Source organism: Streptococcus sanguinis SK49, assembly GCF_000212815.1.
Classification (GTDB): Bacteria; Bacillota; Bacilli; order Lactobacillales; family Streptococcaceae; genus Streptococcus; species Streptococcus sanguinis_C.
Map to the genome: position 1 here is coordinate 661,729 of NZ_GL890985.1, position 55,463 is coordinate 717,191.

Sequence of the window (55,463 nt, forward strand, 5' to 3'; positions counted from 1 at the left end):
ATTGTTTGATTTTTTCTTAAGTTTTGCTATAATGAATATAATATGAATAGTGAGCACCCTTAGCTCAACTGGATAGAGTACCTGACTACGAATCAGGCGGTTAGAGGTTCGACTCCTCTAGGGTGCATTTGGAAGCGAAGTCTTAGGGCTCCGTTTTTAGATTGTTTAAGCACCGGGAAGTAGCTCAGCTTGGTAGAGTACTTGGTTTGGGACCAAGGTGTCGCAGGTTCGAATCCTGTCTTCCCGACTAGATAACATAGAAGATAGATGTACTAATCTATCTTTTTGTTTTTAAGAAAACTGTATTTACAGTATTTATGACTTAGCTTACATAGGATTTAATTAGCGATATAATCTTTTAGAACTTCTGGTCTTGTCTTCTTTATATAATCCTATTTGAAAGCAAGGGATTTGATTATTCAACTAGGTTTAGTTTGATTTTAAAGTCTAGTGTTCCAGAAGTTTAGTTTGTATCAAGCTGCTCAAATGTACTTTCCACTTGAGATGAGTAATATTAAAGATAAAAACCTCTGATAGCGGTGAATAGTTGCCTTCAGAGGTTTTTTATATGTGTTGAGTATGATTTACTACATCAAAGAGTATTCGTCAGATAGCATAATGGTTTCTTTGCCCTTGTTATCAACGATGTAGACTTTTCTAGGAAAGAAAGGGTCAAATTGATAGTTTAAGTCAAATGAAATAATGGTGTTGAAATTTTTTTGTGAGAATCGTAGGGATACTTTTCCTTGTCGGTTGATGATTTCGAACTTGAGGACTGGGCGAAGTTCAAAGACACCTTTGAGATTGTTATCAATGATGTACCAGAATGAATCGACAATTTCTTCAGGGAGGCTCGTCATGATGCCAAAGCTGGCATATCGGCCGAGAGTATTTGTAAATGCCATGGGAGACTCCTTTCTTACAGTCTGGATTTTCTTATATGATACCCGAAAATGCTTGAGATTGCAAGAATTTGACCTCTGGTGAGATCGAATTAGACAAAAGAAAAAGAGCTTACGCTCTTTGACAACTTTATCGATTCTTTAGTTCAACATAACGTTTGTACCAAATATTGACATAAGCATCTGAAAATGGACCTCTTCCGTTGTTAATCCAATCAACTAGGATTTTGACATTTTCTTTGAGAATGAAATCCAAATCATCAGAATAGTGCATCTGTTTTTTGTGGCGTTCATATTCTTCTACATCCAACAGGCGTTTTTCACCATCAGCAAAGACTTTGACGTCTAAATCATAGTCGATGTATTTTAGAGCTTCATTATCCAGATAGTAAGGGCTGGCTAGGTTGCAGTAGTATGAAGTTCCATTGTCTCGAATCATGGCAATAATATTAAACCAGTATTTTTTATGAAAATAGACAATGGCTGGTTCACGTGTTACCCAACGTCGGCCATCACTTTCTGTTACCAGTGTGTGGTCATTAACGCCAATAATGGCGTTTTCTGTTGTCTTTAGTACCATGGTATCTCGCCAGATGCGGTGAAGATTCCCATCATGCTTATAACTTTGAATTGTAATAAAGTCGCCTTCTTTTGGAAGTTTCATAACTTACCAACTTTCTACAATTTATAAGTTTATCTTCTTTATTGTAACATATTTTCATAGAAATGCATAAGTTTTCATAGAAAATCTTAAAGATATTCTCTCAGAGCGCTGGCGATGTCGGAGAAATCATAGCCTTTGCGAGCTAGAGCTTGGGTCAGACGCTGTTTTAAGTCATAGCCGTCGTATTTTTTTGAGTACTTATGGTATTGCTTCTCTAGCTCTTTATAGAGCAGTTCTTGCTGGTTTTCTTGGTCTTCTTCGATTTCCAAATGCTGATAGGCGGTTTTGGCTTGACTATAGGAAAAACCTTTGTTTATCAAGGATTGAAGAATTTTATCTTGTAAGGCCTTGCTGGGCAGTTTTCCCTGGTATTTTCTGAGCAGCTTTTGGGCAACCTTGTCTGTTAGTTCAGTGAAATCAAACTGGCTCAATTCGTCTTCAATAATAGTGCTAGAAATCCCTTTTTGACTGAGTTTTTGCTTGAGAACAAAAGCGCCTTTGTCACCAGTGAGAAGGTTGGATTGGATAAAAGAATGAGCATATTTTCTATCATTAATCCAATTATCCTTTTTTAGATTGTCCAAAACATGGCTGATGGTTTCTGGTTGGATGTCGTGCTGCGTTAAGTAGTCTTTCACTTCCTTGACAGTTCTTTGCTTGAAGGAGAGATGGTAGAGGGCTAGATTTTTTCCGTAAGAAAATTGGGCATAGTCTTGAATTTCTTTTAGCTCCTGCTCTGTGATTTCCATTCCTTTGGACAGCATGAAGCGAACGATGGTGTCTTCTGTAATATAGAGCTTTTCACTGTCGTCCAACTCCAAGAGGTAGAGTCTTTTTTTCTTTTCGATTTTTGTGATTTTCATAGGGGATTTTGGTAAATTCCTTTCTTCTAGCTAAATGCTTCAAAGGCAGCTATCAAGCGTAGTTTATCGGTATCAACATCCTTCCTGCCATAGTAGTCAAGAAAGAGCTCTGCATATTGACGGTCAGATAAATTATAAGTAAGAGACCAGATGGCCCAGTAAAGGTCAATGTGGCGATCACTGAGGCCAGCGAGGCCAACGTCAATAAAGCAGGAGAAGGTTTCTGCGTCTTTCAGAATGAAATTAGGCAAGCAGGCATCTCCGTGGATCAAGGCGTCCGCCGTCAGTAGCTGTCCCTGCTCTTGGATAAGCTGGTAGGCTTCCTCACGACTTGAGATGTGAAATTGAGGCAGCAAGGCTTTTTGATAAAAGCATCCTTTCCGATAATTTTCCTCTACTTGTTCTTTGTAGTGTTGAAGGCGATGCTTGATTGGGAAATGCTGGGGTTGGATGCTGTGAAGTTTTTTGAGTGCGGCAGCCATCGTTTGGCAAAGTTCTTCTGGCTGTTGGAGAAAGGCTAGGGCGTCCTTGCCCTCGGCTTCTTTAGTCAGCAGGTAGTCCTTATCTGCTGCCAGGTAGTGAATGACAGGCACACCGAGTCCTTGCTTCTCAAACCATTTGGCAAGTGTCGCTTCTTGGGCTAACTGGCCTTTTTGGTCGATTTTCAAATAATAGCCCGTATCAACATAGAAAACGCTGGCTCCGGAATGTGAGGAGCTGTCGTAAAAGTTGGCTCTCTCTAGATAAGTTCGTATTTGCTCAGGGAATTGGGCTAGTGGAAGGGATATTTTTTCTGCTTTCATACTTTTATTGTAACATATTCTCAACTAATGCGAGGCAGCGTGGTATAATAGAAGCATGAATGTGAAAGTGAAACAAAGAATCCCTTTGAAAATTAAGAAAATGGGGATTAATGGGGAAGGGATTGGATTTTATAAGAAAACGCTGGTCTTTGTGCCAGGGGCTTTGAAGGGTGAGGAAGTCTACTGTCAGGTGACTAAGGTTCAGCGTAATTTCATCGAGGCCAAGCTCTTGACCATTAACAAGCGGTCGAAATTTCGGGTGGAGGCGCCTTGTGAGATTTATGATAGCTGCGGGGGCTGTCAAATCATGCACCTCCACTATGACAAGCAGTTGGAGTTTAAGGAAGATTTGCTGCGTCAGGCCTTGAAAAAATTTGCGCCAGCTGGTTACGAAAACTATGAGATTCGTCCGACCATTGGTATGCAGGAGCCGCTCTATTATCGGGCTAAGCTGCAGTTTCAGACTCGGAAGTTCAAGGATGAGGTCAAGGCTGGGCTCTATGCCCAGAATTCCCACTATCTGGTCTCGCTGAAAAACTGTCTGGTTCAGGACAAGGTAACGCAACAGATCATCAATAAGGTGGCTCGGCTTTTAGGCAAGTACAGGCTGCCTATCTATGATGAGAGAAAGACAGCTGGAGTACGCACGGTCATGATTCGCAGGGCCAGAAAGACAGGTCAGGTGCAGATGATTTTTGTGACGGGGCGTAAGCTGGACTTTTCTCCAGTCGTTCGAGACCTAGTGGCTGAATTTCCAGAGTTGGAGACAGTGGCGGTCAATTATCATACGAGCAAGTCCAGTGAGATTTACGGGGATAAGACAGAGATTATCTGGGGCGAGAAGGCCATCCAAGAAGGAGTGCTGGACTATGAGTTCTCCCTATCGCCTCGAGCTTTCTATCAGCTCAATCCTGAGCAGACAGAGGTGCTCTACGGGGAGGCGGTTAAGGCGCTGGATGTGACGAAAGAAGATCATTTGATTGATGCCTATTGCGGAGTGGGGACCATCGGCTTTGCCTTTGCTAAAAGGGTTAAGTCTCTGCGTGGCATGGACATCATCCCTGAGGCCATTGAAGACGCCAAGCGCAATGCAAAAAAGATGGGCTTTGACAATACACTCTACGAAGCTGGAACGGCAGAGGAGATTATTCCTCGTTGGTACACTGAAGGTTATCGGGCGGATGCCTTGATTGTTGACCCACCGCGAACTGGTCTGGACGATAAACTGCTGGAGACGATTGTCCGTTATGCACCTGAAAAGATGGTCTACGTTTCCTGCAATGTCTCAACTCTGGCTCGGGATCTGGTCAAGCTTTGTCAGGTCTACGATGTCCACTACATCCAGTCGGTTGATATGTTTCCGCATACTGCTCGGACCGAGGCAGTAGTGAAATTGTCTAAGAGAAATAGCACTCGTTTGAGTTAATTAGAAACAGCTCGCTAAAGTTGATAAATCATTCTAAAAAGGACTTAGTTTTCTTGTAATACAGGGCTAAGTCTTTTCTTTTGTCAAAATTACAATGGTTTTTATCGGAAGAGTAAGTTCGGAAGGTTAGTCTCCGTCTAATCACTTAGTAAAAAAGAGAACACTCGTTAAGTGTTCTCCAATGGCAATCAGTTATATTAGAATAAACCGAAGACTAGGACTGCAAGGACGGCACCAATAATTGGTCCGACAACTGGAATCCAAGCATAGCTCCAATCACCATTTCCTTTGTTTGGAATCGGAAGGAGACTGTGCATGAGACGAGGTCCTAAGTCACGAGCTGGGTTGAGGGCATAGCCAGTTGTTCCACCAAGTGAGAGACCAATCCCGACAATCAATGTTCCGACTGCAAAAGTGCCAATGCCCGCTTGCAGCTTATAAAGTCCAAGAGCGAAGATAGTCAGCACAAGGACAAAAGTTCCAAGGATTTCGCTAATCAGGTTAGAGAAGGTATCTTTGATAGCTGGGCCTGTGCTGAATGTCCCCAGGACGTTAGCCGGATTTTCTTCAGCGAGATAGTGAGGTTTGAACTGTAGGAAGACGAGGAACTGTCCGACCATAGCACCTGCAAACTGAGCAAGGACGTAAGGAAGAACAGATGCCCAAGGCAAATCACCTTTCAGAGCTACTCCGATAGTTAGGGCAGGATTCAGATGGGCTGGGCCAAGGTTGCCAGATACAAAAGCAGCGATGGCAACAGCAATCCCCCATCCCATGGTAATCACAATCCAGCCTGAATTGTGACTCTTGGTTTTGGGAAGAACCACACCTGCAACGACGCCATTTCCCAGAAGGAGCAAGAGCAGTGTTCCTAAAAATTCGCCAAATATTTCTTTCATCATCTATATTACTCCATTTAAAAGAAGGGGTGGCAGACAGTTCTTGGTCTACCGCCTCTTCTCATATTTTCTATTTTTTTAATTCTTCTAAATCGTTATTTGCAAGGGCAGCTTGAACATCATTTCGATAAGCTGCTTTTTCATCTTCTGTCCAGTCGTAGAATCGTCCCATTTCATCCAGAACAGGCTCTACAATAGCATCTAAACTATCTCGCATAAAGAGCATGTGATTTGTCCGGCGAAGCAGGAAGTCAACTGGGCTGAGTGCTAATTCATTACGCATAGCATAGTGCAGTGACAAGGTATCTGCCAGGCTGAGACCTGGTGCTTGCTCAATGCTGTGAGCGAGGGCAAAGACTTTAGGAGCATTTGATCCGTAGAGGTTTGCAAGATAGGAGGCTTCTTTGCTGTCTAAGCCGCGTGAGACACCAAGTTGAGCAAAAGCTTCGATTTCGGAATCTACATTTGCTGGATTGAGCTCTCCGCCTGAAACAGGGTAGGTCTTAGAGTTGATGAGCTTGAAGCTGCGGTCGAATTCTGCTTTTAAGATTTCAACCACGCGCTCCATAGCGCCTTCCGCCATCTTACGATAGTCCGTAATCTTACCGCCAGCAAGGGTCAAGAGGCCATTGTTATCACGTTCTAAGCTGGAACCGCGAGACACGGCTGATGGATCCAAGTGTTTTTCAGATGTGCTGCTTTCGAGTTGTATAACAGCTGCCTCGACATCCTCACGGGATTTTTCTTTAGCCAAATAGCTTTCAACGGTCGCAATCAGTGCATTGAAGCTTTCGTCGCTAATGGTACCGTTGTTTCCGCCGTTGTAGTCAGAAGCGCTATTGCCTGCAATCAGAGGGCGCAGACCTGCCCAGCTACTTTCGATGTCGTCAATTGAGATCTTTGCTTCTGGGAAGCGATTATTGACAATGCCCAAGAGGTAATCCACATCTTCCTGAGTCACTTTTGGATGCTCTAGGTCGCCAGTGTAGTCAGTGTCTGTCGTACCAAAGTAGGTTTTATTTTCACGTGGAAGGACAAAGACCATCCGGCCGTCTCCCAAGCCTGTATCAAAGTAAACTGGCTGAGAAACCTTGATCTTGCTAGAGTCAACTACCAAGTGAACTCCCTTGGTTGGACGCATTTGTGAGTATTGCTCACCGTCATTTGATAGATTGCGCACCTTATCGCTCCAAGGTCCAGTTGTGTTGATGACCAAGCGAGCCTTGATTTCAAAGACTTCATCTGTCAAGAGGTCACGCGCAACGACGCCTGTAATCTTTCCAGCTTCATCAAAGAGGAAGCCTTCTGCCTTTACATGGTTGGCAATCAGGGCGCCGTCTTGGTTGGCGCGTTTGATATTTTCAATCACGAGGCGAGCGTCGTTGTTGCGGAAGTCAAGATAGACACCACCGCCGACTAAGCCTTCCTTCTTAAGTTCAGGTTCCCGTTCTAGGACTTCTTCCTTGCTCAAGACCTTGTTGGCAGCAGGAGTGTTGTTAACACCAGCCAAGAGGTCGTAGAGGTCCATAGCAACTTTGAGGCGGAAGAGGCTGAAAGTTGCGCCATCTTCTTCATAGACTGGAAGCAACATAGGATCTGGTTTTGGAATATGAGGGGCAATTTGCTGGACCACAGCACGCTCAGAAACTGTATCTGAGACCACCTCTACGTCGAATTGTTTGAGGTAACGAAGGCCACCATGGACCAGTTTGGTAGAACGGCTAGAAGTCCCTTCTGCAAAGTCCTGCATTTCAATCAGACCAGTCTCCAGGCCACTTGCAGCTGCTTGCAAGGCTACTCCAGCACCGGTAATCCCGCCGCCAATAATCAGGAGGTCCAAGGTGCGTTCCTGCATTTTTTTTATCGATAATTCACGTGTTTTCTTTGAAAATTCCATAATTACACACTTTCTAACTTAGTCGTTTCATACTTCTACTGACTTGATTATCAAAATATGAATCAGTATCAGTCGTCAATTTCTGCAAAGACTTGGGTTGCCTTAACGGCTTTTTTCCATCCTTTGTAGAGTTGTTCCTTGCGGGATTCATTCATAGATGGTTCAAAGAGTTCTCCAGTTTCATTGAGAGTGCGGAGTTCGTCCAAGTCTTTCCAGTAGCCTACTGACAGTCCTGCCAAGAAAGCCGCACCGAGAGCAGTTGTTTCTAAGTTTTTAGCACGTGCAATATCGATTCCCAAAATATCAGCCTGGAACTGCATGAGGAAGTTGTTCATAGCAGCACCGCCGTCGACTTTGAGGACTTGAATAGCTGTCTTGGCATCCACCTGCATAGTGTCAATGATGTCGCGTACTTGGTAAGCGATGGATTGCAGAGTAGCCTTGATAAAGTCTTCCTTGCTGGTTCCGCGTGTCAAGCCAAAGACAGAACCACGTGCATTTTGATCCCAATATGGAGCGCCCAGACCTGTGAAGGCAGGTACGACATAGACTTCGTCATTGTTGTGAGAGTCGAGGGCATATTTTTCAGATTCTGGTGAATTTTCAACCATTCGAAGGCCATCGCGTAGCCATTGAATAGCACTTCCGGCAATGAAGATAGAACCTTCTAAAGCATAGTAAACTTTGCCGTTGATACCGTAGCCAATGGTTGTCAAGAGGTTGTTTTCAGATAGTTGCATCTCTTCACCAGTGTTCATGATGATGAAAGAACCATTTCCGTAAGTATTCTTAACCATGCCAGGCTCAAAAGCTAACTGTCCAAAGAGAGCTGCCTGCTGGTCACCAGCCATACCAGAGATTGGAACTTCTCCACCGTAGAAATGGAATGGAGCAGTCTTACCATAGATTTCTGAGTTAGAACGAACTTCTGGAAGCATAGCCTTTGGAATGTTAAGGATTTCCAAAATCTCATCGTCCCATTTGAGTTCCTTGATATTATAGAGCATGGTACGGGCTGCATTTGAGTAGTCAGTCACGTGAGAAGCACCGTCAGTTAATTTCCAAACTAGCCAGGTATCGATAGTACCAAAGAGCAATTCACCCTTTTCAGCTCTTTCTTGCGCTCCCTCTACATGATCTAAAATCCAGCGAACCTTGGTAGCAGAGAAGTAAGCGTCAATAATCAAACCAGTCTTTTCGTGGAATTTTTCCACATAGCCTTGGCTTTTCAGCTGTTCAGCCAGAGGAGCAGTCTGGCGAGATTGCCAAACGATAGCATTGTAGATAGGAAGACCGGTATTTTTATCCCAGACGACAGTTGTTTCACGCTGGTTGGTGATCCCAATGGCTTCGATTTGGTTAGGTTTGACTCCGCTTTCGATGAAGGCACCGGCGATAACGGACTGCACTGAGTTCCAAATTTCATTGGCATTATGCTCAACCCATCCTGCTTGAGGGAAAATCTGAGTAAATTCTTTTTGACTGGAGCTAACTTTTTCTCCTTTTTTGTTAAAGATGATGGCGCGGGAACTAGTAGTTCCTTGGTCGATGGCCATGATGTATTTTTCTTGTGACATGAACTGTCCTCCTAGTAAAAATCTTGAGGATGTCTCCTCTACAGTAACTAGTATATAAAATAAAACGCTTTCTTTTTTATCAACTTTTTTAAAATTTTTAAAAAAATTGAGGAGATTGTTTGAAAATCACAAAGAAACCTGGATTTCTCCAAGTTTCTTAATGAAATATCATGTGACGGATTTGTGCCAAATCTTCCAAATCCAAGTCATTTTTTAAATAATAGATAGGAACCTGCTGGGCCTGATGAATAGGATTGTTGGTGATGATGAGGTCATAATTTCTGGTAAGGTCGTAGGATTCAATCGTAATAAAGCGATTGTACTCTAAGTACCGTCTTAAAATGGCAGTCATCCTGGAAACAACGATAAAGCTATCTATCAAGTCCATTCCTATCTTGATGACTTGACCGTCGTTTTCAGCAATGTACTCCATCAGCTGGAGCCATTCCCACAAAACCTTTTTATCCAGAGATGTTCCCTGTTGAAAAATAGGGAGTTTACTAAAAATAGTGTCTGCCACTTGTCGATAATCGTATTCGCTCCACAAGTATGGGTGGCGCAATTCCAAGTTGTGCTTGTATTTGTCTTGCAAGAGATAGCCTTTGAAAAGAAAGACACTGGCGCAGAGCTGGCTAAGTTCGTAGGTCACCTGATCCTCAATATAATCCCCTAGCAAGTCCTGACCCTTCATCTCTTGAATCAGTTGCGTAATCAGACTGGCAATTTCACCGCCAAAGCCCAGAATATACTCCATGGTGTGCAAGGGCAGAATCCGATGGGAAAGCAGAAATGAAAAGAAAATCATCATTTCCCCGTCTTCCTGACTCAGAGTGATGTGCTGTCCGGCAAAGAAATCATTTGTTCGGCGATGCAAGCGTTGATAGAAGATGTTTTCAAAATAGCCCTGCATTTTCTGCTCGATGTTTTGGAATTGACAGGCATTGACTCTTAGGCGCTGTTGGGTAATATGTGCCCAAAGAGCCAAGTCCAATCGCTGTCCTTGAGAGAGTTGGGCTCCACAGAGTTCTTCTAAGACGGCAACTTCCTGCCTTCTTTCTGGTTTTTGAAGTTCTTTTTCCCAATCTTGACTAGACCAAACCTTACGAAAGAGGCAGAAATAAAAATAGCGGATCTGGTGCTCAGGACCTTTTAAGCGGCCGTTTTGGATAGATAGCTCAAACTCTGATAAAATCTGATTTAAACCAGATATATGACGGCCGAGTGTTGCTTCACTGATCATGAGCTCCTGAGCTAACTGATGGGCTAAAAACTGCTGATGGTAGAGCAGGTGGGTTAAAATCTGGTATTTGATGGCATTGCTCAAAAAGAGTCTGCGAATATCCCGTCCCTTGGTATCAGATGCGATGGACAGAATGAGCGTTTCTTCCTGAAGCTGGATGGATACAGCTGCATGATGGTCCATAGCCTTGTCGTTAATCAGGCTAATGTACTTGGTCAAGGTTGCTTTCGAGAAGCCTGTTTCAGACATAACGTCTTTCAAACTGGATGTAGAATGCTGCTGTAAATAAGACAGGACAATAAACTGCCCCGCTTCACTCTTTTCCATTAAGTCTGCAAGATACATACGAAAACCCTCTCAATTCACTAATCTTAGCTTATCACAAAAGGGAAAAAAGACGAAGCAATGTGCTTCATTTTTTATTATCGTTGTCTAAGGAAATAATAAATTGAAACAATCTGTCATTATGTCTATCTTAATTCGTTATTCCATTTCTTTTGAACAAGCATAAGAGGAGCAGATACTTATGCTTTTTTGCTTTGGGTCTGATAGATTTTTTATGGTATAATTGTAGAAAAATAAGGATGAAGGAGCAGCTATGGATAATGTGATTGATTTGTCTATCCCAGTGGCAGAAGTGATTGAAAAGCAGCCCGAAGTTTTGGATGTTTTAGTCGAGTTGGGCTTTACGCCTCTAGCCAATCCTGTCATGCGTAATACAGTCGGGCGCGTGGTTTCTATCAAAAAAGGCGCTGGTATGAACGGCATTGACCTGAATAAAATCAAGCAAACTCTGGAATTAAACGGCTATGAAGTGGTGGGGATTTAGAAATGGCTACTGAACGCATTGAAGTCCTCAAGTCTATCTTGCTGGACCTACATAACGGAGCTTCTGCGGAGTCTGTTCAGGAGCTCTTCAATGAGCATTTTGCTGGTGTGTCCGCTATAGAGATCAGCCTGATGGAGCATGAGCTGATGAACTCAGATACAGGAGTGACCTTTGAAGATGTCATGTCCCTCTGCAATGTCCATGCCAACCTCTTTAAAGGTGCCATTCAGAATGTGGAGGTGGCTGATACCGACCATCCAGGCCATCCGGTTCAAGTATTTAAGCAGGAAAATCTAGCCTTGCGTGCTGCTCTCATGCGGGTTCGCAGGCTCCTATCTACCTATGAAAGCACAGAAGATGAGGACCTTCTTCCTGAAATCCGCAAGGGACTCCAGCGTCAGCTGGGTTTGGTGGGGCAGTTTGATATCCACTATCAGCGTAAGGAAGAGCTCATGTTTCCTATCATGGAGAGCTATGGTCATGATTCGCCACCCAAGGTCATGTGGGGTGTAGATGATCAGATTCGAGAACTTTTTCAAGAAGCCAAGATTACTGCAGAGAAGTTGCCTGATACTTCGATTCAAGAAGTCAAGGACACGTTTGAGACTTTTGCTGCTGAGTTTGAAGCTATGATTTTCAAGGAAGAGTCCATCCTTCTCATGATTCTCCTCGAATCCTTTACTCAGGATGACTGGCTCAAGATTGCTGAGGAGAGCGATGCTTATGGCTATGCCATCATCAAGCCGACAGAGAAATGGATTCCTGCGCGGCACTCATTCTCGGAGGAGGAAGCTAAGAATGCTGCTGATGAGGGAAGCGAAGCGCCCGCCAGCACAGAGCAGACGAGTGATGGCAGGTTTCAGCAGGTCATTGATACACCAGATGGTCAGGTCACTATTTCCTTTAAGCCTAAGGAAAAGGAGGAGCAAGCCTTTAATCGGGACTCCCAGCAGCCTTTTGGCCATGGCTATCTGTCGGTGGCGGAGGCCAATTTGATTTTGGATCATCTGCCCATGGAGATTACCTTTGTCAATAAGGACGATATTTTCCAGTATTATAATGACAGCGTGCCGGCAGACGAGATGATTTTCAAGCGGACGCCGTCCCAGATAGGGCGCAATGTCGAGCTCTGCCACCCGCCCAAGTTTTTGGACAAGGTGCGGCGGATTTTCAAGGCTCTGCGCGAGGGAGAGCGGGACAAGTTTGAGATGTGGTTCAAGTCGGAATCACGGGGCAAGTTTGTTCATGTGACCTATGCGGCGGTGCGAGATGAGGCTGGTGAATTTCAGGGGGTGTTGGAATATGTACAGGACATTCAGCCCTTCCGTGACATAGACAGCGATTTTTACCGAGATTTGGACTAGGTATTTGCAGTTAGAAAGTGAGAAAAATGAGTTACGAACAGGAATTTTTACAGGAGTTTGAAGCTTGGGTCAAGACTCAGGTCATGATCAACGAGATGGCCCTCAAGGAGAGTCAGGCTGTCTACGAGACAGACCAAGACGAGCGGGCCAAGGAAGCGGCCATTCGCTATGAGAGTCGTCTAGATGCCTACCAGTTCCTTTTAGGAAAATTCGCCAACTATCAGGCGGGCAAAGGATTTCACGACCTGCCAGACGGACTTTTTGGAGAGAGAAATTATTGATTTTTCACTGGAAAGGTGATAGAATAGGTTCATCAGAGGTGTTTTGAGTCAAGCATTTTACAGAAAGTGGCGGTGCTGAGAAGTCCACAAATGCGTCAAAGCTGGTTGCTGATGAGATGAAAAATTGAAATAAAAGTGTCTTTTTGTTTCCTTTTAGGACTAGGCAAGGAGCTGCAGGCTATACTAGCGTATGCCAAAGCGACTTAACGACGTCATAAAAGAGAAAGAAGAAGAGAAAAGTTGCGGGCATCTGCCCGAAATTGGGTGGTACCGCGGATAAACACATTCGTCCCTGTCATGTAGATGGCAGGGTTTTTCTTTTGCATCTTAGTCAAAGGAGGTTTTCATGAAGCAATCCTTTAACACAAGTAAACTCTACTATGGTTTTCCTATCTTTATCTTGGGGTATCAGGACCGGAACTTTGGGCACAATATCACGACCTGTAGCTCCTCTTATAGCCTGGGTGATTAGCTAGTTATCGGAGTTGGTGCTGAGGAAAATGCTGCTGAGCAAATCAAGCATTATCGGAAGTTCACTGTGAATATCCCTGATGAAACTTCTATGCTTGCGATGGAACAGGCCGGCTTTATCAGCCATCGGGAGAAATTGAAACACCTGGGGCTAGACTACGAGATTTCTGAACAGACTCAAGCTCCTATTTTAGAAGCATGTCCACTTGTTCTAGAATGTCAAGTCAATAGGATTATTGAAGAAGATGGTATCTGCCATATTTTTGCCAAGATTCTTGAGCGACTTGCTGATTCTGATTTCCTAGATGACAAGGGACATTTTAAAAATGATCGTTTTGCTCCGGCCTACTTTATGGGAGATGGTCACCAGCGCGTTTATCGTTATCTAGATGACCGAGTCGACCCCATGGGAAGCTTTATCAAGAAAGCGAGGAAGAAGGATGACAAGGGCTGAGTTACCAGAACGTTTAGAAACAGAACGACTCATCTTGCGAGTCCGCACCGTGGCTGATGCTGAGGATATCTTTGACTATGCCAGTCGGCCAGAAGTCTCCTATCCAGCAGGTTTTCCGCCCGTCAAGACCTTGGAAGATGAGATTTATTATCTGGAGCATATCCTTCTTGAGCGTAATCAAAAGGAGAATCTCCCAGCAGGTTATGGGATTGTTGTCAAAGGGACGGATAAAGTCATTGGCTCTGTTGACTTCAATCATCGCCACGAAGACGATGTACTGGAGATTGGCTATACCTTGCATCCAGACTATTGGGGACGAGGCTATGTTCCAGAAGCGGCGCGTGCCTTGATTGATCTAGCTTTTAAAGAATTGAAGCTACATAAAATTGAATTGTCTTGCTTTGGCTATAATCGTCAAAGTCAACGAGTCGCAGAGAAGCTTGGCTTTACCTTAGAAGCTCGCATAAGGGACCGCAAAGATGCCCAAGATAATCGCTGTGATGATTTGAGATATGGCTTGCTTAGGAGTGAGTGGGATATACCAAACTAGTGTTAGATTGGGGGGAATGATTGAAATTATTGCATTATTTTAAGACTGGTAGTAGGTTGATGAGTATTTTTGTTCAAGTTTGGAAAATACTTTTGAACGCGCTAGCTTATTTTCCAATACTATCCCTTGTATCTGTTTTAGGTATAGCACTTCCCGCATTTTTGTTAAGTTTATTTTTTAGCGAGATTACTTTACGTTATATTTTAGAGATAATTATTTGTTTATTACTGATAGGTTTTTATCTTAAATTATTGTCTAAAAGAAGTATCTCTAAAATTAGCCTTTCGATTTATTGGTTTATTTCTATCTCGACTTTAATTTTATTCTTTTTAACCGATTTTAAATTTGTTATAATTTTTCAGTTTGCGTTGATACTGATATATGCATTTAAATATATAAATCGATTTAATAAATTTAGAGATTTTCTTACTAAGAGTACGGAAGCCTTGGCTTTCATAAATGTGTTTGATGGGATCATTTGTGGAACGTTGATTTATTTTCTATATAATCCAAATCTAGTTGAATCAACTGTAAGCAAAAAACAAATAAATAATTGGATTGCTATTCTATTACTTTTAATACTACCACTTATATTATCTGTTATAAAAACTGTAGTATCAATTAAAATATTTAAAAAAACGAATAAAGTAGATATTTCTAAAGGGAAGACATTCTGGAATGTATATGCTACGATGATTATTAGTTCCTTTTTCTGGCTTCTGAGCTATCTTTATTACTTTTTTTCTAGAACTCTTAAATTTCATTTTGATCTATTATCAGACGTGTTCGTATTGCTCTTTTTTATAGCACTATACTCATTCTTTTGGTTGCAAATTTATAATATGATTGGATATGGTGCAAGAGATGTAAAAGAAGTGATTGCTTCATGGCTAATTGGAACAATATGTATATTATTGTTAGCAGTATTCAATCAAGTTGAAAATGAATTAATTAATGCTCTAAGCTGGTTTTTACCGATATTAATTCCTAACCTAATAGGGGAAATAAATTCTCAGTTTGATATAAATAAATATAAGAAAAAACCAATAAGAACTGATAAAATGGATAGACACCTCTATCGAATTCAAATCTATGGTTTTCTTACCTTATTAATGTTGAGTATTATTCCAAAGTTAATTGAAATTATATGGGGACTGAAGATCAAAGTAGAGTTGGCCAAACTTATAAATTCGTCATCTGATTGGATGTCTGAATTTCTTGCCTCAACCATAATTATTTTCTTTTGTTTCATATTATCATTAATTATTGGAGGAGGCCTGATTTGGTTGTTAAAATATTTCTATTTAGATCCATCAAAAAGATATTATAAATTTGAAAAAAATAAAAGGAGATTTTACTAATGAAAGAACTTTCACCTAAATACAATCCAGCCGAGGTTGAGGCTGGTCGTTACCAAAAATGGCTTGACGCTGATGTTTTCAAGCCTTCAGGCGATCAAAAGGCTAAGCCTTATTCGATCGTGATTCCACCACCAAACGTTACAGGGAAACTTCATCTTGGTCACGCATGGGATACAACTTTGCAAGATATCATCATCCGTCAAAAACGCATGCAAGGCTTCGATACACTTTGGCTTCCAGGAATGGACCACGCGGGGATTGCGACTCAAGCTAAGGTTGAGGAGCGCTTGCGTGGTGAAGGCATTTCCCGCTATGACCTTGGTCGTGAAAAATTCCTAGATAAAGTCTGGGAATGGAAAGACGAGTATGCGACGACTATCAAGGAACAATGGGGCAAGATGGGCCTCTCTGTAGATTACTCTCGCGAGCGTTTCACCCTTGACGAAGGCTTGTCAAAAGCTGTTCGCAAGGTCTTTGTGGAGCTTTACAAGAAAGGGTGGATCTACCGTGGTGAGTTTATCATCAACTGGGACCCAGCAGCTCGCACAGCCCTTTCTGATATTGAGGTGATCCATAAGGACGTCGAAGGTGCCTTCTACCACATGAACTACATGCTAGAAGATGGTTCACGCGCCCTTGAAGTCGCGACAACTCGTCCTGAGACCATGTTTGGGGACGTTGCCGTTGCGGTCAACCCAGAAGACCCACGCTACAAAGACTTGATTGGTAAAAATGTCATCCTTCCAATCGCTAACAAACTCATTCCAATCGTTGGGGATGAACATGCAGATCCTGAGTTTGGTACTGGTGTCGTGAAAATCACACCTGCTCACGATCCAAACGACTTCTTGGTTGGTCAACGTCACAACTTGCCACAAGTTAACGTTATGAACGATGACGGAACTATGAACGACTTGGCCTTCGAATTTGCAGGCATGGATCGCTTTGAAGCTCGTAAGTCAGTCGTTGCTAAGTTGGAAGAAATCGGTGCCCTCGTTAAAATCGAAAAACGTGTCCACAGTGTTGGTCACTCAGAACGTACAGGTGTTGTGGTTGAACCACGCTTGTCTACGCAATGGTTCGTAAAGATGGACCAATTGGCTAAGAATGCTATTGCCAACCAAGACACAGAGGACAAGGTAGAATTCTACCCACCTCGTTTCAACGATACCTTCCTTCAATGGATGGAAAATGTTCACGACTGGGTTATCTCTCGTCAGCTCTGGTGGGGTCACCAAATCCCTGCTTGGTACAATGCTGAAGGTGAAATGTATGTCGGCGAAGAAGCTCCAGAAGGTGACGGATGGACTCAGGACGAAGACGTCTTGGATACGTGGTTCAGTTCTGCCCTTTGGCCGTTCTCAACCATGGGCTGGCCTGATGTCGACTCAGAAGACTTCAAGCGTTACTTCCCAACTTCAACCTTGGTAACAGGTTACGACATCATCTTCTTCTGGGTGTCTCGTATGATCTTCCAATCCTTGGAATTCACCGGTCGTCAGCCATTCCAAAACGTCCTTATCCACGGTCTCATTCGTGATGAGCAAGGACGTAAGATGTCGAAATCTCTCGGTAACGGGATTGACCCAATGGATGTTATCGAGAAATACGGTGCCGATGCCCTTCGTTGGTTCCTTTCAAACGGTTCTGCACCAGGGCAAGACGTCCGCTTCTCTTACGAGAAAATGGATGCTTCATGGAACTTCATTAACAAGATCTGGAACATCTCTCGCTACATCCTCATGAACAATGAAGGATTAACCCTTGACCAAGCAACAGCCAATGTGGAAAAAGTTGTTAACAAGGAAGCTGGAAATGTCACTGACCGCTGGATTCTCCACAACCTTAATGAAACAATCGGCAAAGTTACTGAAAACTTTGACAAATTTGAATTTGGTGTAGCTGGCCACATCCTCTACAACTTCATCTGGGACGAGTTCGCGGACTGGTACGTTGAGTTGACTAAGGAAGTCCTTTATAGTGATAATGAAGAAGAGAAAGTCATCACACGTTCTGTTCTCCTTTACACTTTGGACAAGATCCTTCGTCTCCTTCACCCAATCATGCCATTCGTGACAGAGGAAATCTTTGGACAAATCTCAGAAGGCTCTATCGTCACAGCGGAATACCCAACTGTTAACCCAGCCTTTGAAGACCTTGCAGCTCATACAGGTGTGGAAAGTCTTAAAGACTTGATCCGTGCCGTTCGTAATGCGCGTGCGGAAGTAAACGTAGCACTAAGCAAGCCAATTACAATCCTTGTTAAGACAAGCGATAGCAACTTGGAAGCCTTCTTTAACAGCAATGTCAACTACATCAAACGCTTCACAAATCCAGAACACTTGGAAATCGCATCAAACATCCCTGCACCTGAACTCGCAATGTCAAGCGTCATCACAGGAGCAGAAATCTACTTGCCACTCGCAGACCTCCTCAATGTCGAAGAAGAACTAGCTCGTCTCGACAAGGAACTGGCTAAATGGCAAAAAGAACTGGATATGGTCGGTAAGAAGCTCTCTAACGAACGCTTCGTAGCCAACGCCAAACCAGAAGTCGTCCAAAAAGAACGCGACAAACAAGCCGACTACCAAGCCAAGTACGACGCGACCGTCGCACGTATTGATGAGATGAAGAAGCTTTTGTAATATTGTATTGACGGTATAAAGTAACCATTTTGTGTAATCTTTTACTAATTTTTACTTGTAGTTTACACAAAATGGTTTTTCATTAGGCTAATAATCCAGAAATAAATATTAATTAAATATTCTTTCAGGAGTGAATTTTCATGTTAGAAAAAATTCAATTTATAAATTATAAATGTTTTGAAAATGCTACAATCCCGTTAAGAGAAATTACAATTGCCGTAGGAAAGAATAATGCTGGGAAGTCTACTATGATTGAGGGGCTGCGATTGCTATCACTTGCAATAAAAAGTGGTTCAAAACAGAGTTATAAAGATTTGCCTTCTATTTTTCAGCAGAGAAACAAGAAATCAAAGAAACTTAAGTTAGATTCTTTAAAGATTGATCTGCGTACAGTGTCCCATTTTTACAAAGAAGATATTATTTCAAAAATAATAGGATATTTTAATGATAAAAATAAGATTGAAATTTATATTTCAGATGATGTTGCTTATGCTTGTTATTATGATAAATCGGGAAAAAATATAAAAAGTGCAAATAAATTTCTAGCAAGTAGCTTTTCAAGAGTTGAGATATTACCACAAATTGGATTAATAAAAGAAGAAGAAAGACAGCTAGCTGGAAGTACAATTGTTAATGGTCGAGATACTTATTTGTCTAGTAGGCACTTTAGAAATGAGATATTAGATGAGAAAACAAAGGATATAACAGTTTACGAAGAATTTTGTCAGTTAGCAGAGCAAACTTGGCAAGGTTTGAAAGTAAAAGAATTGATTGCACCGTCGAGAGGATTTACAGGAGATAGCACTCCTCCAATCCAATTAATGATAGAAGCAGATAGATTTACTTCGGAGATAGGCTATATGGGGAGTGGTCTTCAAATGTGGCTTCAGATTATTTGGTTTATTTGCAAATCTGCAAAGTCAGAGACTGTGATACTAGATGAACCTGATGTTTATATGCATCCAGACTTACAGAGAAGTTTAGTAAAAATTGTAAAGAACAGATTTAAGCAGGTAATTATTGCTTCACATTCAGTGGAAATTTTATCAGAAGTTAATCCTGAAAATGTACTAATGATTGATAAATCTAAACAAACAATGAAATTTTCTTCGGACATCATTTCTGTACAAAACACATTGGAGAATTTAGGTAGTTCACAAAACATAACATTATTAAGGATTGCAAATACTAAAAAATGCATTTTTGTTGAGAATTCAAGTGATTTAAAAATCTTAAATAAAATTTATGAAAAATATTATCCTGAAAATAACGATTCATTACTGACTCTCCCGTTCGTAGAATTAAAGGGTGCAAGTAATCTTCCACAAGCATTTGGGTTATCGAAATTGTTAGCAAGTGAGACTAAAGGTAATATACAAGTCAATTGCATTTTAGATAGAGATTATTTTCCACAAGCTTGGCTTGATAAAAAATTATCTGAAGCAAAAGATGCCGGTTTAAATTTAAAATTCTGGAATAAGAAAGAAATTGAAAATTATCTCATAATGCCCAAGGTATTGCACTCTATTTCAAATATGAAAGATGAAAATAAATTTAATGAATGTTTGAATAAAAAAATTGATGAATATTTTAAAGACAAAGTGGCTGATTTATTAGCGAGCAAATTAAAAGACTTAAATAGAAGTTGGGATATTTCTCGGTTAAATTCCGAAGCTAGACGGATTCGTGATGAATCTTGGAATACTTTAGACGCTAAATTAGCAATTATAGGCGGTAAAGAGGCTTTAAAAATGATAAGAGATTGGTTTCAAAAAGAGTTTCAAACATCTTGTTCTATTGATGATATAATTAAAAATTCGAGAAGAGAAGATTTTGATACTGAAATTCTTGAAGTCATTAAATCACTCAGAAAATAATTTTACTTACAGATAATATTAGAATTGTATAATTAGTGTTTTAAGCTATTAAATAATTTCATAATCAAGGAGTTGAAATCTTCATTCAATTTATCTTTTTTTGTCGTGTATTAAAATATAACTAAAGAAGAAAATCATTTTTAAAAAGGAGTGATTTCATCTCATTATCAACTTCAGTCCGTTTGTCGGATAAGTTGAATGAAATGTCGACTTTCCTAGGGCGCCAGGGAAATATTTGTCAAGCAACCTTTCGGGTTATGTGCGCTTTCGTGTGGGATCTTATCGGATTATTGCTAAGGTTGATGATGAAGATTTCGTGATACTGAATATTCATGTAGCGAAACGTTCGGAAGTCTATAACTTTAAAGGAGAAGATTAAAACTTAATTTTAGTAAGGCAAGATTATTTATATCATGCTGATTAGCCCCATATAATAAGCTCCCAGACTTAGTTTGGGAGCTTAGTGTTTTATATCTTCTGTTTGGCCTTGATAGTGGTAAATGCAGAGCCGCTTTGCCTGGTCTGGACGGCTGATGGTAAAGTGGAAGTAATGGTCTTTCTGATCTAAACTTTTGGCCTTAGAGAGTTTGAAATAAGTGACCTGGCGGCTGGCCATGTGGCGGAGGATATCGTCTTCCATGACCATCAGAGGCTGGGGAAGATTGGAGAATTGATAAAAATCTTCTTGAAATTGATAGTAGTTCTGGGAAAAATAGTCAAATTGAAGTTCCTCATGTAGATTCTGAGTAGTCATCTGTGCCTCCTAGGGCTTGTATCGAAAGAATCTGGTGGATAGCAAGGCCTTTGTAATGGTCACCTTCCTGCAGGAGGACTCGCTTGCAGTCCAGATGAAAGACGGTAGCATTAATGTCGGTCAGCCTTTCCTTATTAAGAAAGGTGATTCGGATGGGAACTTGCTGGCTGTAGGCTTGACTGAGCAAGTGGAATTTTTCCTGTCTGTCAAGCTGGGTCAGGCGACTGATATCTAGTTCTTTTTGGGCCAGAGTAGTGCTGTGTTCAGAGAGAAAAAAGCCAGCCCATTTCGCCATGCCTCGATCCTGAAAGTCACGAGCCGACTGGTAGGGGAGATAAGAGCGGTCGGTCATGATAAGCCCTCCAGCCCTCCAGCTGAATGGCCACCTGTTAGCTTGCTTCGAGCGATGGCACGAGAGGACTCCAGCAAGGCCGATCCCTTAAGCAAAGAGGCAAAGCCGAAGCGATCTCTGATGCGGTCAATCGTCAGCTGGAGCTCCTCTTCTTTTTGAATTTGCAGAGGATCATCAAAGAGAGAAATCAGACCATAACCTTGATCGACAAAGTCACTGTAAAAAACGCCAATCTGTCGGATAGCCCTGCCCTGATATTTAGAACGAAAAAGCTGAACGACGATTTGAGCCAATCGATCGCTGTTATTGGTAGGCTCAATTTTTCTCTGTGTATGAATGGAAGGCAGGCGCTCCTGCTTGGAATAGCGGGCATAGATGGATACACACTGGCACTTCTTACCAGACCGTCTGAGCCGAATGGCAACTTGCTCAGCCATTTCTTGGAAAACAAGCTCAATCTCTGCCTGCTGTCTATAGTCTCGGGGGAGAATTTGCGAATTCCCTAATCCATGCGACTTGACCTGATAAGGCTTGTGAACATTGCTTTCATCAATGCCATGAGCGTGAAACCAAAGCTGCAGACCCATAACCCCCATTTCTTTTTTGAGAATATCGGGGTTAAAGTGAGCTAAATCATAAATGGAGTGGATGCCTAGTTTCTCAAGACGAGTGGCCGTTCGGTGGCCAATGCCCCAAAAATCAGTCATGTTTGGAATAGTCCAGACCTTACTGGGAACATCTTCATAGGACCAGTTGACCCGCATCTTTTTTGTATGTTTGGCTTCAATGTCCAAGGCTAATTTGGCTAGAAGAGGATTGGCGTTGCTCAGGCCGATAGAGGCATAAATCCCGGTCTTCTTCCAGATAGCCTGTTGAATGCGGGCAGCCAGCAGGTCCAGTTTGGTCCTGCGGTCCAGCGTCTGATCAGGAATGAAGTAGTTGATAGAGCTTGTCAAATCTAGGAAGCCCTCATCGATTGAGTAGGGGAAAATGTCATCGGGAGCTGCGAAATCCTGGAAAATTTTTTGGATTTCCATGTTTTTCTGGATGTAGTAGTTCATCCGAGGTGGGACCAATAAGGTCTTTTGAGCAGCATCTTCAATAAAGCGCACATAATCTGCTGTAATAGGCAGTCCCTGCTTGTGGGCAGCAGCATAGTTGAACTTGCGGGTGTGGAGATCAAAAGGAAGATTATAGCTTCGGCTGACATTCTGGCTGCCGAAATTCTTTTTAAAGAGAGGAGTGGCAGCTAATATCAGTCCAGCAGAATTTTCAATTCGGCTCATGACACAGAGCGAGGTTTTTAAAGGGTCAAGGCCGAGGGAAATGCATTCGCAAGAGGCATAAAAACTTTTCATATCCACAAAAGCGATGTCTGAACGAGGCTCGCGTGAATAATCAAATAGGACCATAGCTTATACCTCAATTGGCAGAAAATGTCCGACTACGATACCAACAATGCTAGGTTGGTCTTCATAAGGAGCAAAGAGATCCTCGTAGTCAGGATTGATAGATTCTAAGCGTAGACCTTCAGCTTCACGATAGACTTTTTTGATATAGGTCTTGCCATTCCACATGAGAGCATAGACTGCCCCATCGTAGTCGAATCCTGTCTGTTTCATAAGGGCAACAGAGCCATTTGGATACTTGGGCTCCATAGAATCCCCAGAGACCCAAGATGCAAAGTCGTGCTGGATATCTTGATCAAAGTAGACAGTTTCGTAGTCTGTTTCATTGTCATAGTAGCTGTGACCGAGACCTGCAGCCAGCTCAACTGATAGAACCTTATAGGCTGTAAGAGAGCTAACCTTGCGCTGTCTTTCTAGGAGCTGACTAGCTAGCTGGTCAACTTCCTTTTTATGCGGTGGGGTTAGTAAAGGGTAGGTGTAGAGCGTACTGGTCTCATCCACAAAGTAGTTCTCTTGGACCTTGAGACAGGTGGCCAACCTCCTGAGATTTTTTGCGTGGGGTTCTGCTAGACCATTTTCCCAAGCTGAATAAGTTTTTCGAGAGATGCCCAGTTCTTGGTAAATGGAAGCCTGTGCCAGATTAAGCTCCAGCCGGCGTTTTTTTAATTTTTCATGCGAAAACATATCACACCTCCAATGTAACGTTTTAAAAGTTACATATAAGTATAACAAATGAAATCGAGAAAAGCAAGTTCTTTATTGAGTATTGTTATTTTTAGCAAGAGTGTGGTAAACTGTAGGGAGGAATATAACTTGGAGGTAGAGAGATGTTTCCTATGACAGCAAAAACGATCATGACAGAAGAAGCCTACCGCCGTTTCGCTTGGACCAATTTCTGGTATAAAAAGAATGGCATCTTCTCACTGATTCTCCCTGAGATAGTGGTGCTGATATGCGGTGCAATCTGTTTTTTCATCGGGGAACCTTTGCCAGGCGTAGCTTTTCTTGTTACTGTGGCAGTCCTTCCTTTTCTTTACTATCTGTCCATGAATCGACATATTAAAAAGTTTTATAGAGGCAACCCCCTCTGGCATGATATAGAGCATGAGTTTAGCTTCTATGAGACAGACTTTCGTGTCGTTAATCGGAATAACAATGCCAGATTTGACTATCAAGATATTGTGGCGATTATAGACAAGCCAGAAACTTTTTATATCATGGTTGGCCGGTCAATGGGGCTGATCTTGGATAAGGCAGACTGTCAGCCTGAATTAATTGATTTTTTACTAAAACTAAAAGAAAACAGAAGTCTCTAATTTGGGGGACTTCTGTTTTTTATCTGTCAAGTTTTCAAAAAATTTGCCTCTTGTGCGATGTGTGTTATAATGTTTTTTATGAGAGTTGTTGCAGGTAAATACGGGGGCAGGCCCCTCAAGACTTTAGACGGCAAGACGACTAGACCTACGACCGATAAGGTTAAGGGGGCGATTTTTAATATGATTGGTCCCTATTTTGACGGCGGTCGGGTGCTGGATCTCTATGCCGGCAGCGGAAGTTTGGCCATTGAAGCTATTTCGCGAGGTATGGAGACAGCTGTTTTAGTCGAAAAGGATCGCAGAGCTCAGGCTATCATTTCAGAGAATATTCAGATGACCAAGGAGCCAGAACGTTTTGATTTGCTCAAGATGGAGTCTGGCCAATCCTTGGAAATATTGACGGGAGCTTTTGACTTGGTTCTCTTAGATCCACCTTATGCCAAGGAGCAGATTGTGGCAGACCTTGAGAAGCTGGAGGAGCGTCAGCTCTTGAGTCAGGATGTTCTGGTAGTCTGTGAGACAGACAAGGAAGTGGAATTGCCAGAAGAAATTGCAGGGCTGGGCATTTGGAAGCAGAAGATATATGGAATTTCAAAGGTGACGGTGTATGTCAGATAAGATAGGATTATTCACAGGGTCTTTTGACCCGATGACCAAGGGCCATGTGGACCTGATTGAGCGGGCCAGCAGGCTCTTTGATAAGCTCTATGTAGGGATTTTCTATAATCGAGAAAAGTCTGGCTTTTTCACCATTGAAGCCCGAGAGAGTATGGTCAAAGAAGCTCTGCAGCATTTAGATAATGTCGAGGTTATCATTTCGCAGAATGAGCTAGCAGTAACAGTGGCCGGAAGGCTGGGAGCCAAGGCCTTTGTGCGCGGTCTCCGTAACAGTCAAGACCTAGACTATGAAGCCAATATGAACTTTTTCAATCAGGAATTGGCAGAAGAGCTGGAAACGATTTTCTTGCTCAGCAAGCCGGCCTATCAGCATATTAGTTCATCACGTATTCGTGAGCTGATTGCTTTTCAGCAGGATATCGCGGCCTATGTGCCCCAAAGTGTAATCAAAGAATTAGAAAGAATCAACGATGAAAAGAATTAAGAAGTATCTATGGCCGACGGTCATTGGCGTCACTATTGCCTTTTTTATAGCAGCATTTTGGGTTCGTCTGCCTTATTATATAGAAGTTCCTGGTGGTGCCGAGGATGTTCGGCAGGTCTTGCTGGTTGATAAAAAGGCTGACAAGGAAGCGGGTTCCTATAACTTTGTGACAGTCGGAGTAGAGCAGGCAACTTTTGCCCATCTGGTCTATGCTTGGCTGACCCCTTTTACCGATATTTATTCCGCTAAGGATATGACGGGGGGATCCACGGATGAGGAGTTCAATCGGATCAACCAATTTTACATGGAAACATCACAAAATATGGCTAAATATCAAGGGTTGACGACAGCTGGTAAAGAGATTAAAATGGACTATCTGGGGGTTTATGTCTTGCAGGTGGCAGATAACTCAACCTTCAAGGGGGTTCTTAATATTGCTGATACGGTAACTGGTGTCAATGATAAGACATTTGAAAGTTCTGAGGAACTGGTCAAGTATGTCAACTCGCAGAAGCTTGGGGACAAGGTCAAGGTGACTTTCCAAGAGGATGGTCAGGAGAAATCGGCAACCGGCAAGATTATCAAGCTGGAGAATGGTAAGAACGGGATTGGGATTAGTCTGATAGACAGGACGGAAGTCAGCAGTAATATTCCGATTACATTTTCAACTGAGGGTATCGGCGGTCCTAGTGCTGGTCTTATGTTCAGCCTGGCTATTTATACCCAGTTGGCTGATCCGACTCTTCGTGATGGCCGCGATATTGCAGGGACCGGCAGCATCAGCCGGGAAGGTGAAGTTGGCGAAATCGGCGGAATTGATAAGAAAGTCGTTTCAGCAGCCCAAAGCGGAGCAGATATCTTCTTTGCACCGAACAATGAACTTACAGAGGAAGAGAAGAAGCTTTCTCCTAATGGGAAGAATAACTACCAAACGGCTCTGGAGACAGCCAAGAAGATTAAAACGGATATGAAAATTGTTCCAGTTAAAACGCTGCAGGATGCCATTGACTATCTGAAAAAGAACAAGTAAGATCTTAGCTTTTGCTAAGATTTTTCTTGTGAGACAGACAAAATCAGCTGGCCTTTTCTACTTTAAATCGTCAGACTTTTTTCAGAAAGATATTTTTGATGAAAAGTCCGCGAAATACTGGCTGATTTATGATAAAATAAAGTGTTGTAGATAAACTATCCAAGATTGTTAAAGGAAGAGTATGCGTAAAGATATTTCACCTGAATTGTATAATTATAATAAATTCCCAGGACCAGAGTTTAAACAGATTGATAGCAAGATTGTTGCAGAAAAATTCGAGTTTGAATTGATTGAGAACTATAAGGAAGGCTTTGACTTGACTGCCTTTCATCAGCGCTTTTCAGAAATTCTCACCAAGTTTGACTATATTGTCGGTGACTGGGGCAACGAGCAGCTGCGCCTGCGCGGTTTTTACAAGGATGAGCGGGCTAATGAAAGCGATGAGAAGATTAGCCGCTTAGAAGACTATTTGCTGGAGTACTGCAGCTACGGCTGTGCTTATTTTGTCTTGGAAAATCCAAATCCTCAGCGCGCTTCCTTTGATAAGAAATCGCATGGCAAGAAAGAGACAGAAGGTCGGTCAAAACGTTCTCGCAACAGCCGTTCAGGCAGCAACCGCAATCGCAGAAGCGAGAGAGACCGAGATAGTCGCTCTAAAAGAGACAATAAGCGCTCCCGCAACAATTCCCAGCAAGACAGGCAGAAAAAGCAGAAAGACAGCAATCGCCATTTTGTGATTCGCCAGAATAAAGGAGAAAAATGAAACCATCTATTTATAGCTTAACGCGTCAGGAAATGATTGAATGGGCGGAAGCTCAGGGAGAAAAGAAATTCCGTGCCGCCCAGATTTGGGAGTGGCTCTATCGTAAACGGGTTCAGTCTTTTGAAGAGATGACCAATCTATCCAAGGACTTGATTGCCAAGCTAAATGATCAGTTTGTCGTCAATCCGCTTAAACAGCGCATTGTCCAAGAGTCGGCTGATGGTACGGTCAAGTACCTCTTTGAGCTGCCGGACGGTATGCTGATTGAGACGGTGCTCATGCGCCAGCACTATGGACTTTCTGTCTGTGTGACTACCCAAGTTGGCTGCAATATCGGCTGCACCTTCTGTGCCTCTGGCTTAATAAAAAAGCAACGCGACCTCAATAACGGTGAGATTGTTGCTCAGATTATGCTGGTTCAGAAGTATTTTGACGAGCGTGGTCAGGATGAGCGGGTCAGCCATATCGTGGTTATGGGAATCGGCGAGCCATTTGACAACTATGACAATGTACTCAAGTTTGTCCGGACGGTCAATGATGATAAAGGTTTGGCTATCGGTGCCCGCCATATCACGGTTTCGACATCAGGGCTGGCTCATAAGATTCGTGACTTTGCCAACGAAGGTGTGCAGGTCAATCTAGCTGTATCCCTCCATGCCCCCAATAATGATCTGCGGACCAGCATCATGCGGATTAACCGGTCCTTCCCTATCGAAAAGCTTTTTGCAGCTATCGAATACTATATCGAGACGACCAACCGCCGGGTGACCTTTGAGTACATCATGCTCAATGAAGTCAATGACGGGGTAGAGCAGGCCAAGGAATTGGCAGAGCTGCTCAAGAACATTAAGAAGCTATCTTATGTCAATCTCATTCCTTACAACCCCGTTAGCGAGCACGACCAATACAGCCGCAGTCCTAAAGAGCGCGTGATGGCTTTCTATGATACCCTCAAGAAAAACGGAGTCAACTGCGTGGTTCGTCAGGAACATGGTACAGATATTGATGCAGCCTGCGGTCAGCTGCGTTCTAATACCATGAAGCGTGATCGCGAGAAAGCATTGGTAGAAAATGTTCAGCCTTAAGAACTATCTGACTTCAGCCGGTGAGCTGACTGCTAAGGGACGGAGATTGCTGGTAGGAGGAAGCTGGCTCTATTTCTTGATGCTTTGCATTCTGTGCTTTATTCCTCAGGTTCCGGAGCCGGGAATGGAGACGCCGGGAGTCCAGTATTTTGGCCGAATAGTGGTTTTGTTAATCCCTTTTAATTCCTTTGTCAATATTGGCGAGATTACTTCTTGGATCCAGCTGGTCAAGGTCTTTATCCAAAATCTAGCCAATATCTTTCTGCTGTCGCCCTTAATCTTTCAATTGCTTTGCCTCTTTCCGAAATTGCGGAAGACCAAGAAGATTGTATGGCTGAGCTTTGGGATGAGTCTGTCTATCGAAGTGACTCAGATTCTGCTGGACCTTCTTATCAATGCCAATCGAGTCTTTGAGATTGATGATCTCTGGACCAATACTTTGGGTGGTTATCTGGCTTGGCGGGCTTTTCAGCTTGGTCAAAAAATCTGGAAAAATCGCCAAGGCGACGCTTTCAAGATAGATTAGTGAAGAAAAGGTTCGGATTTAGGAGAAAAATTAAATTTTTTCTTGACAAGAAAAAGGGAAAGGCCTATAATAAAATAAATCATCAGAAAAGTAATAATTTTTTCTACTTTCAGGGAGCCTGTGGTTGGTGGAAACAGGTAGTGGAGGGTTATGAAGTGGGCTGATGCAAAAGATGAATTTGAAGCAATAAAAATTCGGTGAGCACACCTTACAGTGCAGCTTGTTGTTAGACAAGACAGAGATATGGAGGCAGTCTATACTTTGCTCCATAATTGAGGTGGCACCGCGATTTTACGCCCTCACACAGAGTTTTTTCTGTGTGTGGGCTTTTGTTTTGCTTGAAAATAAAGAAAAGAGGCAATCAAGATGACAGAAACTAAAGGATATTTTGGACAATTCGGCGGCTCCTTTGTACCGGAGCCTATCCAGGCCTTGCTGGATGAATTGGAAGCAACTTTTGAGAAGTATAAGGATGATCCAGAATTTTTAAATGAATACCGGCATTATTTGGCAGATTATTCAGGCCGGGAAACTCCGCTTTACTTTGCAGAAAGTCTGACCCAGCATCTGGGCGGGGCTAAGATTTATTTGAAGCGGGAAGATCTCAACCATCTGGGCTCACACAAGCTCAATAATGTTTTAGGTCAGATTCTTCTAGCTAAGCGCATGGGCAAGACCCGGGTCATTGCTGAAACTGGAGCTGGCCAGCATGGTGTGGCAACTGCGGCAGCAGCAGCTAAGTTTGGTATGAAGTGCGATGTTTACATGGGAGCAGAAGATGTAGAACGTCAGCGCCTCAATGTCTTCCGCATGGAAATGATGGGAGCGACTGTTCACGCAGTGGAAACAGGCACCAAAACTCTCAAGGATGCTGTGGATGCGGCCTTTGGGGCTTGGATGAATGATTTGGAAGCCTTCTATGTTTTGGGTTCGGCTGTCGGTCCTCACCCTTATCCGACCATTGTCCATGAGTTTCAAAAGGTAATCAGTGAAGAATCTCGCCGTCAGATTTTGGACAAGGAAGGCCGCTTGCCGGACTATGTCATTGCCTGCGTAGGCGGTGGCTCCAATGCTATCGGTGCCTTCTCTCAGTATGTGGCGGATGAAGAAGTCAAGCTGGTTGGTGTTGAAGCGGCTGGACGTGGTCTTGATACAGACCAGCATGCGGCGACCATGACCAAGGGAAGTGTCGGAGTAGTGGACGGCATGAAGACCTACGCTGTCTTTGCTGAAGATGGTCAGGTGGCACCGGTTTACTCCATTTCGGCAGGCTTGGACTATCCTGGAGTTGGTCCCGAACATGCTTTCTTTAAAGATTCCGGTCGAGTAGAATACGTGGCCGCGACAGATGATGAAGCTGTGGACGCTTTGCTTCTCTTGACGCAAAAGGAAGGAATTTTGCCAGCAATTGAAAGCTCTCATGCCATTGCCGAAGCTATCAAGCGGGCTCCGCAACTGTCATCTGACCAAATCATTATTATCAATGTATCCGGTCGTGGAGACAAGGATGTGGCAGCTATTGCCGACTATCTAGAAAAACGAAAATAAAATACCCAGCAGAAGAGTAGTAACATCCCTCCTTTCAGAGAGTCTGTGGTTGCTGTAAACAGGCAGGAGAAGTTATGAAATGGGCTACTGGAGTCAACGTTTAGTCCTTTAGTTGAACTTTTATTACTTTGTTAGCATGCTTTGCTGTAAACCAGTATGCTGCCTTCTACTAAAAGGGATCTAAATGACTGTAAATAAGTAAATGAGATGTGGAGTCTGAAAACTCCATAACTGAGGTGGCACCGCGATGATACGCCCTCACAGGATGAACTGTGCGGGCGTTTTTCTGTAGTTCTGGAGCCAGTTATGACAGTGGACAGGTGCTATCTGTTCTTGTAAAATACGGTCATGATTAGCAGATTGCTCCTCCTTAAACGCTTCCAATTAAATAGAAAGAAACATTATGCAAAAGATTTTACCAGCTGATATTTTATCGCCGATTCTGGCTTATATGCGGATTCAGGGCGACCACAAGGTGATTTTGGAAAGTATTCCAAGAGATAGCGAGACAGCTCGCTTTTCTATCCTAGCTTATAACCCAGTCTTTGAAGTTCGCTATGAAAATGGCCAGCTAACAAAGAATGGGCAAGTAATTGAGGCAGATCCATTGGACTATCTGCATGAGTTAGCCGTAAAAAAAGATCATCATTCAGACTTGCCTTTTGGTGGTGGAGCCATTGGCTTTGTCGGTTACGATATGATTTCCCTCTATGAAGAGATTGGCCAGATTCCAGCTGATGTGATTGGGACACCAGATATGCACTTTTTCGTCTATGAGAGTTACATGGTTTTTGACCATAAAAAAGACAAGGTCTATATCCTTGAGGAGGCCCTCTACAGTGATAGAAGCGAAGCTGATTTGGCTGCTAGTCTAGAGCTTATCATGGCTGAGCTGGCGCAGCCTGCGGTAGATGAATTTTCACCGCTGGAACTGTCCAGTTTGAACTTCCAGAGTCACATCGAGCAGGCAGCTTTTGAAAAAATGGTGGAAGAAGCGCGGAGCTTGATTCGGCAGGGAGACATGTTCCAATGTGTGCTCAGTCAGCGTTTTTCAGCAGAGTATTCTGGTAGGCCGCTGGATTACTATCGCAATCTGCGTGTGACCAATCCTTCCAACTATCTCTACTTTTATGACTTCGGAGATTATCAGATTATCGGAGCCAGCCCAGAGAGTCTAGTCTCTGTCAAGCAGGGTCAGGTTACGACCAATCCTATTGCTGGAACCAGACCGCGTGGGAAGGATGAAAGAGAAGATAAAGCCTTGGCAGAGGAGTTGCTGGATGACGAGAAGGAAGTGGCGGAACACCGCATGTTAGTTGATTTGGGGCGTAATGATATTGGTAAAATTGCTCAGAATAATAGCGTGGAAGTCACTAAGTACATGGAGGTAGAGTATTTCCGCTATGTCATGCATCTGACCAGCGTGGTTCGTGGTCAGCTTCTGCCCCAACTGACGGCTATGGATGCGCTCAAATCAACCTTGCCGGCCGGCACCGTCTCGGGTGCACCTAAGATTCGAGCCATGAAGCGAATTTATGAGCTAGAGCAGGAAAAACGTGGCGTTTATGCGGGGGCTATCGGCTATCTGTCTGCGACAGGTGATATGGATTTTGCCATCGCTATCCGGACCATGATTTTGAAAAATGGCAGAGCTTACGTTCAAGCTGGAGCTGGTATTGTTTATGACTCAATCCCTGCCAATGAATACCAAGAAACCATCAACAAGGCCAAATCAATGACCAAGATAGGAGAGATGCAATGATTTTATTGATTGATAATTATGATTCTTTTACTTACAATCTAGCCCAGTATATCGGCAATTTCGCAGAAGTTACGGTCTTGCGAAATGATGATGCAGGCCTTTATCAAGCGGCAGAAGAAGCAGATGCTTTGGTTCTGTCTCCGGGTCCAGGCTGGCCAGCAGATGCAGGACGGATGGAGGAGGTCATCCGTGATTTTACTGGTAAAAAGCCGATATTGGGGATTTGCTTGGGACACCAAGCCATTGCAGAAGTATTTGGCGGAAAGCTAGGTTTGGCTCCCAAAGTCATGCACGGCAAGCAAAGTATTCTGCGCTTTGAGGGAAAATCTCCTATCTATCAAGGGATAGAGGATGGACAGCCGGTCATGCGCTATCATTCGATTTTGATTGAAGAGATGCCGGAGGACTTTGAAGTGACGGCTCGGGCGGCTGATGATAACTCAATCATGGCTATCCAGCACAAGAGCCTGCCTATTTATGGTTTTCAGTATCATCCAGAAAGTATCGGCACGCCGGACGGCTTGTCGTCTATCAAGAATTTTATCGACTTAGTAAAGTAAAGGAGGATGTATGAAAGAGATTATTGCAAAACTAGCTGATTTTAAGGATTTAAGCAGTGCTGAGATGACAGATGTGATTGAGCGTATTGTCACTGGACGGGTGACAGAGTCTCAAATTGTAGCCTTCTTGCTGGGGCTCAAGATGAAAGGGGAGACGATTGAGGAACGAACTGCTTTGGCTCAGGTAATGCGAGGCCATGCTAAGCAGATTCCGACCACTATTCGCACTGCCATGGACAATTGCGGTACCGGTGGAGACAAGTCTTTCAGCTTCAATATTTCGACTACGGCAGCTTTTGTACTGGCAGGTGGCGGGATTAAGATGGCCAAGCACGGCAATCGCTCCATTTCTTCTAAGTCAGGCTCAGCTGATGTCTTAGAAGCTCTGGGTATCAATCTAGACTTGGATGCTGCTAGCTTGGGCAAGGTTTTTGAGCAGACAGGTATCGTCTTTCTCTTTGCAAAGAATATGCACCCAGCCATGAAATACATCATGCCAGCCCGTCTTAGCCTTGGCATTCCCACTATCATGAATCTAACTGGTCCGCTCATCCATCCCATGAGTCTAGAAACTCAGCTTTTGGGGACTAGCCGACCAGATATGCTAGAGAGCACGGCAGAGGTCTTGAAAAATATGGGCCGTAAGCGTGCAGTAGTCGTGTCGGGGCCGGATGGTCTTGACGAGGCGGGTCTTCATGGTCGTACCCAGTATGCTCTGCTGGAAAATGGGCAAATCAGCCTGCACGGCTTTCTGCCGTCAGATATTGGCATGAAAGAGATACCTCTTGAAGCGATTCGTGGAGGCAATGCCAAGGAAAATGCAGAAATTCTGCTATCTGTCCTGCAAAATCAAGCCAGCCCCTATCTGGAAACGGCAGTGCTGAATGCGGGATTGGGCTTCTACGCTAATGGGAAATCAGACAGTATAGAAGCAGGAATAGCTTTGGCACGCCAAGTGATTGCCAGCGGCGCAGCCTATGAAAAACTCAAGCAACTACAGGAGTATCAAAAATGAGCAAAGAATTTCTCCCGACCATTCTAAAGCAAAAAGAGCAGGAAGTGGCGGCTATGTCTTATGAAGAGCTGCAACCTCTGCGCTCGACCTATTCCCTCTATGATTATCTCAAAAGCCAGTCCCAAGAGCTGCAGCTGATTGCTGAGGTCAAAAAAGCCAGTCCAAGTCTGGGAGATATTAATCTTGCTGTGGATATTGTGGAGCAGGCTTGCACCTATGAACGATGCGGTGCAGCTATGATTTCAGTCCTGACAGATGAGATTTTCTTTAAAGGCCATCTGGATTACCTGAGAGAGATTTCAAGTCAAGTGTCCATTCTAACCCTCAATAAGGACTTTATTATTGATGAAAAACAGATTGTTCGCGCCCGCAATGCTGGAGCGACAGTTATTCTTCTGATTGTGGCTGCCTTGTCTGAAAAGCGGCTGCAAGAACTCTATGATTTTGCGACAGGTTTAGGCTTGGAAGTTCTGGTCGAAACCCATAATCTGGTGGAGCTGGAAATTGCCCATAGAATAGGAGCTCGGATTATCGGTGTTAATAACCGCAATTTAGTTACTTTTGAGACAGATATCAATACAAGTCTTCAGCTATCTGCCCATTTCAAAGATGACAGGGTTTACGTATCAGAGTCCGCTATTTTCAGCAAGGAAGATGCTGAGTTGGTAGCTCCTTATTTCCATGCGATTTTAGTCGGAACAGCCCTGATGCAGGCTGAGGATGTGGCAGAAAAAATCAAGGAGCTGAAAATTGACAAAGGTTAAGATTTGCGGTTTATCAACGGCCAGCGCTGTGGAAACGGCATGCCAGGCTGGTGCAGATTACATTGGATTTGTCTTTGCTGAGAGCCGTCGGAGGGTCAGTTTGGAGCAAGCTCAGAAGCTAGCTGCCTTGGTGCCGCCTGCTGTCCGAAAGGTAGGAGTTTTCGTCTCTCCGAGCTTGGCAGAGTTGCAGGAAGCTATTTCAGTGGCAAATCTAGATTTGGTGCAGATTCATGGCGATTTTAATGAAGATCTTCTGACTCAGATCGGCCGGTCGGTTATTCGAGCTTATCAGGTCAAGGGAGCGTTAAAAGGAGTCAGCCAACAAGCGGACTACCTGCTCTTTGATGCCCCTCTTGCCGGTAGTGGTCAGACCTTTGACTGGCAAGCTTTTGATAAAGGTCAAATCCACCAGCCCTTCTTTATCGCCGGTGGTTTGAATGCAGGGAATGTCCGAGAAGCGATTCAGCACTTTGCCCCTTACGCAGTTGATGTCTCAAGCGGGGTCGAGACTGACGGCCAGAAGGACTTAGAAAAGATAAAAGAATTTATAGAAAGAGTGAAAGATGGCATATAATCAACCCAATCAAGAAGGATTTTACGGTGAGTTTGGTGGGCGCTTTGTTCCCGAAACGCTGATGACAGCAGTTTTGGAATTGGATAAAGCCTACCGTGAGAGTAAAAAAGACCCAGCCTTTCAGGCTGAGCTGGATGAGTTGCTGAAGCAGTATGTAGGGCGAGAAAATCCTCTCTATTTTGCTAAAAATCTGACAGCCTATGCTGGCGGTGCTAAGATTTATCTGAAGCGGGAAGACCTCAACCATACCGGGGCCCATAAAATCAATAACTCTCTAGGCCAGGTCCTATTGGCCAAGCGAATGGGCAAGAAGAAAATTATTGCCGAGACTGGTGCGGGCCAGCACGGAGTAGCCACCGCCACAGCTGCAGCCCTTTTCAACATGGACTGCACTATCTACATGGGTGAAGAAGATGTCAAGCGCCAAGCCCTCAATGTCTTTCGGATGGAACTTCTGGGAGCCAAGGTAGAGTCTGTGACCGATGGCTCTCGAGTCCTCAAGGATGCAGTCAATGCCGCCTTGCGAGCTTGGGTGGCTCAGGTTGATGATACTCACTATATTATGGGCTCAGCCTTGGGGCCCCATCCCTTCCCAGAGATTGTCCGCGACTATCAGAGTGTGATTGGGCGTGAGGCCAAGCGCCAGTTTGCTGAGCAAAATGCAGGTGCCTTGCCAGATGCTTTAGTCGCCTGCGTTGGCGGTGGTTCCAATGCTATTGGGCTCTTTTATCCTTTTGTAGATGATAGTACAGTGGCTATGTATGGAACAGAGGCAGCTGGGCGGGGCGTGGATACAGATGAACACGCTGCGACCTTAACCAAGGGCCGGCCAGGTGTTTTACACGGTGCCTTGATGGATGTCTTGCAGGATGAGCAAGGGCAGATTTTGGAAGCCTTCTCTATCTCTGCTGGGCTTGACTATCCGGGCATCGGACCTGAACATTCTCATTTTAACGCTATCCAGCGCGCCACTTATGTGCCAGTAACGGATGAAGAAGCCTTGGAAGCCTTTCAGCTCCTGTCTCGTATTGAAGGGATTATCCCTGCTCTAGAGTCTAGCCACGCTATTGCTTATGCAGTTAAGCTGGCTAAGGAGTTGGGACCAGATAAATCAATGATCGTCTGCCTATCCGGCCGTGGTGACAAGGATGTCGTTCAGGTAAAGGAGCACTTGGAAAGAGAAATGGCTCAAAAAGGAGGTGCTCATGACTAAAACACTCACACAGCATTTAGAAACCATCAAAAAAGCAGGCAAGGGAATTTTCCTTCCTTATATCATGGCTGGTGATCACGAGAAAGGTTTGGCAGGATTAGCAGAAACTATCGCATTTTTGGAAAACTTGGGTGTGTCAGCCATTGAAATCGGCCTGCCATTTTCAGACCCTGTTGCAGATGGGCCGGTTATTGAAGAAGCCGGTCTGAGAAGTCTGGGTCACCATACTTCCGCCAAGTCTTTAATCGCAAGCTTGCAGAAGTTGGACACTCAGCTGCCTCTTATCATCATGACCTACTTTAATCCTATTTTCCAATACGGTCTCAAAGATTTTGTCAAGGATTTGGCTAGGACACCGGTTAAAGGATTGATCATTCCGGATTTGCCCTACGAGCACAGAAATTTCATCTTGCCTTTACTGAAAGATTCAGATATCGCTCTTGTTCCTTTAGTGAGCCTGACGACTGGTCTAGAACGTCAGCAGGAGCTGATCAAGGAAGCTGAAGGTTTTATCTACGCTGTAGCTATCAACGGTGTGACAGGTAAGAGCGGAAGCTACCGCAATGATTTGGACCAGCATCTGAGTAAGCTTCATGATATTGCAGAGATTCCAGTACTGACGGGCTTTGGCGTTTCGACTTTAGAAGATGTTAACCGTTTCAATCAAGTCTCAGATGGAGTCATTGTCGGATCTAAGATTGTCAAAGCTCTTCATGAAAAGGACACCAGTATAGCAGCCTTTATCAAAGAAGCAGCAGCTTATAAGAAATAAGAACCACGACACCAAACAAAAGACAGGGTACAAAAGCCAGCCTGTCTTTTTTCTTTTTAAAGCAGAAACAGGCAAGACCAGAGAAGCTAGCGATTTGGATAAGGATGAGAGTCTCCGTCAGGCTGAAAATGGCTGAGCAAGACACCAGAAAGAGAAAGTCGCCAGCTCCAATACGAAGATTATAAAAGAAGGCTAGAAGTCCTAAGGCTAAAAAGAAGAGCATGAGAAGATTGACGCCCGCTGTCATCAGCAGCAAAAGCTGAAAAACCAACCAGATCATCAAAGGGTATTGCTGCTCTCTTTGATCGTAGATGGCTAGAGTCAAGCCCATGGTGAGTAGTAGGAGTTGACTGATGGAAATCGTGCCAAGCGAAGTTGCTAGAGAAAGACCGCCCAAGAGACATTCAAAAAATAAATAGCGTAAGGGAATCTTGTCTCCACAGAAGCGGCAACGAAGACGGTTCATGACTTGAGAAAAAATAGGAATCAAATCACGCGGTGCCAATCTTTTCCCGCAGGCATTGCAATGGCTAGCGGGAGTGATGATAGACTGCTCTGGGAAGCGGTCGATAACCAAGCCTAGGAATGAGGCAAAGACGGTACCAACAAGAAAAAAGTATAGATGAATCATACTTATTTATTCGTAATTTTAAACAGAAAAATTCTGAAATTTTGCAACTTTTCTAATAAAGTCTTTTTTTGAATCTTTTGTCTTGACTTTCTTATTTAGAAGCATTATAATTAAACCATAATCTAAAAAGATTAGAATCATTATAAATAAAAACGAGGTAGAAACAATGACACAAGTAAAAAATGGTGCAGCAACTGACGTAGCAACTTTCAGCAATCAAAAGGCTTTGCCAAAGACTAAGGCTATTCTTAATCAAGTAGTGGCAGACCTTTATACAGCTCATATCGCTCTTCACCAAGTTCACTGGTATATGCGTGGCGCAGGCTTCATGGTTTGGCATCCAAAAATGGATGAATACATGGAAACTTTGGATACAACTTTGGATGAAGTCAGCGAGCGCTTGATTACACTAGGAGGCAAGCCTTATTCTACGTTGACCGAGTTTATCCAACACAGCAAGATTGAAGAAAAAGCTGGTGAGTTCAGCAAGAATGTAGAAGAAAGTCTGGCGCGTGTGATTGAGATTTTCCGTTATCTGACAGGTCTTTACCAAGATGCTTTGGATGTAACAGACCAAGAAGGGGACGATGTAACCAATGATATCTTTGTTGGTGCCAAGGCTGACCTCGAAAAGACTATCTGGATGCTGACAGCTGAAATTGGTCAAGCACCAGGTTTATAAAAAATGATCCATGCGAAACAGAAAGGAAACAGGCTTTCCTTTCTGTTTTTTCATCTTGAAAAGCGCTGGAAAATCTGATAAAATATAGCTCATGAAAACCCTGTATGATGTTCAGCAATTTCTTAAAAGTTTCGGAATCATTATCTATATGGGCAAGCGCCTTTACGATATTGAGATGATGAAAATTGAGCTGAAGAGGATTTACGATGCCGGTCTAATGGATAAGCTAGCTTATTTTGAGGCGGAGGCAGTCTTGCGACGAGAACATCGCTTAGAGTTAGAATATTTAGAAAAGAAAAAGGAGACTTGAGATGACAATTTGGATTTTGTGGGCGGTACTTTTAGGAATAATTGGCTGGATGGGCTTTAATTATTTGCGCCTTCGTCAGGCAGCAAAAATCGTGGATAACGGAGAATTTGAAGGCTTGATTCGCCAAGGTCAGTTGGTTGATCTGCGGGATCCATCTGATTTTCACCGGAAGCATATCTTAGGTGCTCGCAATATTCCATCTCAGCAGCTCAAGGATAGTGTCGGTGCACTTCGCAAGGACAAGGCTGTTCTCCTCTATGAAAATAGTCGTGGTCAGCGCGTAACCAATGCGGCTCTGTATCTGAAAAAACAAGGATTTAAAGAAATCTATATTCTTTCTTATGGGTTGGATTCTTGGAACGGCAAGGTGAAGGCTAGTTGACATAAATCAAAAATTTGTTGCATTATATATACAAAGCCAGTTTCTTATGTTATAATAAATTAATATTAATTTTAAGGAGTTTTTAGAACATGCAAGAAAAGAAAAAATCCTCTCTTGTTTTAGGTATCCTATCCATTATTTTTAGTCTTTTGTTTGCTTTGATTGGACTTATTCTAGGAATCGTTGGTTTGGTTTTGGCAAGTTCACATCAAAAAGAGAGCCAAATGGATTATAAAACAGAAAAGATTCTAAATATCATTGGTATTGTTATTTCTGTAATTAACATGATTGCAGGGCTTATGTTAACTCTGAGCTAATTTGACTTTTTTAAAAAACTGCTATCTATATTACAATGTAAAGTAAGATCGAGACATTATTGTCTGGGTCTTTTTTTACCAACTTTTCTCCAAATATTTTTTAATAACCCCTAATTCTTCTTGGTTCAAAGCACGGTAATCGCCTTTTGCTAGATCTGGGTCTAATGTAAAATCTCCGAATTGAATTCGCTTGAGATAGGTGACCTTGACACCAACTGCCAGAAACATCTTTTTGATCTGGTGGAATTTCCCCTCAGAAATCCTGACGCTAGCACGGCTCAGACTGGAGCGGCTAGAGAAGATAGTGAGCTGGGCGGGCTGACAGACAGTACCGTCTAAAAAGCGAATGCCTTCTTGAAAGGCAATTTTGTCCTGAGGGGTCAAAGGTCCATTGACTTCTACATAGTAAGTTTTTTCAACATGGTATTGAGGGTGCAGCAGCTGAAATCCCAGAGGACCATTATCGGTAATCAGAAGAAGCCCTTCGGTATCTCTATCCAGCCGTCCGATAGAGTAAAGATTTTCTTTCTCTATCTCCTTATCCAGCAAATCCAGGACAGTCAATTTTTCAGCGTCACGATTGGCTGTGACTGCGCCAGCGGGTTTATTCAGCATGTAGTAACGGTGGGCAGGACCGCTGACATGTTTGCCTTGAAAAGTAATCTGCTGCAGGCCGGTATCAACGTTTTGGCTGAGTTTGTAGGCGGGCTTACCATCCACTAAAATCTGTTTTTGCAAAAGGCTTTGTTTCATCTTTTTTCGGCTGATATGATTGGCAGCCAGCAGTTGGTCGAGGCGCATCTGTTTTCCTTGTTTTTTTCTAAATCATATCATAAATTTTCAGGATGGGAAATGCAAATACTCATGCAGCTCCCATATTTTTTAATGAAAACATTTACACTTATCAAAGCCGTGTTTTTTGCCTGCGTCTGTGGTATAATTGTTTAGTTAGAAATAAAATTTAAAAATTCAGAGGAAATCATGACAAAATTAAGAGAAGATATCCGTAACATTGCGATTATCGCCCACGTTGACCACGGGAAAACAACCCTCGTTGACGAATTATTGAAGCAGTCTGAAACTCTTGATGCTCGTACAGAGTTGGCAGAGCGTGCTATGGACTCAAACGATATCGAAAAAGAGCGCGGTATTACGATCCTTGCTAAAAATACAGCCGTTGCTTACAATGGAACTCGTATCAATATCATGGACACACCAGGACACGCGGACTTCGGTGGAGAAGTTGAGCGTATCATGAAAATGGTTGACGGTGTTGTTTTGGTTGTAGATGCTTACGAAGGAACCATGCCACAAACTCGTTTCGTATTGAAAAAAGCCTTGGAACAAGACCTTGTCCCAATTGTTGTTGTTAACAAAATTGACAAACCATCAGCTCGTCCAGCAGAAGTAGTGGACGAAGTATTGGAACTCTTCATTGAGCTTGGTGCAGACGATGACCAGCTTGATTTCCCAGTTGTTTATGCTTCAGCTATCAACGGAACTTCTTCATTGTCAGACGATCCAGCTGATCAAGAAAAAACAATGGCACCAATTTTTGATACCATTATCGACCATATCCCTGCTCCAGTGGACAACTCAGATGAGCCTTTGCAGTTCCAAGTCTCACTCTTGGACTACAATGACTTTGTAGGTCGTATTGGTATCGGACGTGTCTTCCGTGGTACTGTTAAGGTTGGAGACCAAGTTACCCTTTCTAAACTAGACGGCACAACGAAGAACTTCCGTGTCACAAAACTCTTTGGTTTCTTTGGCTTGGAGCGTCGTGAAATCAATGAAGCAAAAGCGGGTGACCTGATTGCGGTATCAGGCATGGAAGATATCTTTGTTGGTGAGACGATTACACCGACAGATGCCATTGAACCTCTTCCAATTCTTCACATCGATGAGCCAACGCTTCAAATGACCTTCTTGGTCAACAACTCACCATTTGCTGGTCGCGAAGGGAAATGGGTAACTTCTCGTAAGGTTGAAGAACGCTTGCAGGCCGAACTGCAAACAGACGTATCCCTTCGAGTTGACCCGACGGATTCACCAGATAAGTGGACTGTTTCAGGTCGTGGTGAGTTGCATTTGTCAATCCTGATCGAAACCATGCGTCGTGAGGGATATGAGCTGCAAGTATCTCGTCCAGAAGTTATCGTGAAAGAAATTGACGGTGTCAAATGTGAGCCATTTGAGCGCGTCCAAATCGATACTCCAGAAGAGTACCAAGGATCTGTTATCCAAAGCCTTTCTGAACGTAAGGGTGAAATGTTGGATATGATTTCAACTGGTAATGGTCAAACTCGTTTGGTCTTCCTCGTTCCAGCGCGTGGATTGATTGGTTACTCAACTGAGTTCTTATCTATGACTCGTGGTTATGGGATTATGAATCATACATTTGACCAATACTTGCCATTGATTCCAGGGGAAATTGGTGGCCGTCACCGCGGTGCTCTGGTATCTATTGATGCTGGTAAGGCAACGACTTACTCAATCATGTCTATCGAAGAGCGCGGAACTATCTTTGTCAACCCAGGTACTGAGGTTTATGAAGGAATGATCATCGGTGAAAACTCTCGTGAAAATGACTTAACTGTTAATATCACTAAAGCCAAGCAGATGACCAACGTTCGTTCTGCAACCAAGGATCAGACAGCAGTTATCAAGACACCACGTATCTTGACCTTGGAAGAATCGCTGGAGTTCTTGAACGATGATGAGTACATGGAAGTAACGCCAGAATCTATTCGTCTGCGTAAGCAAATTTTGAACAAACAAGAACGCGAAAAAGCCAATAAAAAGAAAAAATCTGCTGCAGCTGAATAAGCAAAAAGGAAAGGAGCAGCAAAATGGTTTATCTTATCATTGGGATTTTAATCCTCTTTTTCTACATTTTTGCTGTTCCATCCAGTATTAAAGGGACTGTTAATGCAGTGACCATGGTGCTACTGATTGTAGCCTTAATTATCTTATTTGGCTTAGGCATTTTTAAAATTTTCCAGTTGCCGGCTGAATATTTTGTAGGTTTCGGCCTATCCGTAGTGACTGTCTTGGCTTTGCGGGATATCAATCGCCTCAAGCCGCCTAAGAAATCAAAAAAGAATTTTGATGAAGAATAATAAATGAGCAAGAACTTAGAAAGCTAGATAGACTTTTTGAGATCTTGCTTTTTTGTTGATCTATATTTTTACAAAAATAATAGGTTTATGTTACAAAATATTTCAAATAGATGAAAACATATCATTTTTTTCAAAACTTGCTTACAGTCGAAAATAAAAGACTCCTATGTCTTTTTTATTTTCACAAAAAAAGGTAAAATAGAATGAAGTATGAATGGAAGAGGTTGCTTATGAAAAAAATAGCAAATTTTGCCAATAAGAAGGTCTTGGTTCTGGGTTTGGCCAAGTCGGGTGAGTCAGCAGCTCGCCTTTTAGATAAATTAGGAGCCATCGTGACAGTTAACGACGGCAAACCTTTTGAGGAAAATCCTGCTGCCCAATCTTTGCTAGAAGAAGGTATTAAAGTGGTGACAGGAGGTCATCCCTTGGAGTTGCTGGACGAAGATTTTGAACTAATGGTGAAAAATCCAGGTATTCCTTATGACAATGCCATGGTCGTTCGGGCTCTTGAGAAGAATATTCCAGTCATTACTGAAGTCGAGTTGGCTTATCTAATTTCTGAAGCACCGATTGTTGGTATTACGGGTTCAAATGGCAAGACGACGACTACAACCATGATTGCGCAAGTCTTGACAGCTGGCGGTCAAAATGGTCTTTTGTCTGGTAATATCGGTTTTCCTGCCAGCCAGGTAGCCCAAACAGCCAGCAGCAAAGATACGTTGGTCATGGAACTGTCTTCCTTCCAATTGATGGGGATTGAGGCTTTGCATCCGCAAATCGCTGTTATTACTAACCTCATGCCGACTCATTTGGATTATCACGGCTCTCTTGAGGACTATGCAGCTGCCAAGTGGAATATCCAGAAAAACATGACAGCTGATGATTATCTGGTTTTGAATTTCAATCAAGACTGGGCCAAGGAAATGGCTAGCCAGACTCAGGCTACTGTTATGCCTTTTTCAACGACTGAAAAGGTGGATGGTGCCTATTTAGAGGGTGATGTCCTGACTTTCCGTGGAGAAGCGATTATGCAGGCGGCTGAAATCGGCGTTCCTGGCAGTCATAATGTCGAAAATGCTCTGGCTACGATTGCAGTAGCCAAACTTCGTGGCATTGACAATCAGACGATCAAAGAAGTCTTGTCAGCTTTTGGGGGTGTTAAGCACCGACTCCAGTATGTGGGGCGTGTAAATGAGGTTGCTTTTTATAATGACAGTAAGTCTACCAATATCTTGGCAACCCAGAAAGCCTTGTCTGGTTTTGACAATAGCAAGGTGATTCTGATTGCAGGTGGCTTGGACCGTGGCAATGAATTTGACGAGTTGGTGCCTGACCTCAAAGGGCTCAAGAAAATGGTTATCTTAGGACAATCAGCTCCGCGTGTAAAGAGAGCGGCTGATCAGGCTGGCGTTTCTTATCTGGATGCGACTGATGTCCAGGATGCGGCTCATAAGGCCTTTGCGCAAGCGGAGCCAGGAGACATTGTCTTGCTTAGTCCTGCCAATGCCAGCTGGGATATGTATAGTAATTTTGAAGTCCGTGGCGATGAATTTCTCGCTGCATTTGAAGAATTAAAAGGTTAAGATGAAAAAGATTGTATTTACAGGCGGAGGAACGGTCGGGCATGTAACCCTCAACCTTCTCCTGATTCCAAAATTTATCAAAGAAGGCTGGCAGGTCCACTATATTGGTGATAAGCATGGCATTGAGTATCAGGAAATCCAAAAGTCTGGACTGGACGTAACCTTCCATTCGGTAGCTACGGGTAAGCTTCGTCGCTACTTTTCTTGGCAGAATCTGCTGGATGGCTTTAAGGTTGTCTGGGGGATTTTCCAGTCGCTGGGTATTATGCTCAAGGTACGGCCGCAGGCTCTCTTTTCTAAGGGAGGCTTTGTATCTGTTCCGCCCGTGATTGCAGCCCGACTGTCCGGAGTGCCTGTCTATGTTCATGAGTCGGATCTATCCATTGGCTTGGCCAATAAAATTGCCTATAAGTGTGCGACCAAGATGTATGCGACCTTTGAGCAACCTTCCAGTCTGACCAAGATTGAGCATGTCGGAGCTGTAACCAAGGTCGGCAGTCAAGAGTCAGTCCCACCGCAGGAACTAGAAGAAATTCGTCAGTATTTTGATAAGGAACTGCCAACCCTGCTTTTCGTTGGTGGTTCTGCAGGTGCTAAGGTCTTTAATGACTTTGTCAGCCAGAATCAAGCTGCACTGACCGAGCATTATAACATCATCAATCTGACAGGCGATGCAAGTTTGGATGCTCTGTCTGAACGTCTCTTTCGCAGAGCCTATGTGACTGACCTCTACCAGCCTTTGATGGACTTGGCAGATGTGGTGGTGACCCGAGGCGGTTCCAATACAATCTTTGAACTCTTGGCTATGGCTAAGCTTCATATTATCGTTCCTCTGGGACGTGAAGCCAGTCGTGGCGATCAGATTGAAAATGCCGATTATTTTGTGAAAAAGGGATATGCCAAGCAATTGGCAGAGGAACAGCTGGATATGAGCAATTTACAGGCAGCACTTGATGACCTTTTGGCAAACCAGGCTTCTTATCATCAAGCTATGAAAAATTCTCAGGAAATCAAGTCTGTAGATGAATTTTATGCTTTATTGAAAGCGGATATTGACAAGGGAAAGAAATGAGCAAGAAAAACCACGATGAGCCAAAGGAAGAGGTAAGTGAGCACCTCTCTGAATGGCAGAAACGAAACAAAGAATATCTTGAAAAGAAGGCTCAGGAAGAAGCAAGTAAGCAGAAGGAGCTGGAAGAAGAGGAAGTAAAAGAAGCTGAAGCTGAGGACTCAATCGAAGGCGGAGAAATAGCTGAAGAGACGGAAGAAGACGACTCAACTTATGAAGAGGAAGAAACAGAATATTTGGAAGATGAATCATCCGAATCTGAGCTAGAGACCGAGTTGAGCGAGAAAGAGCGCAAAAAACTTGAGAAACTTCAGAAAAAGGCAGAAAAAGAAGCTGCTAAGGTGCATATCTCGAGGATTCATATTTATCGAGCGCTGCCGGTTTTGCTGGGCAGTGGTTTGATTTTTCTCTTGTCAATCTATTTTTTGACGCCACTGGCGACCATGAAGACTATCAAATTTTCAGGGAATCAAATGGTCAGTCAGGAAGAACTGCTCAAAAGCAGTAAGATTGATGAAAAGGACTATACTTTAACAACCTTTATCAATGGCGGCAATCATATCCGCAATATGAAAGCTTCTAGTCCTTGGATTAACAATCTGGAGATGGCTTATCAGTTTCCGATTACTTTTCAGGTAAAGGTCAAGGAGTACGGAGTTCTGGCCTATCTGCATGAGGGTGGTCAGTATTATCCTATTCTGACAAATGGGGAGATTATTTCGGACCCGACTGCTGCAGATTCTTTGCCGGAAACCCATATTTCGATAGAGTTTTCAGATAAAAAATTGATTAAGGAATTTGCCCTTCAAATTGAAAAGGTACCGGCTTCGGTCAAGAAAAATATTAAGACAGTTCAGTTGACTCCAAGCAAGGTGACACCGGACTTGGTTACGCTGACCATGCATGATGGCAACAAAGTCTTGGTACCAATTTCGCATATTGCCAAAAAACTGCCATATTACAAGGGAATACAATCGCAATTGGAAGAGGGTGTACCTAGTGTTGTAGATATGGAAGCAGGGATTTTTAGTTATGTTGAAGGAGCTCAAAACGAGTCGTCTTCTTCTGACGAAGAAAAGCAGAAAGCAGAAGAGGAATCGACGGGACAGCCAACAGAACAAGCGGCTGAGCAGGTGACAGAAAGTCAAGAACAAGAATCTGCAGAGCCGCAAAATTCGACAGAAAACCCGGGAAATACCGAAAATCGCTAAATTATATGTAGAAAAACTGCACATTTTCATTTTCTTTATGTTATAATAAAGCTTGGGTAACTCTAATTTTTAGCGTTATTAGTATAGACCGGAAACATGGAAGATAGAGAGGACTGGTGTAATGGCTAGAGACGGCTTTTTTACTGGATTAGATATAGGAACTAGCTCAATTAAAGTGTTGGTGGCAGAGCACATCAACAATGAAATGAATGTTATTGGGGTCAGCAATGCAAAAAGTGCTGGCGTTAAAGATGGAATTATTGTTGATATTGAGGCTGCTGCTGCTGCCATTAAGACAGCTATTTCTCAAGCAGAAGAAAAGGCAGGCATTTCAATTGGTTTAGTTAATGTCGGACTTCCGGCTAATCTCTTACAGATTGAGCCTACTCAGGGTATGATTCCTGTGACTAGTGATTCTAAGGAAATCACAGATACAGATGTAGAGAATGTTGTTAGATCTGCTCTGACTAAAAGTATGACTCCTGACCGCGAAGTGATTACTTTCATCCCAGAAGAGTTTGTAGTGGATGGTTTCCAAGGGATTCGTGACCCACGCGGCATGATGGGGATTCGCTTAGAAATGCGTGGTCTTCTTTATACTGGACCACGGACTATTCTCCACAACCTCCGCAAGACAGTGGAGCGTGCGGGAGTTCAGCTTGAGAACGTTATTATCTCCCCATTGGCTATGACTAAGTCAATCTTGAACGAAGGGGAACGTGAGTTTGGGGCAACTGTCATTGATATGGGCGGCGGCCAAACTACAGTAGCTTCTGTTAGAGGTCAAGAACTTCAATATACGAATATATACCAAGAAGGCGGTGACTACGTAACTAAGGACATCTCCAAGGTTTTGAAGACTTCGCAAAAGTTGGCTGAAAGTCTCAAGTTTAACTATGGTTCTGCTTATGTTCCAGAAGCTGGGACAGAGTCCTTCCAAGTAGAAGTGATTGGAGAGATTGAGCCGGTTGAAGTAACTGAGAAGTATTTGGCTGAGATTATTTCTGCTCGTATCCAACACATTTTTGAGCAAATCAAACGAGATTTGGATAGAAGACACCTTCTAGATTTACCAGGTGGCATTGTGATTATTGGTGGAGGAGCTATTCTTCCAGGAGTGGTTGAGCTTGCTCAGGAAGTGTTTGGCGTGAATGTCAAGCTTTATGTGCCAAATCAAATCGGCATTCGCAATCCTGCTTTCGCACATGTTATCAGTCTGTCAGAGTATGCTGGAAACTTAACAGATGTGGACATGCTGGCTCAGGTTGCTGTTCATGGTGATGAGCAACTACGCCATCGACCTGTATCCTTTGAGCGTCCTGCTCAGTCAGTACCACGTTTTGAACCTCAACCAGCTGATGAGATTCCTGAGGAGCCGGTCCAAGAAGTTCCAATTGCTAGTGCTGATGTGCCAAACCAAGAACCAAAAACCGGTATTACAGATCGGATGCGCAACCTAATTGGCAAAATGTTTGATTAAGGAGAATACAGAGAATATGACATTTTCATTTGACGCTGCTGCTGCACAAGGCGCAGTAATTAAAGTTATTGGTGTCGGTGGAGGTGGCGGTAATGCCATCAACCGAATGATTGATGAAGGTGTTGCTGGTGTTGAGTTCATCGCAGCAAATACAGATGTTCAAGCTCTTAGCAGTGCCAAAGCTGAAACAGTTATTCAGCTTGGTCCTAAGCTGACTCGCGGACTCGGTGCCGGAGGTCAGCCTGAAGTAGGCCGTAAGGCAGCTGAAGAAAGTGAAGAAGTCCTGACAGAAGCTCTTCAAGGAGCAGATATGGTCTTCATCACTGCTGGTATGGGTGGTGGATCTGGGACAGGAGCTGCTCCAGTGATTGCTCGTATTGCAAAAAATGTTGGTGCTCTGACTGTCGCTGTAGTTACACGTCCTTTCGGTTTCGAAGGAAGCAAGCGTGGCACTTTTGCGGTAGAGGGAATCAATGAACTTCGCGAGCATGTAGATACACTCTTGATTATCTCAAATAACAACTTGCTTGAAATTGTAGATAAGAAGACTCCGCTCCTTGAAGCACTCAGTGAAGCAGATAATGTTCTTCGCCAAGGTGTCCAAGGGATTACTGACTTGATTACCAGCCCAGGACTGATAAACCTTGACTTTGCCGACGTGAAAACAGTTATGGCAGACAAGGGTAATGCTTTGATGGGAATTGGTGTTGGTAGCGGTGAAGAACGTGTTATCGAAGCTGCTCGTAAAGCTATCTACTCACCTCTTTTGGAAACAACCATTGATGGTGCAGAGGACGTAATTGTCAACGTTACTGGTGGCTTAGATATGACTTTGATTGAAGCTGAAGAAGCTTCAGAAATTGTCAATCAAGCAGCAGGCCATGGCGTGAATATCTGGCTCGGTACTGCTATTGATGAGTCTATGAAGGATGAAATCCGCGTGACTGTTGTAGCTACTGGTGTTCGTCAGGACAAGGTTGAAAAGGTCAGCGGTATTCGTCAGACACCACAACCTACTAGTCCAAGCCGTCCGCAGCAAGTTGAGCCAAACCGCGAAGTTCGCTCAGGACAGTTTGAACGAAACTTTGATATGACCGAAACGGTTGATATTCCTGCTCCAAGCCGTCAAAGAACGGATGCGCCTAAAGGTTCAGCCTTTGGTGATTGGGATCTTCGCCGCGAAGCGATTGTTCGTCAGGCTGAACCAAGTTCGTCAGCCCGCGTGGAACGCTATGCAGAAACTAATGAAGATGATGATGAATTGGAAACACCTCCATTCTTCAGAAATCGTTAATCTAAATCATGAATTTGCAGAATAATAAAGAGTTGGTCTTTCAATCCGTCGCTCAAGCGGCGGAGCAAGCCCAGCGTTTGAAAGATTCAGTAAATATCATTGCAGTTACCAAATATGTTGACTGCGAAACAACTCAGGAGCTTGTTCGTACAGGTATTCAGCATATCGGAGAAAATCGGGTAGATAAATTTCTAGATAAATACCATGCTCTGAAAGATGAGAATCTGACCTGGCACCTGATCGGCAGTTTGCAGAGGAGAAAAGTCAAGGATGTGATTAACTATGTTGATTACTTTCATGCTTTAGATTCTGTAAAATTGGCCAAGGAGATTGACAAACGGGCTGAACATGTGATTAAATGTTTCCTGCAGGTGAATATTTCTAAAGAAGAGAGCAAGCATGGCTTTTTAGTTGAAGATCTTGAAGTTGTCCTGCCTGAACTTGAAAAATTAGAAAATGTTCAAATTGTGGGATTGATGACAATGGCTCCGTTTGAAGCTAGTCATGAGGAGCTGAATCAAATTTTTGAAAAGGCTCATCAACTACAAAAAGAATTAAAAAAGAAACAGTTAAATAATATGCCCTTTTCTGAATTAAGCATGGGAATGAGCCGTGATTATCCTGAAGCAATTGCCCATGGCTCGACCTATGTCAGAATTGGTACAGCATTTTTTAAATAGGAAAGAAATATGTCATTAAAAGATAGATTTGATAAATTTATAGATTATTTTACAGAAGATGGAGATGAGACTGAGGTTCAGGAGCAGACTGTCAGCAGACCTGCAGCGCCTGTTAAGCAGAAGCCTGAATTGGTTCAGCCTAAGCCAGTCAGAGAGAGCAAGCCAGCTCCTCGTCCGGTTGCTGCGGCCAAGCCACAGCCTAAACCACAGCCACAACAGAAATCTTCGACAGAGAATATTACCAGACTTCATGCACGTCAGCAGGAATTGGCTCAGCACCGTGCAAATGCGGATGAGAAGATTACGATTGATGTTCGTTATCCGAGGAGATATGAGGAAGCGACTGAAATTGTTGACCTGCTTTTGGCTAATGAAAGCATCCTGATTGACTTCCAGTATATGACTGAGGTACAGGCTCGACGTTGTTTAGACTACCTAGACGGTGCGCGTTATGTCTTGGCTGGAAATTTGAAAAAAGTTGCAAGCACTATGTATTTGCTGACTCCGATTAATGTAGTGGTAAATGTGGAAGATATCCGCCTGCCAAACGATGTTGAAATCAGCGAATTCGACTTTGATATGAAGCGCAGTAGATAAGAGATATGTTATATTTTGTAATTCGTGCCATCTCTAATCTTTTCGATCTTTATAGCATTGCCTTGATTGTCTATGCACTTCTGTCTTGGTTTCCAGGAGCTTATCAAACCAAATTCGGAGAGTTTCTAACACGAATTGTAGAACCGTATTTAAAACTTTTCCGCCGTCTTCCCTTGCAGTTTGCAGGGCTGGACTTTACCGTTTGGGTTGCAATTCTGGCTTTAAACCTTTTAAATCGTGTGGTCTTTTATTTAATAAGCGTTTTACTAATGTTATTATGATGAAAGATTTATATCAACACTTTTCGCATGAGGATCGAGAGTTTATTGATAGGAGTCTGGAGCTGCTTCAGCGGGTCCAAGATACCTATGCCTTTGAAACAACGTCTTTTCTGAATCCCCATCAGGTCTCAATCTTGAAGAATATTGGCAAGCAATATGATGTGCAAGTCTTTGCTAGTTCGGATTATTTTCCAAGTGAACTGGCAAGAGTTCTTGTGGCGCCTTCTTATTACCAACTGAATAAGGATGATTTTGAATTGAGCTTGCTGGAAATTTCCTATGCAAGCAAATTTTATAAAATCAGTCATTCGCAGATTATGGGGACCTTGCTCAATCAATTAGGGATTGAAAGACGGACCTTTGGTGATATTCTTGTGGTTGGAGACCGCGCGCAGCTCTTTGTAGATAAAAGACTGACCCAGTATTTTATAGATCATGTCTCCAAAGTTGCAAAGATGCCTGTTAGACTAAAGGAAGTTTCCTTTGCAGAGCAGCTGAAAGAGCAGAAGCAGGCTGTTACCAGAGAAATTTTAGCATCTAGTCTTCGCTTGGATAAGTTGGTAGCCAGCACCTTTAAGTTGTCAAGGAGTCAGGCTGCTCAGCTGATTTCTGGCAAGCATGTGAAAGTAAACTATGCTGTTAATGACAATCCCAGCCTGCAGGTTGGGCTAGAAGACTTGATTAGCGTTAGACGATTTGGAAGATTTAAGGTTTTAAGAGAAAATGGCCTTTCCAAGAATGGAAAACATAAGTTAACTGTTGAATTATTAGCTAGTAAATGAGGAGGAACTATGACACTTACAGCATTAGAAATTAAAGATAAATCCTTTGGAACCAAGTTTAGAGGCTATGATGTTGAAGAGGTAGATGAATTCCTGGACATCGTTGTCCGTGATTATGAGGACTTGGTTCGTGAAAATCACGAAAAAGAAGCAAAAATTCGTAATCTGGAAGAACGTCTGACATATTTTGATGAGATGAAAGACTCTCTCAGCCAGTCTGTCTTGATTGCTCAGGATACGGCTGAGCGCGTTAAAGTTGCTGCCAACGAGCGATCTACGAATATTGTCCGTCAGGCAGAGCAAGATGCTCAGCATTTATTAGATGGAGCTAAGTTCAAGGCCGATGAAATTTTGCGTCAGGCAGCAGATAATGCTAAGAAAGTAGCTATTGAAACAGAAGAATTGAAAAATAAAACACGTGTCTTCCATCAACGTTTGAAATCAACTATTGAAAGTCAACTTAGTATTGTCAATTCATCTGAGTGGGAAGAAATTCTACGTCCGACAGCTACTTATTTACAGACCAGTGATGAAGCTTTCAAAGAAGTTGTAGCAGAAGTGCTAGGGGAAGAAGCAATTGTACGTGAGGAAGAAGTTGATGTTACACGTCAATTTTCTCCAGAGGAAATGGCTGAGTTGCAAGATCGCATTGAAGCTGCTAACCGTGAATTGGCTGCGACCCAAGCTTTTTCTCCGCTCAGCGATGAAGATATTGAAGCTCACGCAGCTGAGGAAAACTCAGAAGCTGACCATCACGATGATGATACAAATGGGGAACAAAAAGTTCCAGTAAATATTTTATAATTTTTAAAGAAGATAAGATTGTAAAAACACAGACTAAGCAAAATACTTTCAGCGAGCAGATGATGGTGAGAGATCTGCAGTCCATCTTGCTTGGGCTATCATTTTACAGAACTTTCGTCTGAAATCAGTAGGATGAGACGGCAGTCCACGTTACGGACAAAGAGGGGCAAGAGGAGCATCATGCTATTGTCTTGCCTAAACAAAGGTGGTACCGCGAATTTTCGTCCTTTTTGGAGAAGTTTGCGGTTTTTAATTTGTAATTTTAAAAATAAAGAGGAATACAATGAAACTGAAAGAAACACTCAATCTTGGAAAAACTGCTTTTCCTATGCGTGCTGGTCTTCCAAATAAGGAGCCTCTCTGGCAAAAGGAATGGGATCAAGCTAAGCTGTATCAACGCCGTCAGGAACTGAATGAAGGCAAGCCGCAATTTATCCTGCATGATGGCCCTCCTTATGCTAATGGCAATATTCACGTCGGTCATGCTATGAATAAGATTTCCAAAGATATCATTGTTCGCTCAAAGTCTATGGCTGGTTACTATGCGCCTTACATTCCTGGATGGGATACACATGGTCTTCCGATTGAGCAGGTATTGGCAAAGCAAGGCGTTAAGCGCAAAGAGCTAGACTTGGTAGAGTACCTCAACATGTGTCGGGACTACGCGCTTAGCCAAGTCGAAAAGCAAAAAGAAGACTTCAAGCGTTTGGGTGTTTCTGGTGACTGGGATAATCCTTATGTGACTTTGACTCCAGACTATGAAGCCGCTCAAATCCGTGTCTTTGGCGAAATGGCTAAGAAAGGCTACATTTACCGTGGTGCTAAGCCCGTTTACTGGTCTTGGTCTTCTGAGTCAGCTTTGGCTGAAGCTGAAATTGAATACCATGACTTGGTTTCCACCTCTCTGTACTATGCTAACCGAGTTAAAGACGGAAAAGGGGTACTGGACACAGATACTTACATCGTCGTATGGACAACAACTCCATTTACCATTACAGCTTCTCGTGGTTTGACTGTTGGAGCAGATATCGATTACGTAGTCGTTCAACCAGCTGGTGAATCTCGTAAGTTTGTGGTTGCTTCAGAATTGTTGAATAGTCTGTCTGAGAAATTTGGCTGGGCTGATGTTCAAGTTTTGGCTACCTATCGTGGTCAAGAATTGAACCAGATCGTGACGGCTCACCCATGGGATACGGCTGTAGATGAACTTGTCATTCTTGGTGACCACGTTACGACTGACTCTGGTACTGGTATTGTCCATACAGCGCCTGGTTTTGGTGAGGACGACTATAATGTTGGTGTAGCTAATGGCTTGGAAGTATTTGTCACTGTTAATGAGCGTGGTATCATGATGGAAAATGCTGGTCCTGACTTTGCAGGCCAGTTCTATGACAAGGTTGCGCCAACGGTTATTGAAAAGCTTGGTGACTTGCTCCTGGCTCAGGAAGAAATCTCTCACTCTTATCCATTTGACTGGCGGACTAAGAAGCCAATCATCTGGCGGGCAGTTCCACAGTGGTTTGCATCTGTTTCTAAATTCCGCCAAGAAATCTTGGACGAAATTGAAAAGGTTAAATTCCATTCTGAATGGGGTAAAGTGCGTCTCTATAACATGATTCGTGACCGTGGTGACTGGGTTATCTCTCGTCAGCGGGCTTGGGGTGTGCCGTTGCCAATCTTCTATGCCGAAGACGGAACACCAATCATGACGGCCGAAACCATCGAACACGTAGCTCAACTCTTTGAGGAGCATGGCTCTATCGTCTGGTGGAAGCGTGAAGCCAAGGACCTCTTGCCAGAAGGATTTACTCATCCAGGTTCTCCAAACGGCGAATTTACCAAGGAAACGGACATCATGGACGTTTGGTTTGACTCAGGCTCATCATGGAATGGTGTAGTGGTCAACCGTCCGGAATTGACTTACCCAGCTGATCTTTATCTAGAAGGTTCAGACCAATACCGTGGTTGGTTCAACTCATCCCTCATCACTTCAGTTGCCAACCATGGCGTAGCTCCTTACAAACAAATCTTGTCACAAGGATTTGCCTTAGATGGTAAGGGTGAAAAGATGTCTAAATCACTTGGAAATACCATTGCTCCAAGCGATGTAGAAAAACAATTTGGTGCGGAAATCTTGCGTCTCTGGGTAACCAGTGTTGATTCTAGCAACGACGTTCGCATCTCTATGGATATCTTGAGCCAAGTTTCTGAAACCTACCGTAAGATTCGGAATACCTTGCGTTTCTTGATTGCCAATACCTCTGACTTTAATCCCGTTGAGGATGCTGTAGCTTACGAAGAGCTTCGCTCCGTTGATAAGTACATGACTATCCGCTTCAATCAATTAGTAGAGACTATTCGCAAGGCTTATGCGGACTTTGAGTTTCTGACTATTTATAAAGCGATTGTCAACTTTGTGACTGTTGACTTGTCCGCTTTCTATCTGGACTTTGCCAAAGATGTCGTCTATATCGAAGCAGCTAAGTCATTGGAACGTCGTCAGATGCAGACTGTCTTCTATGATATTTTGGTCAAGATTACCAAGCTGTTGACACCAATCCTGCCTCACACAGCAGAAGAGATTTGGTCTTACCTAGAACATGAAGAGGAAGAATTTGTTCAGCTATCCGAATTGCCAGAAGCTCTGACTTTCCCAAATCAAGAAGAAATCTTGGACACTTGGTCTGCCTTTATGGACTTCCGCAGTCAGGCTCAGAAAGCCTTGGAAGAAGCCCGCAATGAGAAGGTTATTGGGAAATCGTTGGAAGCACATCTGACTGTCTATCCGAATGAAGTCATCAAGACCTTGCTGGAAGCAGTTAACAGCGATGTGGCACAGCTTCTTATTGTTTCACAATTAACGATTGCTGAAGGACCTGCTCCAGAAGGCGCTTTAGTCTTTGAAGATGTAGCTTTTGTTGTAGAGCATGCGCAGGGGCAAGTCTGTGATCGCTGCCGTCGCATTGATACAACAGTTAAAGAGCGCAGTTATCAAGCCCTTGTCTGTGACCACTGTGCAGAAATTTTAGAAGAAAACTTTGCGGAAGCAGTTGCAGAAGGCTTTGAGAGCAAGTAAGTTTCCAAAATGAAAAATGGCTTTGCCCTTTAGAGGTAAGCCATTTTTTAGATAGATTGATTTGAAAATTTGTTAATTTAAAACCAAATTAGCAAAAACAAACAGTTGCGTTTGCAACTGTTTTCTGTTATACTAGTCATAACTTAGGAGTGCATATTTTAGCCAAAATGTTTTGGAGCTGAAAGAGCTCAGAGGAAGTCAGTTGCTGCAGCGCCTGACTGGCGTAGGTATTTTCAAAGCCAATCAGTTGGTCGTAGAGTTTGAGAGCCTGACTGCTAGGATAGAGCTCTTTGAACTTCTTATTTTGAGCTTTTGTCTTTTTGATAATCAAGCCTCTATCTTCTAGCTTTCCTAGAGAACGGCTGAGAGTAGTCTTGTCAATCTGCACCAGTTCTGCCAGTTGTGATTGGCTGAGGCCTTCATTTTCGACGATACGAATGAGCAGTAGAAATAAATTATTGTCTAGGCTATAGTTACTGGCTTTCTGATTCATTTTCATCATAGCTTGTCTAGA

At 43.2% G+C, this 55,463-nt stretch carries 56 protein-coding genes, 2 tRNA genes, 1 pseudogene and 1 other annotated feature (1 of these 60 running past the window's edge); of the genes and pseudogenes, 44 read left to right on the forward strand and 15 right to left on the reverse strand.

Annotation, left to right across the window (positions count from 1 at the left end; translation table 11 throughout):
- Positions 1 to 53: 53 nt before the first annotated feature.
- Positions 54 to 127: transfer RNA gene (locus HMPREF9380_RS07685), tRNA-Arg, on the forward strand.
- A 46-nt stretch (positions 128 to 173) separates the two neighbouring features.
- A tRNA-Pro gene (locus HMPREF9380_RS07680) sits at positions 174 to 247 on the forward strand.
- Positions 248 to 587: 340 nt separating this feature from the next.
- Here the strand turns inward: HMPREF9380_RS07680 and HMPREF9380_RS07675 are convergent.
- From HMPREF9380_RS07675 to HMPREF9380_RS07660, 4 genes are all read right to left on the reverse strand, one after another.
- Positions 588 to 905 (reverse strand): DUF960 domain-containing protein, encoded by a 318-nt coding sequence (locus HMPREF9380_RS07675; RefSeq protein WP_002914500.1) that lies wholly within the window; start codon positions 903 to 905, stop codon positions 588 to 590.
- A gap of 127 nt (positions 906 to 1,032) precedes the next feature.
- The gene (gene ntdP, locus HMPREF9380_RS07670) at positions 1,033 to 1,566 is read right to left on the reverse strand and encodes a nucleoside tri-diphosphate phosphatase (protein WP_002932605.1); all 534 of its coding nucleotides are present in this window, start codon (positions 1,564 to 1,566) and stop codon (positions 1,033 to 1,035) included.
- Between the two features lie 86 nt (positions 1,567 to 1,652).
- A complete protein-coding gene (recX, locus tag HMPREF9380_RS07665) occupies positions 1,653 to 2,429 on the reverse strand; it encodes a recombination regulator RecX (RefSeq protein WP_002932608.1) in 777 nt (258 codons plus the stop codon).
- A 26-nt stretch (positions 2,430 to 2,455) separates the two neighbouring features.
- Positions 2,456 to 3,232: an aminoglycoside 3'-phosphotransferase gene (locus tag HMPREF9380_RS07660; protein WP_002932610.1), complete on the reverse strand. Its 777-nt coding sequence runs from the start codon at positions 3,230 to 3,232 to the stop codon at positions 2,456 to 2,458.
- 55 nt (positions 3,233 to 3,287) lie between these two features.
- Between HMPREF9380_RS07660 and rlmD the strand changes: the two genes are divergently transcribed.
- Positions 3,288 to 4,658, forward strand: a complete 1,371-nt coding sequence (rlmD, locus tag HMPREF9380_RS07655) for a 23S rRNA (uracil(1939)-C(5))-methyltransferase RlmD (protein WP_002932612.1) — start codon at positions 3,288 to 3,290, stop codon at positions 4,656 to 4,658.
- 197 nt (positions 4,659 to 4,855) lie between these two features.
- On the opposite strand, the gene HMPREF9380_RS07650 is transcribed toward rlmD, so the two are convergent.
- From HMPREF9380_RS07650 to HMPREF9380_RS07635, 4 genes are all read right to left on the reverse strand, one after another.
- Positions 4,856 to 5,560, reverse strand: coding sequence for an MIP/aquaporin family protein (locus HMPREF9380_RS07650; protein ID WP_002932621.1), 705 nt, complete (start codon positions 5,558 to 5,560; stop codon positions 4,856 to 4,858).
- Positions 5,561 to 5,627: 67 nt separating this feature from the next.
- Positions 5,628 to 7,454: a type 1 glycerol-3-phosphate oxidase gene (gene glpO / locus HMPREF9380_RS07645; protein ID WP_002932624.1), complete on the reverse strand. Its 1,827-nt coding sequence runs from the start codon at positions 7,452 to 7,454 to the stop codon at positions 5,628 to 5,630.
- Between the two features lie 68 nt (positions 7,455 to 7,522).
- A complete protein-coding gene (glpK, locus tag HMPREF9380_RS07640) occupies positions 7,523 to 9,031 on the reverse strand; it encodes a glycerol kinase GlpK (RefSeq protein ID WP_002932626.1) in 1,509 nt (502 codons plus the stop codon).
- 157 nt (positions 9,032 to 9,188) lie between these two features.
- The gene (locus tag HMPREF9380_RS07635) at positions 9,189 to 10,616 is read right to left on the reverse strand and encodes a helix-turn-helix domain-containing protein (RefSeq protein WP_002932628.1); all 1,428 of its coding nucleotides are present in this window, start codon (positions 10,614 to 10,616) and stop codon (positions 9,189 to 9,191) included.
- 253 nt (positions 10,617 to 10,869) lie between these two features.
- Here HMPREF9380_RS07635 and HMPREF9380_RS07630 point away from each other — a divergent pair, with 253 nt between their 5' ends.
- The 9 genes and pseudogenes from HMPREF9380_RS07630 to HMPREF9380_RS11370 all read left to right on the forward strand — a co-directional run bounded on the left by HMPREF9380_RS07630 (position 10,870) and on the right by HMPREF9380_RS11370 (position 20,482).
- Positions 10,870 to 11,100: a DUF1858 domain-containing protein gene (locus tag HMPREF9380_RS07630; RefSeq protein WP_002894544.1), complete on the forward strand. Its 231-nt coding sequence runs from the start codon at positions 10,870 to 10,872 to the stop codon at positions 11,098 to 11,100.
- Positions 11,101 to 11,102: 2 nt separating this feature from the next.
- Complete coding sequence (locus HMPREF9380_RS07625) at positions 11,103 to 12,464, forward strand: DUF438 domain-containing protein (RefSeq protein ID WP_002932630.1); 1,362 nt, start codon at positions 11,103 to 11,105, stop codon at positions 12,462 to 12,464.
- A gap of 26 nt (positions 12,465 to 12,490) precedes the next feature.
- Positions 12,491 to 12,745 carry a DUF1912 family protein gene (locus HMPREF9380_RS07620; protein WP_002932632.1) on the forward strand — a complete coding sequence of 85 codons (255 nt, stop codon included), beginning with the start codon at positions 12,491 to 12,493 and terminating at the stop codon, positions 12,743 to 12,745.
- 346 nt (positions 12,746 to 13,091) lie between these two features.
- Positions 13,092 to 13,670 (forward strand): annotated as a pseudogene (locus HMPREF9380_RS11365) (flavin reductase family protein).
- A complete protein-coding gene (locus HMPREF9380_RS07610) occupies positions 13,657 to 14,220 on the forward strand; it encodes a GNAT family N-acetyltransferase (protein WP_002932638.1) in 564 nt (187 codons plus the stop codon). Before HMPREF9380_RS11365 ends, HMPREF9380_RS07610 begins: the two are co-directional and overlap by 14 nt.
- A 59-nt stretch (positions 14,221 to 14,279) precedes the next feature.
- On the forward strand, positions 14,280 to 15,581 hold the full coding sequence (locus HMPREF9380_RS07605) for a hypothetical protein (protein ID WP_002932639.1): 1,302 nt from the start codon (positions 14,280 to 14,282) through the stop codon (positions 15,579 to 15,581).
- A complete protein-coding gene (locus tag HMPREF9380_RS07600; RefSeq protein WP_002932646.1) occupies positions 15,581 to 18,226 on the forward strand; it encodes a valine--tRNA ligase in 2,646 nt (881 codons plus the stop codon). Before HMPREF9380_RS07605 ends, HMPREF9380_RS07600 begins: the two co-directional genes overlap by 1 nt.
- Positions 18,227 to 18,366: 140 nt before the next feature.
- Positions 18,367 to 20,103: an ATP-dependent nuclease gene (locus HMPREF9380_RS07595; RefSeq protein WP_002932648.1), complete on the forward strand. Its 1,737-nt coding sequence runs from the start codon at positions 18,367 to 18,369 to the stop codon at positions 20,101 to 20,103.
- 235 nt (positions 20,104 to 20,338) lie between these two features.
- On the forward strand, positions 20,339 to 20,482 hold the full coding sequence (locus tag HMPREF9380_RS11370) for a type II toxin-antitoxin system RelE family toxin (RefSeq protein ID WP_071788372.1): 144 nt from the start codon (positions 20,339 to 20,341) through the stop codon (positions 20,480 to 20,482).
- A gap of 81 nt (positions 20,483 to 20,563) precedes the next feature.
- Here HMPREF9380_RS11370 and HMPREF9380_RS07590 read toward each other — a convergent pair whose 3' ends face one another.
- The 4 genes from HMPREF9380_RS07590 to HMPREF9380_RS07575 are packed head-to-tail and all read right to left on the reverse strand — an operon-like array spanning position 20,564 to position 23,302.
- Positions 20,564 to 20,857 (reverse strand): DUF5960 family protein, encoded by a 294-nt coding sequence (locus tag HMPREF9380_RS07590; RefSeq protein ID WP_002932649.1) that lies wholly within the window; start codon positions 20,855 to 20,857, stop codon positions 20,564 to 20,566.
- Complete coding sequence (locus HMPREF9380_RS07585; protein ID WP_002932650.1) at positions 20,835 to 21,209, reverse strand: hypothetical protein; 375 nt, start codon at positions 21,207 to 21,209, stop codon at positions 20,835 to 20,837. Before HMPREF9380_RS07585 ends, HMPREF9380_RS07590 begins: the two co-directional genes overlap by 23 nt.
- The gene (locus HMPREF9380_RS07580) at positions 21,206 to 22,621 is read right to left on the reverse strand and encodes a Y-family DNA polymerase (RefSeq protein WP_002932651.1); all 1,416 of its coding nucleotides are present in this window, start codon (positions 22,619 to 22,621) and stop codon (positions 21,206 to 21,208) included. Before HMPREF9380_RS07580 ends, HMPREF9380_RS07585 begins: the two co-directional genes overlap by 4 nt.
- A 3-nt stretch (positions 22,622 to 22,624) precedes the next feature.
- On the reverse strand, positions 22,625 to 23,302 hold the full coding sequence (locus HMPREF9380_RS07575) for a helix-turn-helix domain-containing protein (RefSeq protein ID WP_002932652.1): 678 nt from the start codon (positions 23,300 to 23,302) through the stop codon (positions 22,625 to 22,627).
- 143 nt (positions 23,303 to 23,445) lie between these two features.
- On the opposite strand from HMPREF9380_RS07575, the gene HMPREF9380_RS07570 reads away from it, so the two are divergent.
- The 15 genes from HMPREF9380_RS07570 to trpA all read left to right on the forward strand — a co-directional run bounded on the left by HMPREF9380_RS07570 (position 23,446) and on the right by trpA (position 36,648).
- Positions 23,446 to 23,934 (forward strand): YcxB family protein, encoded by a 489-nt coding sequence (locus HMPREF9380_RS07570; RefSeq protein WP_002932654.1) that lies wholly within the window; start codon positions 23,446 to 23,448, stop codon positions 23,932 to 23,934.
- A 69-nt stretch (positions 23,935 to 24,003) separates the two neighbouring features.
- Positions 24,004 to 24,552 (forward strand): 16S rRNA (guanine(966)-N(2))-methyltransferase RsmD, encoded by a 549-nt coding sequence (gene rsmD, locus HMPREF9380_RS07565; protein ID WP_002932657.1) that lies wholly within the window; start codon positions 24,004 to 24,006, stop codon positions 24,550 to 24,552.
- Positions 24,542 to 25,036: a pantetheine-phosphate adenylyltransferase gene (gene coaD / locus HMPREF9380_RS07560; protein WP_002932661.1), complete on the forward strand. Its 495-nt coding sequence runs from the start codon at positions 24,542 to 24,544 to the stop codon at positions 25,034 to 25,036. The genes rsmD and coaD overlap by 11 nt, the downstream gene beginning before the upstream one ends.
- On the forward strand, positions 25,023 to 26,066 hold the full coding sequence (locus HMPREF9380_RS07555) for a SepM family pheromone-processing serine protease (protein WP_002932662.1): 1,044 nt from the start codon (positions 25,023 to 25,025) through the stop codon (positions 26,064 to 26,066). The genes coaD and HMPREF9380_RS07555 overlap by 14 nt, the downstream gene beginning before the upstream one ends.
- A 181-nt stretch (positions 26,067 to 26,247) precedes the next feature.
- Positions 26,248 to 26,829 (forward strand): YutD family protein, encoded by a 582-nt coding sequence (locus tag HMPREF9380_RS07550; RefSeq protein ID WP_002932663.1) that lies wholly within the window; start codon positions 26,248 to 26,250, stop codon positions 26,827 to 26,829.
- Positions 26,826 to 27,914, forward strand: a complete 1,089-nt coding sequence (rlmN, locus tag HMPREF9380_RS07545; protein ID WP_002911938.1) for a dual-specificity RNA methyltransferase RlmN — start codon at positions 26,826 to 26,828, stop codon at positions 27,912 to 27,914. The genes HMPREF9380_RS07550 and rlmN overlap by 4 nt, the downstream gene beginning before the upstream one ends.
- Positions 27,901 to 28,440 carry a VanZ family protein gene (locus HMPREF9380_RS07540; RefSeq protein ID WP_002932664.1) on the forward strand — a complete coding sequence of 180 codons (540 nt, stop codon included), beginning with the start codon at positions 27,901 to 27,903 and terminating at the stop codon, positions 28,438 to 28,440. The genes rlmN and HMPREF9380_RS07540 overlap by 14 nt, the downstream gene beginning before the upstream one ends.
- A gap of 74 nt (positions 28,441 to 28,514) precedes the next feature.
- Positions 28,515 to 28,744 (forward strand) — a binding site (T-box leader).
- 62 nt (positions 28,745 to 28,806) lie between these two features.
- Positions 28,807 to 29,988, forward strand: a complete 1,182-nt coding sequence (trpB, locus tag HMPREF9380_RS07535) for a tryptophan synthase subunit beta (protein WP_002932665.1) — start codon at positions 28,807 to 28,809, stop codon at positions 29,986 to 29,988.
- A 403-nt stretch (positions 29,989 to 30,391) separates the two neighbouring features.
- Entirely contained in the window at positions 30,392 to 31,750 is a 1,359-nt protein-coding gene (gene trpE / locus HMPREF9380_RS07530) for an anthranilate synthase component I (RefSeq protein WP_002932666.1), read from the forward strand.
- A complete protein-coding gene (locus HMPREF9380_RS07525; RefSeq protein ID WP_002932667.1) occupies positions 31,747 to 32,310 on the forward strand; it encodes an aminodeoxychorismate/anthranilate synthase component II in 564 nt (187 codons plus the stop codon). Before trpE ends, HMPREF9380_RS07525 begins: the two co-directional genes overlap by 4 nt.
- Positions 32,311 to 32,320: 10 nt before the next feature.
- Positions 32,321 to 33,325, forward strand: a complete 1,005-nt coding sequence (gene trpD, locus HMPREF9380_RS07520) for an anthranilate phosphoribosyltransferase (RefSeq protein ID WP_002932670.1) — start codon at positions 32,321 to 32,323, stop codon at positions 33,323 to 33,325.
- Positions 33,322 to 34,089 carry an indole-3-glycerol phosphate synthase TrpC gene (trpC, locus tag HMPREF9380_RS07515; protein WP_002932673.1) on the forward strand — a complete coding sequence of 256 codons (768 nt, stop codon included), beginning with the start codon at positions 33,322 to 33,324 and terminating at the stop codon, positions 34,087 to 34,089. The genes trpD and trpC overlap by 4 nt, the downstream gene beginning before the upstream one ends.
- Positions 34,076 to 34,663, forward strand: coding sequence for a phosphoribosylanthranilate isomerase (locus tag HMPREF9380_RS07510; RefSeq protein WP_002932676.1), 588 nt, complete (start codon positions 34,076 to 34,078; stop codon positions 34,661 to 34,663). The genes trpC and HMPREF9380_RS07510 overlap by 14 nt, the downstream gene beginning before the upstream one ends.
- Positions 34,653 to 35,876: a tryptophan synthase subunit beta gene (gene trpB / locus HMPREF9380_RS07505; protein ID WP_002932679.1), complete on the forward strand. Its 1,224-nt coding sequence runs from the start codon at positions 34,653 to 34,655 to the stop codon at positions 35,874 to 35,876. Before HMPREF9380_RS07510 ends, trpB (HMPREF9380_RS07505) begins: the two co-directional genes overlap by 11 nt.
- Complete coding sequence (trpA, locus tag HMPREF9380_RS07500) at positions 35,869 to 36,648, forward strand: tryptophan synthase subunit alpha (RefSeq protein ID WP_002932685.1); 780 nt, start codon at positions 35,869 to 35,871, stop codon at positions 36,646 to 36,648. Before trpB (HMPREF9380_RS07505) ends, trpA begins: the two co-directional genes overlap by 8 nt.
- On the opposite strand, the gene HMPREF9380_RS07495 is transcribed toward trpA, so the two are convergent.
- Entirely contained in the window at positions 36,620 to 37,279 is a 660-nt protein-coding gene (locus tag HMPREF9380_RS07495; protein WP_002932686.1) for a prepilin peptidase, read from the reverse strand. The two genes, trpA and HMPREF9380_RS07495, sit on opposite strands and share 29 nt — an antisense overlap.
- 166 nt (positions 37,280 to 37,445) lie before the next feature.
- Here HMPREF9380_RS07495 and HMPREF9380_RS07490 point away from each other — a divergent pair, with 166 nt between their 5' ends.
- The 4 genes from HMPREF9380_RS07490 (at position 37,446) to HMPREF9380_RS07475 (ending at position 38,970) form a co-directional block, all read left to right on the forward strand.
- Positions 37,446 to 37,961 carry a Dps family protein gene (locus tag HMPREF9380_RS07490; protein WP_002932687.1) on the forward strand — a complete coding sequence of 172 codons (516 nt, stop codon included), beginning with the start codon at positions 37,446 to 37,448 and terminating at the stop codon, positions 37,959 to 37,961.
- 91 nt (positions 37,962 to 38,052) lie between these two features.
- Positions 38,053 to 38,271 carry a YqgQ family protein gene (locus tag HMPREF9380_RS07485; protein ID WP_002898045.1) on the forward strand — a complete coding sequence of 73 codons (219 nt, stop codon included), beginning with the start codon at positions 38,053 to 38,055 and terminating at the stop codon, positions 38,269 to 38,271.
- 1 nt (position 38,272) lies between these two features.
- Complete coding sequence (locus HMPREF9380_RS07480; protein WP_002904037.1) at positions 38,273 to 38,653, forward strand: rhodanese-like domain-containing protein; 381 nt, start codon at positions 38,273 to 38,275, stop codon at positions 38,651 to 38,653.
- Positions 38,654 to 38,742: 89 nt separating this feature from the next.
- Entirely contained in the window at positions 38,743 to 38,970 is a 228-nt protein-coding gene (locus HMPREF9380_RS07475; protein WP_002932688.1) for a hypothetical protein, read from the forward strand.
- A 75-nt stretch (positions 38,971 to 39,045) separates the two neighbouring features.
- Here HMPREF9380_RS07475 and HMPREF9380_RS07470 read toward each other — a convergent pair whose 3' ends face one another.
- Positions 39,046 to 39,771: a 16S rRNA pseudouridine(516) synthase gene (locus HMPREF9380_RS07470; protein ID WP_002932696.1), complete on the reverse strand. Its 726-nt coding sequence runs from the start codon at positions 39,769 to 39,771 to the stop codon at positions 39,046 to 39,048.
- Between the two features lie 180 nt (positions 39,772 to 39,951).
- On the opposite strand from HMPREF9380_RS07470, the gene typA reads away from it, so the two are divergent.
- From typA to ileS, 13 genes are all read left to right on the forward strand, one after another.
- Positions 39,952 to 41,799 carry a translational GTPase TypA gene (gene typA / locus HMPREF9380_RS07465; protein WP_002932699.1) on the forward strand — a complete coding sequence of 616 codons (1,848 nt, stop codon included), beginning with the start codon at positions 39,952 to 39,954 and terminating at the stop codon, positions 41,797 to 41,799.
- A gap of 23 nt (positions 41,800 to 41,822) precedes the next feature.
- Complete coding sequence (locus tag HMPREF9380_RS07460) at positions 41,823 to 42,092, forward strand: DUF3165 family protein (RefSeq protein ID WP_002898040.1); 270 nt, start codon at positions 41,823 to 41,825, stop codon at positions 42,090 to 42,092.
- A 230-nt stretch (positions 42,093 to 42,322) separates the two neighbouring features.
- Positions 42,323 to 43,675 (forward strand): UDP-N-acetylmuramoyl-L-alanine--D-glutamate ligase, encoded by a 1,353-nt coding sequence (gene murD / locus HMPREF9380_RS07455; RefSeq protein ID WP_032907248.1) that lies wholly within the window; start codon positions 42,323 to 42,325, stop codon positions 43,673 to 43,675.
- 1 nt (position 43,676) lies between these two features.
- Positions 43,677 to 44,747: a UDP-N-acetylglucosamine--N-acetylmuramyl-(pentapeptide) pyrophosphoryl-undecaprenol N-acetylglucosamine transferase gene (locus HMPREF9380_RS07450; protein ID WP_002932703.1), complete on the forward strand. Its 1,071-nt coding sequence runs from the start codon at positions 43,677 to 43,679 to the stop codon at positions 44,745 to 44,747.
- Positions 44,744 to 45,955, forward strand: coding sequence for a cell division protein FtsQ/DivIB (locus HMPREF9380_RS07445; RefSeq protein ID WP_002932706.1), 1,212 nt, complete (start codon positions 44,744 to 44,746; stop codon positions 45,953 to 45,955). Before HMPREF9380_RS07450 ends, HMPREF9380_RS07445 begins: the two co-directional genes overlap by 4 nt.
- A gap of 121 nt (positions 45,956 to 46,076) precedes the next feature.
- On the forward strand, positions 46,077 to 47,435 hold the full coding sequence (gene ftsA, locus HMPREF9380_RS07440; RefSeq protein ID WP_002932708.1) for a cell division protein FtsA: 1,359 nt from the start codon (positions 46,077 to 46,079) through the stop codon (positions 47,433 to 47,435).
- Between the two features lie 16 nt (positions 47,436 to 47,451).
- Positions 47,452 to 48,729, forward strand: a complete 1,278-nt coding sequence (gene ftsZ, locus HMPREF9380_RS07435) for a cell division protein FtsZ (RefSeq protein WP_011836648.1) — start codon at positions 47,452 to 47,454, stop codon at positions 48,727 to 48,729.
- 8 nt (positions 48,730 to 48,737) lie between these two features.
- Positions 48,738 to 49,409 carry a YggS family pyridoxal phosphate-dependent enzyme gene (locus tag HMPREF9380_RS07430; RefSeq protein WP_002932711.1) on the forward strand — a complete coding sequence of 224 codons (672 nt, stop codon included), beginning with the start codon at positions 48,738 to 48,740 and terminating at the stop codon, positions 49,407 to 49,409.
- 9 nt (positions 49,410 to 49,418) lie between these two features.
- Positions 49,419 to 50,006, forward strand: a complete 588-nt coding sequence (locus tag HMPREF9380_RS07425; RefSeq protein WP_002896164.1) for a cell division protein SepF — start codon at positions 49,419 to 49,421, stop codon at positions 50,004 to 50,006.
- Positions 50,007 to 50,011: 5 nt separating this feature from the next.
- Positions 50,012 to 50,287, forward strand: coding sequence for a YggT family protein (locus HMPREF9380_RS07420; protein WP_002896162.1), 276 nt, complete (start codon positions 50,012 to 50,014; stop codon positions 50,285 to 50,287).
- Positions 50,284 to 51,069 (forward strand): YlmH family RNA-binding protein, encoded by a 786-nt coding sequence (locus tag HMPREF9380_RS07415; protein ID WP_002932716.1) that lies wholly within the window; start codon positions 50,284 to 50,286, stop codon positions 51,067 to 51,069. The genes HMPREF9380_RS07420 and HMPREF9380_RS07415 overlap by 4 nt, the downstream gene beginning before the upstream one ends.
- A gap of 9 nt (positions 51,070 to 51,078) precedes the next feature.
- On the forward strand, positions 51,079 to 51,873 hold the full coding sequence (locus tag HMPREF9380_RS07410) for a DivIVA domain-containing protein (protein WP_002932723.1): 795 nt from the start codon (positions 51,079 to 51,081) through the stop codon (positions 51,871 to 51,873).
- Between the two features lie 283 nt (positions 51,874 to 52,156).
- Positions 52,157 to 54,949 carry an isoleucine--tRNA ligase gene (gene ileS, locus HMPREF9380_RS07405; RefSeq protein ID WP_002932724.1) on the forward strand — a complete coding sequence of 931 codons (2,793 nt, stop codon included), beginning with the start codon at positions 52,157 to 52,159 and terminating at the stop codon, positions 54,947 to 54,949.
- Positions 54,950 to 55,085: 136 nt separating this feature from the next.
- On the opposite strand, the gene HMPREF9380_RS07400 is transcribed toward ileS, so the two are convergent.
- Positions 55,086 to 55,463 carry the 3' portion of a MarR family winged helix-turn-helix transcriptional regulator gene (locus HMPREF9380_RS07400; protein ID WP_002932725.1) on the reverse strand. Its footprint extends 78 nt past the window's final position, so the window shows 378 of its 456 coding nt (coding positions 79-456); the start codon falls outside the window, past its right edge; it ends in the stop codon at positions 55,086 to 55,088.

Bases quoted from the DNA above. Each gene is read 5' to 3' on its own strand.
- HMPREF9380_RS07675 (WP_002914500.1), bottom strand. From the start codon at position 905: ATGGCATTTACAAATACTCTCGGCCGATATGCCAGCTTTGGCATCATG.
- ntdP (WP_002932605.1), bottom strand. From the start codon at position 1,566: ATGAAACTTCCAAAAGAAGGCGACTTTATTACAATTCAAAGTTATAAG.
- recX (WP_002932608.1), bottom strand. From the start codon at position 2,429: ATGAAAATCACAAAAATCGAAAAGAAAAAAAGACTCTACCTCTTGGAG.
- HMPREF9380_RS07660 (WP_002932610.1), bottom strand. From the start codon at position 3,232: ATGAAAGCAGAAAAAATATCCCTTCCACTAGCCCAATTCCCTGAGCAA.
- rlmD (WP_002932612.1), top strand. From the start codon at position 3,288: ATGAATGTGAAAGTGAAACAAAGAATCCCTTTGAAAATTAAGAAAATG.
- HMPREF9380_RS07650 (WP_002932621.1), bottom strand. From the start codon at position 5,560: ATGATGAAAGAAATATTTGGCGAATTTTTAGGAACACTGCTCTTGCTC.
- glpO (WP_002932624.1), bottom strand. From the start codon at position 7,454: ATGGAATTTTCAAAGAAAACACGTGAATTATCGATAAAAAAAATGCAG.
- glpK (WP_002932626.1), bottom strand. From the start codon at position 9,031: ATGTCACAAGAAAAATACATCATGGCCATCGACCAAGGAACTACTAGT.
- HMPREF9380_RS07635 (WP_002932628.1), bottom strand. From the start codon at position 10,616: ATGTATCTTGCAGACTTAATGGAAAAGAGTGAAGCGGGGCAGTTTATT.
- HMPREF9380_RS07630 (WP_002894544.1), top strand. From the start codon at position 10,870: ATGGATAATGTGATTGATTTGTCTATCCCAGTGGCAGAAGTGATTGAA.
- HMPREF9380_RS07625 (WP_002932630.1), top strand. From the start codon at position 11,103: ATGGCTACTGAACGCATTGAAGTCCTCAAGTCTATCTTGCTGGACCTA.
- HMPREF9380_RS07620 (WP_002932632.1), top strand. From the start codon at position 12,491: ATGAGTTACGAACAGGAATTTTTACAGGAGTTTGAAGCTTGGGTCAAG.
- HMPREF9380_RS07610 (WP_002932638.1), top strand. From the start codon at position 13,657: ATGACAAGGGCTGAGTTACCAGAACGTTTAGAAACAGAACGACTCATC.
- HMPREF9380_RS07605 (WP_002932639.1), top strand. From the start codon at position 14,280: ATGAGTATTTTTGTTCAAGTTTGGAAAATACTTTTGAACGCGCTAGCT.
- HMPREF9380_RS07600 (WP_002932646.1), top strand. From the start codon at position 15,581: ATGAAAGAACTTTCACCTAAATACAATCCAGCCGAGGTTGAGGCTGGT.
- HMPREF9380_RS07595 (WP_002932648.1), top strand. From the start codon at position 18,367: ATGTTAGAAAAAATTCAATTTATAAATTATAAATGTTTTGAAAATGCT.
- HMPREF9380_RS07590 (WP_002932649.1), bottom strand. From the start codon at position 20,857: ATGACTACTCAGAATCTACATGAGGAACTTCAATTTGACTATTTTTCC.
- HMPREF9380_RS07585 (WP_002932650.1), bottom strand. From the start codon at position 21,209: ATGACCGACCGCTCTTATCTCCCCTACCAGTCGGCTCGTGACTTTCAG.
- HMPREF9380_RS07580 (WP_002932651.1), bottom strand. From the start codon at position 22,621: ATGGTCCTATTTGATTATTCACGCGAGCCTCGTTCAGACATCGCTTTT.
- HMPREF9380_RS07575 (WP_002932652.1), bottom strand. From the start codon at position 23,302: ATGTTTTCGCATGAAAAATTAAAAAAACGCCGGCTGGAGCTTAATCTG.
- HMPREF9380_RS07570 (WP_002932654.1), top strand. From the start codon at position 23,446: ATGTTTCCTATGACAGCAAAAACGATCATGACAGAAGAAGCCTACCGC.
- rsmD (WP_002932657.1), top strand. From the start codon at position 24,004: ATGTTTTTTATGAGAGTTGTTGCAGGTAAATACGGGGGCAGGCCCCTC.
- coaD (WP_002932661.1), top strand. From the start codon at position 24,542: ATGTCAGATAAGATAGGATTATTCACAGGGTCTTTTGACCCGATGACC.
- HMPREF9380_RS07555 (WP_002932662.1), top strand. From the start codon at position 25,023: ATGAAAAGAATTAAGAAGTATCTATGGCCGACGGTCATTGGCGTCACT.
- HMPREF9380_RS07550 (WP_002932663.1), top strand. From the start codon at position 26,248: ATGCGTAAAGATATTTCACCTGAATTGTATAATTATAATAAATTCCCA.
- rlmN (WP_002911938.1), top strand. From the start codon at position 26,826: ATGAAACCATCTATTTATAGCTTAACGCGTCAGGAAATGATTGAATGG.
- HMPREF9380_RS07540 (WP_002932664.1), top strand. From the start codon at position 27,901: ATGTTCAGCCTTAAGAACTATCTGACTTCAGCCGGTGAGCTGACTGCT.
- trpB (WP_002932665.1), top strand. From the start codon at position 28,807: ATGACAGAAACTAAAGGATATTTTGGACAATTCGGCGGCTCCTTTGTA.
- trpE (WP_002932666.1), top strand. From the start codon at position 30,392: ATGCAAAAGATTTTACCAGCTGATATTTTATCGCCGATTCTGGCTTAT.
- HMPREF9380_RS07525 (WP_002932667.1), top strand. From the start codon at position 31,747: ATGATTTTATTGATTGATAATTATGATTCTTTTACTTACAATCTAGCC.
- trpD (WP_002932670.1), top strand. From the start codon at position 32,321: ATGAAAGAGATTATTGCAAAACTAGCTGATTTTAAGGATTTAAGCAGT.
- trpC (WP_002932673.1), top strand. From the start codon at position 33,322: ATGAGCAAAGAATTTCTCCCGACCATTCTAAAGCAAAAAGAGCAGGAA.
- trpB (WP_002932679.1), top strand. From the start codon at position 34,653: ATGGCATATAATCAACCCAATCAAGAAGGATTTTACGGTGAGTTTGGT.
- trpA (WP_002932685.1), top strand. From the start codon at position 35,869: ATGACTAAAACACTCACACAGCATTTAGAAACCATCAAAAAAGCAGGC.
- HMPREF9380_RS07495 (WP_002932686.1), bottom strand. From the start codon at position 37,279: ATGATTCATCTATACTTTTTTCTTGTTGGTACCGTCTTTGCCTCATTC.
- HMPREF9380_RS07490 (WP_002932687.1), top strand. From the start codon at position 37,446: ATGACACAAGTAAAAAATGGTGCAGCAACTGACGTAGCAACTTTCAGC.
- HMPREF9380_RS07485 (WP_002898045.1), top strand. From the start codon at position 38,053: ATGAAAACCCTGTATGATGTTCAGCAATTTCTTAAAAGTTTCGGAATC.
- HMPREF9380_RS07480 (WP_002904037.1), top strand. From the start codon at position 38,273: ATGACAATTTGGATTTTGTGGGCGGTACTTTTAGGAATAATTGGCTGG.
- HMPREF9380_RS07475 (WP_002932688.1), top strand. From the start codon at position 38,743: ATGCAAGAAAAGAAAAAATCCTCTCTTGTTTTAGGTATCCTATCCATT.
- HMPREF9380_RS07470 (WP_002932696.1), bottom strand. From the start codon at position 39,771: ATGCGCCTCGACCAACTGCTGGCTGCCAATCATATCAGCCGAAAAAAG.
- typA (WP_002932699.1), top strand. From the start codon at position 39,952: ATGACAAAATTAAGAGAAGATATCCGTAACATTGCGATTATCGCCCAC.
- HMPREF9380_RS07460 (WP_002898040.1), top strand. From the start codon at position 41,823: ATGGTTTATCTTATCATTGGGATTTTAATCCTCTTTTTCTACATTTTT.
- murD (WP_032907248.1), top strand. From the start codon at position 42,323: ATGAAAAAAATAGCAAATTTTGCCAATAAGAAGGTCTTGGTTCTGGGT.
- HMPREF9380_RS07450 (WP_002932703.1), top strand. From the start codon at position 43,677: ATGAAAAAGATTGTATTTACAGGCGGAGGAACGGTCGGGCATGTAACC.
- HMPREF9380_RS07445 (WP_002932706.1), top strand. From the start codon at position 44,744: ATGAGCAAGAAAAACCACGATGAGCCAAAGGAAGAGGTAAGTGAGCAC.
- ftsA (WP_002932708.1), top strand. From the start codon at position 46,077: ATGGCTAGAGACGGCTTTTTTACTGGATTAGATATAGGAACTAGCTCA.
- ftsZ (WP_011836648.1), top strand. From the start codon at position 47,452: ATGACATTTTCATTTGACGCTGCTGCTGCACAAGGCGCAGTAATTAAA.
- HMPREF9380_RS07430 (WP_002932711.1), top strand. From the start codon at position 48,738: ATGAATTTGCAGAATAATAAAGAGTTGGTCTTTCAATCCGTCGCTCAA.
- HMPREF9380_RS07425 (WP_002896164.1), top strand. From the start codon at position 49,419: ATGTCATTAAAAGATAGATTTGATAAATTTATAGATTATTTTACAGAA.
- HMPREF9380_RS07420 (WP_002896162.1), top strand. From the start codon at position 50,012: ATGTTATATTTTGTAATTCGTGCCATCTCTAATCTTTTCGATCTTTAT.
- HMPREF9380_RS07415 (WP_002932716.1), top strand. From the start codon at position 50,284: ATGATGAAAGATTTATATCAACACTTTTCGCATGAGGATCGAGAGTTT.
- HMPREF9380_RS07410 (WP_002932723.1), top strand. From the start codon at position 51,079: ATGACACTTACAGCATTAGAAATTAAAGATAAATCCTTTGGAACCAAG.
- ileS (WP_002932724.1), top strand. From the start codon at position 52,157: ATGAAACTGAAAGAAACACTCAATCTTGGAAAAACTGCTTTTCCTATG.